Genomic DNA, 55492 nt, shown 5'->3' with positions numbered 1-55492 from the left:
GTTGCGGCGCCGCTGCGGGGGGGCATCGGCCGTGAGCTCGGCTTCGGCGGCGGCCACCAGGTCGGCGTAGGCCGCACTGCTCTGGCGCTCGTGCAGCTGGGCGGCCAGCAGGGCTAGCTGCTCACCGCGCCAGGCGGCACCGGCGGCGGGCATCACCGTGTTCTGGTCGTAATAGAGGGTGCTGCTGATCGAGCCCAGCAGGCGGGTGGTGTGCAGGTGCTGCTGGAGCTGGTCGAGGGCTGGAGCCGCTGCGGTCATGGAATCGGTCGAGCCGGTGGGGTCAGCATGGCGCCATGGGGACGCTGTTCTGGGTCCACATCCGGACTAATCTCAATCCGTGCTCGTGCCCTTGATGGGCAGCTTCCGCCATGCGCACCGTCAACGTTCATGAGGCCAAGACCCAGTTCTCGCGGCTGATCGACGCCGCCCATGCCGGCGAAACCATCCTGGTGGCGAAGGACGGCAAGCCCTGGGCGCGGCTGGTGCCGCTGGACCCCGATCAGCCCCGCCGCCAGCCAGGGGTGCTGCGTGGGCGACTGCAGCTTCCTGCCACGGACGTGCTCCTGGCCCCCCTCCCCCCTGAGGAGCTCGATGCCCTTGAGGCGGCGCTGCCCCGTTGATGGCCGCGTCCCTCCTGCTGGATACCCATGCCCTGCTCTGGTGGTTGGTGGAACCGGAGAAGCTCTCCGGGATCGCCCAGAAGGCCATTGGCGATCCGGCGGCGGCCATCTTCGTGAGCGCCGCCTCCGGCTGGGAGATCGCTACCAAGGTCAGGCTGGGCAAACTTCCCGGCGCTGAAGGACTGCTGCTGGATCTGCCTTCCCTTGTGCAGCAGCAGGGCTTCCAGCCCCTTGCCGTGCAGTTGCATCACGGCGTTCGCGCTGGCGCTTACCCCCAGGCCCATCGCGATCCGTTCGATCGGCTGCTGGCGGCCCAGGCGGAGCTGGAGGGGTTGCAACTGGTGAGCATCGACCCCGCCTTGGCCACCTTCCCCTGCCGCTTGCTCTGGTGATGGGAGACCCCATGGGCGCTGCGGCCTGCCGCCGGCGGCGCCATGGTGGTGCTACGTCACGTCTGCGGCCGGATCGATGCATCCCCCTTCTCCGGAGCAGGACCTGGTGCTTGCGGCCATCGAACGCTTCATGGCCGACCCCGATCTGGTGCTGGACGACCAGCCCGGTGATGGGGAAGCCGGTGACGTGCTCAGCGCCATCCTGCGGGCCCTGACGATGGTGCTGCCGCTCGGGGAGATCGAACTGGCGGTGACGGGCCTGCTCACGGTCCATTGCGACCAGCTCGACGACGACACCCAACTGGTGCTGGAGGCCCTGCTCACCGCGATCGAGCGGGACGACGACGAGATGGCCCTCGACACCCTGCTGGCCAGTGAGGCGAGCCTCCTGGAGGCCAACGCTCTCGATGGCAACTATCTGCTGGTGTGGGATCCGGCCGACGCGGCGCCACTGCGGGAGATGGAGATCCTGGATGTGCTGGAGCGCTACCCCTGCCGGGGGGAGGGGGCCCGCTGGAGCCCTGACGACTTCGTGGCGCTGCTCGAGGGCAAGATCCTGCAGTGGCGCAAGACGATGGTGGCCCTGGAGATCCTGCAGGAGCAGCCCGGCACCCGGCCCGCCGCCAGCACCATGGTGTTGCTGGTGCCGGCGGATCCCGACGCCCCGCTGGAGCAGCTGGAGGTGGGCGTCACCCTCAGTCCGCCGCCGCCGGGCTCCAGTGCAGCCGCATCGGCACGCAACCTTCCAGGCTGACCTTCACCGGGCAGCTCTCGCCGGCGCGGATCAGCAGCTCGCGCTGCTCGGCCCCGAGGCCGGCCGGCAGGTTGATCCAGGCCTCCAGCAGGGCGATGCGGCGCTCGCCGCTGCTGCTCATGCCCTTCTCCAGTCGCACCGAGGCGCCCTCCAGGGTTAGGCCCTGGCGTTCGGCCACGATGCCCATCACCGTCAGCAGGCAGGTGGCCAGGGCCGTGCCCACCAGGTCGGTGGGGGAGAAGGCTTCGCCCTTGCCCTGGTTGTCGACGGGGGCATCGGTGATCAGCCGCGAGCCCGAGGCGGCGTGCTCCGCCGCGCAGCGCAGGGCGCCTTCGTAGCGGCAGGTGATCGTGGTCATGGGGGGCGGGGGGCGGCAGTCGGCGCTCCAGGCTGGCAGGGGCCCCCGGCTTAGATTCATTGTCCAAGTCAGGGTTCCTTGGTACAGATCCTGCTCGTGGTCAGCGCGAAGGCCGGCAACCTGGCCGAGACGATCCGGCTGGCGGTCACCCCGGTGTTCCTGCTGGCGGGCATCAGTGGCCTGCTCGGGGTGATCACCACCCGCCTCGGGCGCATCATCGACCGGGCCCGGGTGATCAAGGCGAGGGATATCGGCGCCAGCGTGGCCGAGGAACGGGAGTTGCAGAAGGAGCTGCTGGTGCATCGCCGTCGCATGAACCTGGCGGCTCAGGCCTTCACCTTCGCCGCCATCAGCTTCCTGCTGGTGGCGACGGTGGTGATGGTGCTGTTCCTCAGCACCCTGGCCAGCATCGATCTGACGCCCCTGGTGGCTGGGCTGTTCGTGCTGGCGATGGGCTCGCTGATGACGGCGGTGGTGTTGCTGCTGCGCGAGGTGCAGCTGGGCAGCCTGGCGTTGCGGAACTTCTGAGCGCTTCAGAGCTCCGTCAGGCCGATCTCCTCCAGCAGCTGCCGCTGCTGGCGTGCCCCCACGAAGCGGTGGGCCGCCATGGCGCCGCTCACCGCCACCGGCGGCACGCCGATGCCCGGGAAGACGCCGGCGCCGCAGAGCACCAGGCCTTCGATCGGGGTGGTGCCGCCGGGGAAGGGGCCGCCGCTGGCCGGCCAGGCCGGGCCGTAGCTGCCCTGGTGCGTGCGCAGGTAGTGGCGGTGGGTCAGGGGGGTGCCCTGCAGTTCGAGCACCACCCGCTCCTGCCAGTCGGGCAGCACCTGGGAGAGCACCTGCCCGAAGACGGCGCAGCGTTCCTTTTTCAGGGCGTCGTAGGCGGGGCTGCCCCGCTCCAGCCCCTGCCACAGCTCCCAGGGCTCGTTGGCCGGCGTGTAGCCGTGCAGCACCTGGTGGCCGGGCGGGGCGCAGGCCGGGTCGAGCCGGGAGGGCATCGACAGCACCACCATGTTGCGTTCGGCGCCGATGCCCCGTTGCCAGTCGCCCACCCAGACGTGGTGGATCGGCAGGTGGTCGAGGTCGTCGCCGCGCAGGGCCAGGTGCCAGTGCAGAAAGCTGGCGCAGGCCGGGGTGGCCGCCTGGCGCCGCCGCCAGCGGGAGGGCACCGCGTCCTGGGGCAGCAGGGAGAGCAGATCCCAGGGGCTGGTGTTGGCGATCACCCCGCGCTGCGCCTCGAGGCGCTCGCCGTTCTCGAGCCGGACGCCGACGGCCCGCCCCCGTTCCACCAGGATGTCGGCCACCGGCGCTGCGGTGCGCAGCCGGCCGCCGTGGCGCTCCATGCCGCGCACCAGCGCGGCGGCCACAGCCCCACTGCCGCCGATGGGGTAGTCGAGGCAGGCATCGGGCTCGAACCATTCGCCGAACAGGGTCGCCATGGCGGCGGCGCTGGTCTGGTCCATGGGCAGGCCGGAGATCAGGAAGCAGAGCAGCTCGACCCAGTGGAGCAGGAAGGGATCACGGAGGTGGCGGCGGGCGATCGGCCCGAAGGCGCCCCCCAGGCCCGCCAGCCGCCCCGCCTGGCCCAGCAGGCGCAGGGCGTTGCCGCCGCCGAGGGTGGTGGCCAGCCCCGCCCCGGGCCGCAGGGCCAGCAGGGGCAGGCAGCGGGCCGCGTCGCAGCTGGGCTTGAGGGCCGTGAGGAAACGGTCCCATTCCTCGGCTACCGCCGGCCCGCGCAGCTCGCGCAGCAGGGCCAGGAACGGCCCCTGCCCCACCCCCACCCGCAGCGAGCCCTCGGGCAGCAGCAGGCCCCAGTCGCGGTAGGTGGCCACGGGCAGGGTTTCCCCCACCGCCCGCAGCACCTGGGCCAGGGGATTGGTGCTGGGCCAGCGGCCCAGGCCACTCCACAGCGACGGCCCGGACTCGAACTGAAAGGGGCCGCGGCGAAAGCCATGGGCGGCGCCGCCCGGGGTGGTGTGGGCCTCGAGAACGAGCACCTCCAGCCCATGGCGGGCGGCGATGGCGCCGGCGCAAAGGCCGCCCAGCCCACTGCCCACGACGATCAGGTCGCTCACCTTGGGCGCAGCATGTGGGCTGCAGATCCTATTCAGATTCCATTCGCCAGCACGCCTGTCGCCGCGCTGGATCCCTGCCTAGGATCGCGCGATATCTACAAAGGTTTGCATTGCCGCCGGGAACCTCGCCAGCCACCCTGTCTGATCCCGCCGTGGTTCGACAGCCGAAACGCGGCGATTTCGAGCTGAATTCCTTCATGGACAGTTCGAATCTGCGCGGCGGTTGGCAGATCGCCAACACCGTGATTCCCTACGCGGCCCTGTGGTGGGTCGCCGACTGGAGCCTCAAGCAGGCGCCGCTGCTGCTGATCCCCACGATGGTGGTGATGGTGCTGCTGCTGGCGCGCATCTTTTCGCTGATGCACGACTGCGGCCACGACTCCCTGTTCCGCAGCCGGCGGGCCAACCAGGTGTTCGGCTTCCTGCTTGGGGTGCTCAGCGCCATCCCCCAGTACCCCTGGTCGCGGGGCCATGCCTACCACCACCGCCACAACGGCGACTGGGAGAAGTACCAGGGACCGTCGGCCCTGGTCACCACCAGCGCCTTTGCGGCGCTCAGCCCCGGCCAGCAGCGGTTCTATGGCGTGCTGCGCCACCCGGCGATGCTGTTCCCCGGTGGCTTTTTCTACCTGGTGATCAAGCCCCGGGTGGCCCTGCTGCTGGGGCTGGCGGGCTTCGTCCCCCACCTGATGGCCTGCCTGCGCAGCCCGGAGCCGATGGGCCTGGGCCAGATCCTGGCCAGCTACCGCTCCAAGCACTGGTACACCAACGAGGAATTCCGCCATCTGGTGGCCAACAACATCGCCGTGATCGGCTCCTGGTGGCTGATGGCCAAGTGGCTGGGTGCGGGTGTGTTCTGGTCGCTCTACACCCCGGTGATGGCCTGTGCGGCGGCGATTTTCATCTGCATCTTCTTCGTGCAGCACAACTTCCCCGGCTCTTACGCCCATGCCACCGCCGGCTGGAGCGAGATGACCGGGGTGCTGGAGGGCACCAGCGACCTGGAGCTGCCGCCGATCTTCAACTGGTTCTCGGCCGACATCGGCTGCCATGCCATCCACCACCTCTCCTCGAAGATCCCCAACTACCAGCTGCGCGCCTGCCATGAGCGCAACGCCCACCTGCTGAGCGGCGTGCGGCGGCTGTCGCTGGCCGATATCCCGGGGTGCTTCAGCTACATCCTCTGGGACCCCCAGGCCTGCCGCCTGACCACGATCGACGAGCAGCGATCGGGCCTCCAGGTCGCCGCCGCCGGCTGACCATCCCTCATGCTGCGCCAGACCCTCTGCCAGCTGGAGATCACCACCAAGGGCGAGGGTTTCGATGACATCACCGCGGCCATCAATGGCCTGATCGCCGCCAGCGGGCTGCAGCTGGGCAGCGCCACCATCGCCAGCCAGCACACCTCCTGTTCGCTGACGATCAACGAAAATGCCGACCCCAGGGTGCTGATTGATCTGGCCGCCTTTCTGCGGGCCCTGGTGCCCCCCGAGGGGGTGCGGCCGATCAGCGGCCAGGGCGAGCGGCGCGCCTGGGTGCACGACGACGAAGGCCCCGACGACATGCCCGCCCACATCCGCACCGCGCTCACCTGCACCAGCCTGGCTGTGTATGTGTGGGAGCACAGGGCCCGGCCGCACCGGCGCCGCTTCAGCCTGCATCTGCTCGGCGAACGACCCTGATCCTCTGCCCCTTCCTGCCATGGCTGCCAAGCCCCTGACCCCGGCCCAGATCGCTTCCCTGCCCACCGAACTGCCGCAGTGGACGGTGCGGGAGGGCAAGTTGCACCGCGAACTGCGCTTCACCGATTTTTCGGCCGCCTTCGGCTTCATGACCCGGGTGGCCCTGGCGGCCGAGGCCCTGGGGCACCACCCGGAGTGGTGCAATGTCTGGAACCGGGTGACGATCAACCTCACCACCCACGACACCGGCGGGCTGTCGGACCTCGACCTCGCCCTGGCGCGCCGCATCGATGCCTGCGTGGTCTGAGGCGGCCAACAACGTCTTCCTGCTCTCGCATCGGCAGGAACTGTGGGCCGAGCTGGGCATCGAGGCGGTGCAGGAGGGGACCTGGAGCTGGCATCAGAACCCTGCTCTCACCCAGGCCCTGGAGGCCTGAGGACGCCGCACTTAAGGGGCTTGTTGGTCAGGTTTCGTGGGGCTCCGCGAGACTCTCACCTCGAAGGGGGGAGGTTCCACCAACTGAATGGTGGTGGAGCCGATCGCCACCTTTCCCTCTGTGGCGGCGAAGGCATCCAGGATCCTCACGAAGAGTCGGTCTCGCGTGACGCGGCGCTGCTTGTAATCCACCACGTAACGCAGGGTGAACTCCAGCCAGTTGTCGGTGATCACCAGACTCACGGCGGGCTCCAGGCTGGCGTTCTCGAGCAGGTAGCGCCGCACCATGTCCCGCCAAGCCTGCATGGAGGCTTCGATGAGTTCATGGGAGAATTCCTCGCCCATCACCCGCTCGAGGATGGTCCTGGCGAGACGATGGTCGCCGCCGTGCATGACCGGCACACGCAGCTCGTCCCAGAGAAAGGGGAAGTCTCCCGAATAGTTGAAAACGGGCTCCTTGAACACGAAACTGTTGGCAATCCTGACGATCCGGCCGGTGTAGAGATCGGAACTCACCCATTCCCCCAGTTCCATCAGGGTGGTTCTGAGGATGCCGATGTCGATCACATCGCCGCGGATACCGCCCAACTGCACACGATCGCCCGGTGCGTAGAAGCCGCCGAAGGAGATGGCGATCCAGCCCGCAATGCTGGCGATCACTTCCTGCAGGGCGAACGCGATACCGGCGCTGGCCACGCCGATCGCCACCGTGAGGCCGCCGAGCCGATCGCGGAAGACGATGGTCAGCAGCAGCAAGGCAGAGAGATAACCGCCGAGGGTGACCAGCTTGCGCGCGTAGTAACGGCTGTCCGGATCGCGCAGGGAACGGATCAGGGAGGTCTGAGCGATCCGCACGACCAGGACGATCACCAGCGTGCCGATCACGGCCACGAAGGCCTTGGTCACCAGGGGCGTGCCAAGCCAGGAAGGAACCATCCGCGAGAACCGCATGGGCCACCCCATCCTCCGCTCAGATGGAGACCAGCTCGCGGATCGGGGCGCTGCGCACCGCCACGGCCGAGCTCGACAGCCTGCCGCCCCACTGGCAGGAGCGCATCCGGCAGCGGGCCATCGCGTTGTGAGGCTCGAGCTCTGATGACATCCCTCGATCCCTGGCAGCGGTAACTGAGCGATCTGCAGCTCGATCTGAGCATCGAGCGCGACAAACTCTCAGAGCTGGTTGGCCGTCTGGAGCGGCTTCAAGGCCTCGTGGAGGCAGGCAGCGCCAGCATTGAAACGGTCGACTCGGCTGCCCTTGCGGCTCCAGAGCCTCTACACCGGCGCGGAGCGGTGTCTGCTGTTGATCGTGAGGGTGCTCAACGGGGGAACGCCGGAGGGCAGCGACTGGCATCGGCGGCTGCTGGATCGCATGGCCATTACGTTGACGAACTGGATGCGGATCGGGTGTGCCTGCTGCTCCAGCGGACGATTGCCCTTTGCAGGGGGGGATCGAGGCGGAACTTGCGCGCTTCCAGGAATGGCTGGAGGAACTGCGTACTGCCGCAGACGTGCTGTGTGATGCACCAGCCCCAGCGAGCGCCCTCCGGCGGGCTGGCCCGCCGCGTCGATGCCTTGGTTTAACCAAAGCCTTGCAGCGCATAGTGTTGAATTATTGCCCTGCGTTAAGCCGCCTGCTTCTTCGGCGCATAAGCGGTTAAAACATGGTGAGTGTTCTCTGGGGCTTTCCCGTGGGTCGTCTTCGTCTCCCGTCCGTGGGACTGCTGGGAGCTGTCGTCGCCGTTGTTGCCGCGGGCTCACCCGTCTTGGCCGAGCCCTTTCGCTTCCAGACGGTGGTGAACAATGCCGACCTGATTCCCGGCACCGCTAGCCTGTTCAACGCCTACAACCAGCCCTCGATCAATGCCGCAGGCCTGGTTGTGTTCCGGGCCCGCGGTCGCGGTGGTTCCGGCAGCGGTCAACCCTCCACCGGCATCTTCACCCGTGATCTCCGCGATGCCTCCCTGCCCCGTCCGATCGTGCCGATCGCGGTCCGTGGTGGCCTTGTCCCCGACCCCAACAACACGGGAGCGACCTTCACGGAGTTTCCTTCCTTCCCGCGCATCGATCTGACAGCCTCGGCAACGGTCGGCTTCCGTGGGCAGTCGAGCCCGGTGTGGCGCACCGACGACGGATCGTTCGGCACCTCAGGGATCTACAGCAATCCATCGGGCTTTCTGATCACGGGTGCCAGCCAGCTCGGCGGACTGGCCACCTTCAACTACTTCAGCGTTCCTGCTGCTGGCGGTTCCACGGGCCTGAAATTCGATCAGTTCCCCGGTGCGCCCTCGGTCACCGATAACACGGTGGTCTTCAAGGGCAACTGGACCGATGCCCAGGGGGTGGGCAGAACGGGGGTGTACTTCCGGGATCTGCTCGCCGACGCTGGTGTGGCCCCGGTCCGTTTCATCGCTGACAGCAACACGCCGATCCCGGGTGATTCCCTGAACCGCAACTTCGGCTCCACCGCACCACCGAGCGCCGCCATGAACATGGCCGTGTTCCTCGGGGTTGACAACGAAGAGGCACCCTCGGTCGGGGGCATCTATCTATCATCCCTTTTCGGGGATCCCACCTCCCTCACCTCCCTGGCCAGCATCGGCGGCCTCACCGACCTGACGGATGCCGGGGGCCTCAGAAGCATCGGCGAGGTTCTCTCCTTCAATGGCCGTTCCGTGGCCTACTGGGGGGCCTGGGGCACCGACACCATCACCCAGCAGGTCTCCTGTGCGTCATCCGGCAACGAAGCCCGGCTTCAGTACTGCCAGGAGCAATCCGACAATGCCTCCGTCGGTGGGGTGGGCAACGGGAACTTCCAGTTCGAGGTTCCGCTGAATCAGGGCATCTTCGTCACCGATATCGCCTCGAAGCTCACCAAGTTGATCGCCAGCACCGGCGAGCAGTTCTCCTCCTTCCTGTCCTGGAACTTCTCCGGACGACCGCCTGGGGTCGGGGAAGGAGGGGATGAGGAAGGGGACCAGGAGCTGGCCAGGTGGCGCTCCTCCTCCTTCATGGCTCTCGATGAAGAGGATCTGGCCTTCAAGGGAATCGGTCTGGGGGAAGTGGATGGCGAGGACGACGTCTTCAAGGAGGTGTTTTCGGGTCTCTATGCCGCGAGTACTGATGGGACTTCGGACATTCGCACCATCGTGGAAACGGGCATGGACGGTGGGCTCATCGATCCGGATGCGGCAGGCATCCCGATCGTGGCCGTGGGGCTTGAGCGGGATGGCTACCGCAACGGCCGCATTGCCTTCGCGGCCAGCATGGCGCTCGAAGGCGAAACCGAGGAGGACAGCCTCAGCTGGGCTGGGTTGTACGTCGCTGACGCGGCACCGGTCTCGAACGTTCCGGCCCCGCTTCCAATTCTCGGCGTGGGAAGTGCCTTCGCCGTCGCCCGCCGGATCCGCAAACGGATCAGGTTGCGTTCCTGAGTAGTTTCTCGCCGCTCCCCCGCCGCGCACCGCACCCATGGGATTTCGCTACCTCGATCGGATCGCCACTGAGGAGAACATCCACTCCTTTCTGGAACTCGCCGATCTGGCCGCCGGAGCCGGAGCGTCGGCCAACAACGTCTTCCTGCTTTCCCATCGGCTGCGCCAGTCGCGGCCGATGCAGGTGTGCCGGGCGCTGCTGCAGCGGGACCCGGCCGCGGTGGCCCTGATCGAGCAGCGGCGGCTCAGCGGCCCCTACGACGCGGCCGCCCTCAAGGCCCTGCCGAAGGGCACCCTGGGCCACACCTACGCCACGGTGCTGGAGACGATGGGGTACGACATCAACTTCTTCCCCAAACCCGAGTTCTACGCCAACCTCGAAACCGACGCCGATTACATCAACTACCGCGTCTACGCCACCCACGACATCCACCACATCGTCAGTGGCTTCAGTCTCGACAATTTCGGTGAACTCGGTGTCATCAGCCTGAGCGTGGCCCAGTTCGCCCACCCGGGCCTGGCCTTCACCGATCTGATGGCGCTGCTGCTCAACTGGTTCCGCAACGACACGCCGATCGATGAACTGGAAACCCCGGCCGAGCAGGCCCGCACCGCCGGTTACGCCTTCGGCATGATCAGCAAGGGTCTGCACATCGGCGCCGAGGCCCGGCCGCTGTTTCCGGTGATCTGGGAGGAGCGGATGGAGCAGAACCTGGAGGAGCTGCGGGCCGAGCTGGGCATCGAGGCGGTGACGGAGGGGACCTGCAGCTGGCATGCCAATCCCGCGCTGATCGCGGCGCTGGCTGCCTGATGACCGCGTGAGGCTCTGGATCGCCCTGGCCCGCGAGGCGGGATGGGGGCACACCCTGCTGCTGGCGCCATGCTCCGGCCCAGCCACTGAACATCTCTGCCGAGTGAGATCAGGCAGGTGCCGGGCTGATGCGTGGGTTCGGCCTCACCCCACCGGAGCGGGCCACCATGGGCCAGCGGGCCGAGAGACGATCCCGCCAGCGTTTTGATTTCGTTTCGGTGGCGCCCCCCATGCTGTTGATGCTGAGGGGGAAACGCCTTCGCCCTCTTTTCCATTAGCATGGTCAGCACATGCACAGCTTGCGATGGCCGTTCAGGCCAACCGTTCCACCCGCTCCACAGAGCGCGTGGCCGTCCTGATGACGCCCCAGGAAAAGGAGACGTACACGCAGCGTGCCCAAGCCATGGGTCTGTCCCTCGGACAGTTTTTTCGTCAGGCCGGTGAGGCCTACCGCGCTCCATCGGCGGTTTCAGGCGATGACGCTGTTCTGATCGCCGCCTTGGATCAGATCGAGAGCAGCACGGCTCGGGCCGAGCAGGCACTGGACCAGGCACTGGCGATGGTCCGCGCTTCCAACCTCTCCATGGACCAGGGCCAATCCGCATGAGCGTGACCGATCGGATTCTCGGGGCCCTCACCACCGTGATCCGCATGAACGACCGTGTTGAGCAGATGGCGGTCTTGATGCAAGACCAGCAACGCCGCCTTGAAGCCCTGAACGCCCGCGTGATTCGCCTCGAAACGGTTCTTGAGCTGACACTCCGCCGTGATCTCCCCAGGATCTCTGGAGCGGATGATTCCTGATGGACGCCAGAGTCCATCCGCTTCGTTGCAGCAGCCGTGGGCTCACGGCTCGGCTAGCTGCTGATTCCCGAGGAGCAGGCCGAGGTGTGGGCGGGCTGAGTGGGGTGATTAGGCTCAGTCCATGGTGGTGAGCCCCTCCCAGCGCGAGATCTGGCGCCAGCGCCGGCAGGAAGCGATCGCTTCGGTCCAGGCCCGGGAGCGGGCGGCTCACCGTCTGGCCCTTGAGGCAGCAGCTCTGCTGCGGCAGGGCAGGCCGGGCATCGAGGCCATCTGGCTGTTCGGCTCGGTGGCCGAGGGCCGCTGCCACCGCAGCTCCGACATCGACCTGGCGGTGGCGGGTCTGCCGCCGGAGGCGCTGCTCACCGCCACGGCGGAGCTCGACAGCCTGGCGGCCTCCCGCCAGGATCCAGCCATCCCGATCGATCTGGTGCGCCTGGAAAGCCTGCCGCCCCACTGGCAGCAGCGCATCCGGGAGCGGGCCATCGTGCTCTGATGGCCTCCCTCGATCCGTGGCAGCGGCAGCTGGGCGATCTGCAGCTCGATCTGCGCGTCGAGCGCGACAAGCTCTCCGCTTTGGTGCGCAGCCTGGAGCGCCTCGAAAGCCTCATGGAAGCCGGCAGTGGCAGCAGTGAAGCGATGGACTCGGCGGCCCTGCGGCTCCAGAGCCTGTACACGGGAGTGGAGCGATGTCTGCTGTTGATCGTGCGGGTGTTTAACGGGGGAACACCGGAGGGCAGCGACTGGCATCGCCGGCTGTTGGATCGCATGGCCATCGCCACCGACTCCAGGCCGGCCGTGCTCAGCCCTGCGGTGCGGATGGGATTGGCGGAACTGCTGGCCTTCCGCCATGTGGTGCGTCATCTCTACGCCTACGAACTGGAGGCGGATCGGGTGCGGCAGCTCCTCCAGCGGTCCATCGCCCTCTGGCCGGGGATCGAGGCGGATCTGGAGCGCTTCCAGGCGTGGCTGATGGAGCTGGGCAAGGGGTGAACGGGTGGCACCGCCTCTGCTCTTGGCTAGCTTGGCCAAGGCGTTGCCGGGTTGTCATGCAGGTCAACATGCTCGAAGCGAAAAGCCAGCTCTCGAAACTGGTCAAGGCCGCATTGGCTGGAGAGGACGTGGTCATCGCCAGCCATGGAGATCCCCAGGTGCGGCTGGTGCCCTGCGCTCAGAGCCGTGGGCTGAAGCACCTGGGAGTTCTTGCAGGAGATCTGGCACACCTGGATCGGCCCAGCATCGATGTGGCTTTCAGCCCTGAGGCTGATGCCGAGGTGCAGCGGCTGATGGGCCACTGATGAGGCTGTTGCTCGATACGCAAGTCCTGATCTGGTGGCTGCTGGACGACCAGCCCCTGCGAGAGGACACCCGCGCGCTGTCTGGGAGGTGGCGATCAAGCATCGTCTTGGCAAGCTGCCGCTGGATCCATCGCGCTTTCGCGATCAGAGCCTCAGTGCCGGGGCCACCTTGCTGCCGATCAGCGATGCCCATGTGATCGAAACCGGCTGCCTTCCCGCCATCCACGAGGATCCCTTCGACCGCCTGCTGATTGCCCAGGCCCGCCTTGAAGGCCTGATGGCTGTGTCGTCAGACGCCAACTGGTCGCGCTACAGCGTGGTCCTCCATCCCGCCTGACTCCGGCAGGTCTCCTACGGTCGCTGGGGTTCAGGACGGGATGACCGCGTGAAGCTCTGGATCGCCCTGGCCCGCGAGGCGGGATGGGGGCACACCCTGCTGCTGGCGGGCCTGGCCCTGCTGGCGAGTGTGGTGGAGGTGGCCGGCCTGGGCCTGGCGGTGGGGGTGCTGCTGGGGGCGGGCGGTGCGGCCGGCTTGCCGCTGCCGGCACTTTCGCTGGATCTGCGCCAGCTGCTGGCGCTGCTGGTGGCGCTGATGGCGCTGCGCGGCCTGCTGCAGGTGGGCATCGCCGTGCTCCAGGAGTGGCTGAACAGTGCCCTCACCGACCGGCTGCGCAGCGACCTGCTCAGCCGGGTGCTGTATGCCTCCAGCCTGCGCCTGGAGCAGGTGGGCCGCGGTGAGCTGCTGGGCCTGCTGATGGACGACATCGACACCAGCGTCTATGCGCTGGACCGGGGCCTGCAGCTGCTGCAGAGCCTGATCAGCCTGCTGATCTACGCCGCCGGCGTGGTGCTGGCCGGCCGGGGCCAGGCGGCGCCGCTGCTGCTGGGGCTGGTGGCCGCGGCGTTGGCGGGGCTGGCGCAACGCTCCGGCGCCTGGCAGCTGGGAACACTGCAGACGCGTCTGAATGCGGCGCTGCAGAGCATCGTGGGCGATGGGCTGCATGGCCTCAAGGCGATCCGTGCGGCCACCGCCGAGCCCTGGCTGCTGGGGCGCTTCAGCGAGGCGGCACGCGACTATCGCCGTAATGCCCGCCGCTCACTGCGGCGTGAGGCGGTGTTCGGCGCCCTGCGCGACTGGCTGGTGGTGCTGGTGGTGGCGCTGTGGCTGGGGCTGGGCGGCACGGGGCTGCAGCCGGCGGCGGTGGCCACGGTGCTGCTGCTGGCCTACCGGGCGGCCGGGGCCCTGGGGGGTGTGATCAGCAGCCGTCGCGCCTGCCTGTGGGCGCTGCCGGGCTATCAGGCGCTGCGGGAGCTGCGCGAGCGCCTGGGGACGCCGGTGCTGGCGGCCGCCGCCACCCGGCCGCTGGCGCGCGAAGCGCGGCTGGAGGCGGTGCGCTGGCAGGGCCCGGGCCAGCCGGCGGTGGACCTGCGGCGTGGCGCTTTGGTGGTGCTGGTGGGGCCATCGGGCAGCGGCAAAAGCACGTTGCTGGATCGGGTGGCTGGGTTGCTGGCCGAGGAGGACAGCCAGTGGCAGCTGCAGGTGGCGGGCTCCAGAGCGCCTATAGAGCTGACGGGCAGCGCCGGTGCCGCCGCCTGGCGGACGCTGGTGGCCTATGCGCCCCAGGGGGCAGTGTTGTTTGAAGGAAGCCTGGCGGACAACCTGCTGCTGGGCCGGCTGCCGGAACGAGAAGAACGCGACGAGTTGCTGGCGCCCTGGCTGCAGCGGCTGGGGCTGGAGGCGTTGCTGGGGCGGCCCGAGGGGCTGCATGGGCCGCTCAATCTGGCGGTGGATTGTTTCTCCGGCGGTGAGATCCACCGGCTGGGGCTGCTGCGGGCCTGGCTGCTGGATCAGCCGGTGGAGCTGCTCGATGAACCGACGGCGTTTCTGGATGCCCAGGCGGCGGCCACGGTGCGGCAGCTGGTGCTGGAGCGCAGCCGTGAGCGGCTGGTGCTGGTGGCCAGCCATGACCCGGAGCTGGTGGCGCAGGCGGCGGCGGTGATCCGCCCGGCAGCGTTCACGCGCCGCTGAGGCTGCCCAGATGGCTCACGATGGCGGCCTGCACCTCGGGCAGAAGGCAGTAGTGCCTGGGGTAATCGAGGCGGTAGTGAAAGGGATGGGCGGCCAGGCGGGCCACGTCGTCGAAGTGGGTGGCCAGTCGCGGCTGGTCTTCGATGTCGAGCAGGAAGGAGTGCTTCACCCATTCGATCAGGGCTTGGGCTGGTGCCATGGGTTCGATCGTGATCTCAGAGACCGCCCCCTCGCCGAGGAAAAACACGCACCGGAGAGGTTGGGGCTCGGAGCTGAAGCGCACATGATCCCCGGCTAGAAATCGCGACTTGGACGAATAGGAGATGGCCGGGGACGTGGCGGCATCGGCGGGGATCAGCGCTTCAGAGGAATCGTCCCAGAGGCGGATCGATGGGTGGCTGGGTCGAACGTTGTAACCGCTGGCGGTTGGTTCCAGGAGCAGGCCGTCGTCGGTCAGCAAGGAATGGCCAGCCATGGCGAAACTGGCCGCCAGGGTGGACTTGCCGCGACCGGAATGAGCTGCGAACGCCACCGCACAAGCCTCGAGGGCAAAGGCGCTGGCATGGAACACCAGCTGGCCCTGCGTGCTGAGCAGCAACGGCAGCACCTGGTTGAGGTACAGGTGCTCCATCGTGCTCTGCGCTACGCCCGGCACCGGATGGGCCATAGCGATCTGGGCGTCGTTACTGATCTCGAAGTCGGCCAGGTCCGGGAAGCGCAGCATGTAGCCGCCAGGCCGGCGGTAGAACTCTGTCCAGGTGGAGCCGCCGGGCAGGGTCCATCGATGGAAGGCTGCGTTGGGCTCCGGCTGCTGGAGCCGATGCTGAGCAGCGGTGAGGGTCATCCGTTCGTGGCGGGGCGGTACTTCTCGGCCAGATTGGCGCTGTAGTTCAGCGCGTCCTGGTGCTGGTGGAAGCGCTCGGGAAACATTTCCATCAAAGTTTCGGCAATGGTCCCGAGGGTCGTCTTCCCGTCAATATGCGACAGCACGCAGCGGTCGATCGCGGCGGATGTGTCTGCGGATGGTACGAAATCTGCGGAGCGGCGCTTGAGCGCCTCCAGCGCCACGGGTGTTCCGTAGAAGGTGGATTGACGGAAGTTGGCTTTGAGGTGGTCGCCGCTGCGGGCACGCGTGTCCCAACGCCAGAGGTAGTTGTCATTGACCAGCGTGGCGCTTAAAGCCACTGCCACGTGGTCGCCTTGCTCCAGCCGCACGGGTGCCTGGAAGGGGAAGAATGCCTGGCCGTAGATCAGCTCCAGTTCCCCCGGTCGGTTGGAAAAACCGATGCCATCGGCCAGCTCCGCGTCGAACCAGACCAGAACTCCATGGGCCGTGCCGGGTCGTTCCAGGATCCAGGACAGTTCACCGGAGACGTCAGTCCGTTGGATCGTTTGATAGTCGAGCGTGGCCCAATGGGCTGGCTCGACCAGCAGCTGGTCGGCTTTGGCGTTCAGCTTGCGCCAGGTGTTGACCACCAGCGGCTGGCCTGGGCTCAGGTCCAGCGCATAGGTGTTGCTGAGCCACGGCTCGGTGTAGGGACGGTAGACCTCGGGGACGTCGATCAGCGCCGCCCAGAGCTGGTCGCGAGCGGGGATCAGCACACCACCCGGCGCCAGGAGGCGGCTTCGGGCATCGGCGATGGCGGCGATGTGATGCTGAAAGAGGGGAAGGACTCCCCGCAGGTCGGAGACGATCACGTCGGCGGGGCGCGGCAGGGTGATCGCGGTGGAGAGGGTCTGATGGAAGTGGATGCGATCGGCAAAGCCGTTGGCCGCTGCCATGGTGCGAGCCAGATCGATAGAGGCATCAGGTTCGACCGCATGGACCTCTGCGGCGCCAAAACGGCAGGCGAGCAGTGAGAAAATGCCGGTGCCCGCGCCGATATCAAGTACCACACTGTCCCGACGAACGGCCTGCTGCAGTGTGCGGGCGTAGGGATCCATGCGCTGCCGGTTGTTAACCATATCGCCATAACTGAGAATGTTGTAGCCGGTGGACTTGCCCATCTCTCATCTCTGGATTGAATAGATGCATAAAGCCTATATCAGCCTGAAAAAATCGTGCTCAAGTGCCGTTGAGACTAGGTCTCTCATTGCGCAATGCCAACAGCATGAGCTAATTGGGTGTCCAGTCCAAAAGGCGTATCCAAATAGTGTTTTAAGCGGAACTTGGCTTCCTTCATCTCCGCTTCTATCTCGCTTGCTACGAAAGCATGCTGCATGCAATTGCTAAGCCAATCACCAAGCTCAACAGGATCAGGGCTTAGCCGTATTGTTCGGATGGCTTTCGCTACCATATAAGTTTTGTAATAGAAGGGATCGGACGTCTGACGGTTGAAAAAATCAGATAGAAATAGGGGTGCTCCTTGGCGTACGAATTGTCTGCAGCCCTTCAGGAATAAGGCTCTTCGGGTTCGTCCTGGAATATGGTGATAGAATCCTCGTCCAAGGAATATGGCGTCGTAAACGAATAATTCAGATGTTAGTTCTGGGGGTGCACAGTCGGGTGGAGCGTCCAGCACGCGAGCCTTGAGGCCCAATTCGGCGAGGTGACTTCGGCAGGCTTTCGTGAGTGCCGCACAGAAGTCGAACGCAGTCACAGAAAAGCCTTGTTTGGCAAGTGCTATCGCCTCACGACCACCACCTGCTCCGGCAACAAGTATATAATGTTGGCTTGCAAAAAATTCATCGACGATTTTTTGCTCCCAAGGCCAAAGACCGGCAAGATTATGATCTTTGGACCCAAAGTCGGCTGCCTTTGTGTAGAGTTTGTTGGTGATTCTATTCAGGGAGCTATAGTCATGTAGGCCGAGACGAATGGCATGCCTAAATAGGTTCGCCGTGCCGTGCAAGGAATCAGGATTGGCAAATATGCTTCTGTAGCTCAAGCCGCCCATGCTCAACGCCAGTAAAATTACAAAGTAAGATTATTGGATTGAAGTAGCAAATTATGGGAACGACCAGAGTGAATCGTTAAGGGTTCGTTTCTGAAAGTACCAAAAGCAATAAAATGCAAAGTATCTTTGTGGCACGCCTTTATTTTTGTGAAATGATATTTGCATTTGACTGATACTATCTTGATTTCCCTTGAGGGTTCCGAAGAGCGCTAAGGCCTAGCTATGCACGCGGAAGTTTGGTGGCAGGAGCATTTCCTGGACTCTCTCTCTGATCTCCGGTGCCACTATTGGTGAGCTCGCTGATAGCTCCAAAAACAGAAAGACGTGGTGAGCAATAAGGTTGGAGGTAAGGCGCCTGAGTCAGGCTTTGCTGATTCTCGGTAGAAAGTTTCATTTTGATTTTCTAGTTGATCAGGAGGTTTGGTTTGGGATCTATTTCCCTGGCAAGGGCACGGTGACTTTTTAGCCACCAGACCAAACCCATGTCATCGTAGCTGCTTTCAAGCGGATCTGGATCTGTATGGGGGAAAGGCGAGCGTCGTGCGCTCACGGATGTTGAGAGGTAGCGCGAGAGGAGCATTTGGCCACTTGTCATCCGTGGATCTTTGTCCATCGTGAACCTTCTGATCAGCTCCCTCGTGAAGGCCCAGCCCAGATGCGCCCTACCTGTGCGCCAGCGGACCGAGTCGGGTAGCCGATTGGCCATGGCGCGGCGCAGCACGATCTTGGGCCAGCCGCCTGCGAGCTTCTGTGCGCCTGGCAGGGAGAGACAGAAGGTCACCACCCGCTGATCCAGAAACGGATCACGGGGCTCCACCGCTACGGCGGCGGCGACGCGGTCGTAGCGCTCCCGCCCCACCGTGAGATAGGGGTGGTCAATCGCCCGGGCCCGTTCTTCGGGGTATGTCACCACCACAGGGTCCGACCCGTGCGCCTGGAGCCTTTGCAGGCGCTCAGCCAGCCCGATGCGATCGGCGAAAGTGGGATCTATCCGCGCTTCGCGGATGGTCCGCTCCAGCTGGTGCCGCTGGCGGCCTGGGTCCCGCAGGCGCCGGTAGAGCCGCCGCAACGGGAGCGGCATGAACGCATACCGTGCGGCGCCAACTAATTCCCGCCAGGCGGGGTAGGCACCACCCCAGAACGTCTGCTGCCCCACCGCCTCGCGGTAGGCGTGCCGCCAATGGCCACGCTGAACAAGACGAGCGATGTGGCTGCCCTCGCTGAGCACCACATCTCCAGCCACCCCATCCAACAACACCTTCAGGCCCTTGCGGTGCGCCGCCAGATACATCGCCCGCACCAACGTCATGTGGTTGTCGAAGGGTTCATCCAGCGACAACCCCAGCTCCCCCAGTTCCGGCATCAAGACGTCCAATTGGTCGTACCGAACCAAGGTTGGATCGAGCCCAGGCATGGTGAGCGCCGCGTGGATCGCCCGCGTTTCGACGCAGGTTTCAGGGTCAGGGCCAACGGCGGAGAAGGTGGGCAACGGGGCGCGGCCCTGCTCAGCCAGGATCTCCTTGGCCACGGCCACCACCGAGCCTGAGTCCATGCCGCCGCTGAGCATCGAGCCCACGGGGCCATGGCTGCGCAGGCGGCAACGCACGGCTTCGGTGAACACCTCCAGGAAGGCTTCGGCGTAGGCCTCATCCGATGGCAGCCGTAGTTCTTCGCCTGGCTCCAGGGTCCAGTAGCGGCGGATGAACATCCGCTCCGGCGTCACGCTCACGCAGTGGGCTGGAGGGAGGCGGAACACCTCCTCGAAGAAGGTGCAGGTCTTGTCGATGCCTTCCAGCTGGTTCACCAGAAAATCGGCGATCCGGGCTTCGTTGAGGCGATAGGGCGCCTGCGGCAGCACCAGGATCGCCTTGGGCTCGGAGGCGAAGGCGAAGAACTGGCCCGGGCTGTGGTGGTAATAGAAGGGCCGCAGGCCGAAGTGATCACGGGCGCCGAAGAGTTTCTGGTGGCGGGAATCCCAGAGCATGAAGGCGAAATCGCCCAGGAACTTGTCCAGGCAGGCTTCGCCCCAGGCGAGGTAGGCCTCCAGGATCAGGCCTGCATCGCCTAGCAGATGGGCGCGATCGGCGAGGCCCAGGGCCGCCAGCAGTTCCTCGCGGTTGTCGAGGCGCACGTCGGCGACGATCACGCAGCCGCTGGCGCCATGGCGCACGGGCTGGGGCTCAAAGGCCAGCTCCGGCGTGGTGGTGAGCAGGGTGAGACCCAGGCCTACCGGCCCCTCGCTCCAGAACGCGGTGCGATCGGGCCCGCGACGTTCCAGCAGCGACGCCATGTCGCCCAGTTCGCTGCGCTCGACGGGCTTGCCGTCCTGATTGAACAGCCCGAAGACACCGCTCATGCCTGGGCGGACAGGGGTTGCTCGAAGGGCAGAAAGCGCTCGGCCACATCCTGGGCGTCATTGACCGGATGGCCGGCCACTTCCACCCAGGCGTGGGCCTGCAGCTGTCCTGCGTCCAGCTGCACGCCCAGGCGCAGATCGGCGGGAATGCCGCGGCGGCGCAACAGCCACTGCAGACAGAGCGAGCGGCTGAGGCAGTTATCAGGGGGAAGCACGTAGTGCGCCACCCTGTTCACGAGCTGCCCCATGCGGACGGCGGCGTCAACTTGAGGCGCAAGCGTGCTGCCAACGCGGCCAGGGCCAAGTGTGCATTGGCCCAGCACTTTCACCCGAAGCCAGAACAGCGGCAGCAGCACGGCGCTGCCCAGCACCAGCCGGCGCGAAGGTCCGTCCAGTTCGTGGAAGCGGCCTGCTTTGCGTCGCCAACTGTTCATAACCCTTTACTTTACGGCGGATCCATGGCGCTTCAAAAGCTTCCATGACCTCCGAACCGACGGTTGAGGCCGCTTCGACCAGCTATCGCTTGCAGCTCTCCGACCGCCTCACGGTCCCCACCGAGGTCATGGACCGCCGCGTCGGCGATGAAACCGTGATCCTGCACCTGGCCACGGGCACCTACTACGGCCTGGATCCGGTGGGGGCGCGGATGTGGGAATTGATGGCGTCGAATCAATCCCTGGCCGAGATCCGCGATCAGATGCTGCAGGAGTATGCGGTGGAGGCCGATCAGCTGGAGCGTGATCTGCTCAAGCTGTGCCAGGACCTGCTGGCGCAGGGGCTTGTGGCCTGTGAGGCCTCGTAGGAGAGGATGCCGGATCAGTGGCGCACACCCTTTTCCCAGCCTTCCAGCGCTCGCCTGGCATAGAGCCAGGGCAGTGACCAACCTCCGGCTTCTGGATACTTCGCCAGCATCCAGGCTTTGGAGGGGAACAACAGCCGCCGCAGGTGGTTCAGCCGCGCCCGTTTCCCCCTCATGGTCCGCAGGATCAGCCATTGGGCAGCCAGGGGCCGACCGTTGACCCGCATGATGCCACTGCGCCATTGGCGTTTCCCGGCCTGCTGGAGCTGGTTGAGCAGGGTTGTGTCGACTCCCGTCTGAAAGCGAGCGTTGGCTTCCTGCAGGAAGGTGCCAAGCAGGCCGGCCACACCGAGCTGCATGGCCCGTTGCACCAGCTCATCCCGGGCGGCTTGGTTCAACTGCAGCCAGAGCAGATCACCATCGAGCAGCCATTGGGCCGGTCGATCCTGTCCCACGTGGTGGACGAAGTAGTGGAGCGCTGCATGCAGCAATGCATCACAGGGCCCAAGCCCTGAGGCTGTGAAGCCGGCGATCGTGAAGGGCTGGCGGCGTTCCCAGAGCTCCTCGAAGCCCAGCAGATCGGCGAACACCGGGTTGTTCAGCAGAAGCCAATGCAGATCGATGAGCCGCCTGCCTTCCGAGCCATCGCCCACCCAGAGCTCCTGCGTATCAATGGTGTTGGCCGACAGCGGTGTGATGGGTGCCAGACCCAGGTCCCGCAACACCTGCTCGGCGGCGGAGCGCTGCTCCGGTGGCACGAGCAGGTCGGTGTCGACACGCAGTCGCTGCTCGGGGCTGCCGTAGACGGTGTGCGCCAGCAGCGTTCCTTTCAGAACTAGAACCCGAACCCCAGCCCGCTGCAGGGCTTCGAGAACGCCACGATCCGCGGCGGGGGCATTGCCACTGGGGTGGCCAACGCTGGTATGGCTGCCGAGTTGAACCAGCTCAGGGCTGACAAGGCCCTTGGCCTCCAGCATGGGTAGCGCCGGCAACAGCCTGTTGTCGGCCAGATGGTTCAGTTCGGCCATGAACGAAGCCGCGCCTTTCATGCCCAACGACCCAAACGCAATAGAGCAGAAGGGGGTCCCTTCCCGATTGTTCATCGGCCTCAAATGCTACCTGTGTTGACTCCCCATGCACGGGTCTCTCTTTGGTGGGGCAGGGGGCTCAGCGGATTGGGCCATGTGCTGACATCGGCACAACTTGAAGCCCCCAGCAAAGAAAAGGCTGCTTAAATCTGTCAGTCTTGAGACGCTGTAGCCCTGCTCGCGTCCAGACCCGCAACAAAGCCATTGGTGTTGGCTTTCAACGGATATGTGGCCTGTGCTACTGAAGCTGCTCCAGTTCAGCTTTCACCCTGAAGAGATTCCCTCTTTGGGTCTCAGCCTCCTCATCCCGGTAGGTACGCTCTTCCTGAGTGATGCCTCGCCTGGTTTGGCTGCTGATCTAGGTGTGCATTCGTAGTCCCAGAGCCTCCTCGGCTCCTTGAAGTCCCTTGATCTTCACCCTTGCTCACTTCTGGCTGCACTGCAACAGATGATCTTGGTCAGTCCCAGTTGAATTGATGCGACTTCCCAACCGGTTGAACAGCAAACTGAAGAGCCTGCGTTTGCTGTGGGACTCGCTGACCCCGCGACGGCGACGCCAGCTGCTTGCCTTGCAGGGACTGAGCCTGCTGGCGGCCCTGGGCGAAGTGGCCAACCTGGGGGCGCTGCTGCCGTTCCTGCGGCTGCTGGCCAATCCCCAGGAGGGTCTGAAGGCCCTGGGTCCGTTGGCTTCTCCGCTTAGGGGTCTGCCGGAACAGCACTTGCTGCTGGGGCTTGGTCTGGGCTTCATGGCCGTGGTGGTGGCCAGTTCGCTCCTGCGGGTGGCCACGATCCGCGCCCAGCTGCGGCTTGGCGCGCTGATCGCGGCCGACCTGGGCGAACGGGTGTTCGGTGAGATTCTGCGGCGGCCCTACCCCTGGCACCTGCGCCACAACAGCAGCACCACCCTCGCCCACCTCACCCGGGATGTGGACCAGGTGTTCGGCAGCATCCAGGGCTTACTGGTGCTGGTGGTGAACCTAGCGATCGTGCTGCTGCTGGGTGCTTCGCTGATCGCTTTGGCCCCGGGGGTGATGCTGGTCGTGGCGCTGCTGCTGGGGGGCTTCTATCTGAGCGTTTATCGCTACACGCGCGGGGCGCTGAGGGCGGATGGCATTGCCATGACCACCAACTACCAGGCCACACTGAAGGTGGCCCAGGAGGGCCTGGGGGGCATTCGCGACGTGCTGCTCGATCGCACTCAACCATTCTTTCTGGAGGAGTTTGTACGTGTTAATCGACGCTATCGGGCCGCCGGTGCTTCGATCAACATCAAGGCCCAGGTGCCCCGCTACCTGATCGAAGGATTTGCGGTTTTGCTGATCGTGGGCCTGTCGCTGAGCCTGGCCCTGGCGGGGCAGGGGGTAGATCAGCAGTTGCCCCTGCTCGGCACCCTGGCGCTCGGGGCCTACCGGTTGCTGCAGCCCCTGCAGCAGTGCTTCAACTCCCTGAGCGGCTTGCTCGCCAATCAAGCCTCGCTGCTGCGGCTTGAACCCTTTCTGAGGTCTGCAGCGGAAGGCCACACCCTCCAGCTAGCCGACAGTTCGGATCACAGGTCAGTGGCTTTGACCGCCGGCTTCCGAGAACCCCTGTTGCAGCTGGAGCAGCTGAGCTTTCGGTACAGCCCGGAGGGGCCCTGGGTTTTGCGTGATCTGGAACTGACTGTGCGGCGAGGCGAGCGGATCGCCTTTGTGGGCAGCACTGGCAGCGGCAAGAGCACCTGCAGTGATCTCATCCTGGGCCTGCTGGCGCCCAGCCAGGGGAAGGTGCTGCTGCAGGGGCAGGATCTGCAGGCCACGCCAGGCCTGGTGGAGGCCTGGCGCTCCCAGGTTGCCCATGTGCCGCAGCAGATCTACCTTTGTGATGCCAGCTTTGCGGCCAACATCGCTTTCGGCATTCCTTCCGATCGGATCGACCAGGAACGGGTGCGGCAAGTGGCTGAGCAGGCCCGCATCGCCGAATTGATCGAAGGGAGCCCTGAGGGTTATGGCACTGTGGTGGGGGAGCGGGGCGTGCGATTGAGCGGTGGGCAGCGGCAGCGGATTGGTATTGCCCGGGCGCTTTACAAGGAGGCCGAGCTGCTGGTGCTGGATGAGGCCACCAGTGCCCTCGACAACCGCACTGAAGCGGAAGTGATGGAGGCGATTGACGCGTTGGATCGCCGGCTCACGGTGGTGCTGATCGCCCATCGCCTGACAACGGTGCGGAACTGTGACCGGATTGTGCTGCTCGAGCAGGGCTGCATCAGCGCCATGGGCAGCTATAGCGATCTGGAGAGCAGGGACGCCAGCTTCCAGTCCCTCATCAAAACGCCTCTTCCCGAATGAGCTCAGAGTTCGTGTTTGTTGACTTGCTCTCTGCTGTGGAACGAAGCCTGTGAAGATCGTTGTAACCCTGGCAGAAGGAAGCTATTTCCTTGGAGCTTGCGTGCTGTTCAATAGCTTGTTGGCGCATGGATTTGAGGGGGTCTTTGTGGCCGGCTGCCGCAGCCTGGAGGATGTGCCGGCTGGCCAGAGAGCGGCGATTGAAGCGTTTCGTAACAGGGATGCTCAGAATTGCTCTGCGCGGTGGGATTGGTGCTGCTTGGAAACCTCCTGGCATTTCACCAACTACAAGCCACGGTTCATGCAGGAGGTACTGGAGGCTTATCCGGAGTGCAGCTCCATTGTCTATCTGGATCCAGACATCGTGGTATGTGCCCCATGGCAATGGATCGAGGCCGCTACCGTCTACGGGCCTGTGGTTGCAGCAGACACCAACTGGTGGCTTCCTGCTGGGCACCCCATCCGCCATGAGTGGAAGCAGCTGATCGAGCAGTCGGGTCGTGGCTGCGAGCAGAGTTTCGATCTCTACTTCAATGGCGGGCTCCTCGGCATCCAGCGTCGTGATCGTGCGTTTCTTGAGCTCTGGCATCACATCATCGAGGAGTTTGGTGCCAGTACCAATCCTTTGGATGCCAAGGGCGATATCGGTGCTTGGCGAAGGGGGGGGCGATGGAATGCAATGCATACCCCTGATCAGGATGCCTTGAATATTGCAGCCATGGCATGGCACCAGCCACTAAGTACGTTCGGGCCCGATCTGATGGGATTTTCTGGCGGCTGGATTGGCCTACCTCACGCCATTGGGTCGGCCAAGCCCTTGAGAAGGCATTATCTTCGCGAAGCCCTGGCTGGCCGGCCTCCTCGGCGGGCAGATAAGGAGTACTGGGATTGCGCAAATTCACCGATTGCCGTGTATTCAGATCTAAGGATCAAGACAAAAAAGTACACCATTGCACTGGCCTCACTTGTCGGCCGAGTTTACAGCAGAAGGTAGAATGCTTTCTAGAGTCAGCCACAACGACAATCGATTCTAGAGCACCCAGCCGTATCTCATCCGATCGCGAACTACACCATTGGCAGTGCTGCAATTCGCAGTTGCCAGCTGGGTCTTTGAGGTCTGACACATAATCTTCGACATCCAACAGCATGAATGCGCTTAGCCCTATCAGGGGAAAGGAACTGGGCCAAGGATCACATTATTGTAAATGGGGTTCATTCTGCTGCGCCGGGCAAAGTTCATCTCAGCTTTGCTTGGAATCCTTGAAGTGATGCACAATTTCGCGGCCTTGCTGAAGATGGTCATGTGACAACCGGAACCAATCATCGGCTAAGATTTTCAATTATTCCCTTCAGTAGTAAGCCGTGGGCTTCAGACAACTCATGGACCCCGGCTGATCTCTGCTCACACTTCATGCTAGACGGAGCCTCTGGGGGCAGCGCGCTCAACTGGCTGTGGCTCATCCCTTGCACTAACCGTGCAAGTTTATTCATGCAATCAGAGTGGTCGATTGAACATTCTTCACCTCAGCTCCTCCGACATCTCTGGAGGCGCCCCCCGCGCCGCGTACCGCATCCACCGCAGCTTGGTAGATCACGGCTACTCCAATGGGCTGCATTCGCAGATGCGGGTGATCAACAAGCTGTCGGACGACCCCACTGTGATCGGTGGCCAAGGCGCCGAGTGGCGCAGGCTTCTGCGTGGCGTGGCCCGACAGGCCTGCCGCCGCGGCTTCAGAAGTGGTAATCCAACGCGGCACTCGATTGCTTGGCCCGCCACCGGCCTAGGCCGCGATTTGCAGCAGCGCCACCGCAAGGGCCATGCCGATCTCGTGAATCTCCACTGGTTGGCCGATTCAACTCTCTCAATTGAGGAAATCGGTCGCCTGCCCATGCCCCTGGTGTGGACCCTGCATGACCAGTGGGCGTTCTGTGGCGCAGAGCACTACACCAGCCCGCCTGGACCCAATGAGTCATCTAGCAGTGATCAGCGCTTCGTGCTGGGGTACAAACCATCCAACCGGCCGCACCACGAATTCGGCCCTGACCTTAATCGCTTCACCTACCAGCGCAAGCGTCTTCATTGGCGCCGTCCGATCCAGATTGTATGTCCAAGCAAGTGGCTAGCTGACTGTGCCCGTCGCAGCGCACTGATGGCCCGCTGGCCGATCACGGTAATTCCCTATCCGATCGATCTGGCCACCTGGTCCCCGCTTGATCAGAGCCAAGCTCGCGCCCTTTTGCAATTGCCGCTGGATAGACCGCTCGTGCTGTTCGGTGCAATGGGCGGCACTGCTGATCCTCGTAAGGGGGCTGATTTGCTGCTGAACGCTTTGCAACGGCTGCGCTCCCAACTGGCCGGGACTCCGCTGGAGAAACTTGAGCTGGTGGTGTTCGGCCAAGGCCGGCCTACCCAGCCGCCCGATCTCGGCTTCCCTATCCACTACAGCGGCCGCCTGCACGACGACATCAGCCTCCGCCTGCTCTACGCCGCTGCCGATGTGTTCATCATCTCCTCCCGCCAAGACAACCTCCCCAATACCGGCCTAGAGGCCCACGCCTGCGGCACCCCCGTGGTGGCCTTCCGTACCGGTGGCCTGGTCGACATCGTGGATGACCGCATCACTGGGGTGTTGGCCGAGCCATTTGATCCCGTGTCCTTGGCTACCGCCATCAGCTGGGTCCTTGAGGACCCGCGGCGCCGTCGCCAGTTAGGTTTTGCTGCGCGTGCCCGTGCCGAGCAGCGCTGGAACCCAGAAAGAGTGGCGAGCCTCTACCAGTCTTTGTACGGTGATCTTTTGGGGATGCAACACAGCAACCCTCGCTAGGCCACAATACCCGAAGGGCTGAAATGATAACACTTGTTGCTAACGAGCGTCTCTAGAACTCTGCACTTTCTGTTGCGTGTAGTCCTCTAGCTCTATTGCAATGTCCAGCATGGCTACGGCTTACGCCTGCCTTTTACTAGTTCGTGTTGGCTGAGATCGGTCTGGCGGTGGTATAGCTGTTTACCGATTGCCTGGTGATTACGCTGATTCCAGCGAGAAGTGAAACCAGCGAATGCAGCAATGAGCTCGTACTTCATCTTCGGTGCTAGGCAATCACTTCTCGCCATCGTCGTAGTTGTTGCCTCTTAGCCCAGTTCTTGTGGTGAAACTAGCTAGCGCCAGCAACGAAGAGCCGCTGGGCTCACTGCTCTGCGGTGCAAGATGGCGGCTTACCTGTCCAGTGGCTTGTGGCTTGGATAGCATTGGCTGCTATCGAACATGTGGTGGAGGTTTGGAGGTTCAGCGGTAATCCCCAGTGCTTTGAGAAGTTCAAGGGGTTGGCAAGCCGCGACGAGTACCCTTGCTCCAGTTGCTTCTTGCCGAGATCCTGGCATCGTGATGCTTGAGCCGCTGCAGAGGGCTGATCTCCCAAATGCTCTCATCGATGCTGGCGAATGCCTGAGGTGGTCTGGTTTTTCTGGACAGGGTCCATCGTTAACCTGTGAGGCGGGGCACCGCCCCTGAAAGGGGGCTCCCATCGATGAGCAAACGCCGCACCCATAGCCCCGAGTTCAAGGCCAAGGTCGCCATGGAGGCGATCAGTGGCCGCAAGACGCTCCAGGAGATCGCCGCTGATCATGCGGTGCACCCGATCCAGGTGAGCCAGTGGAAGAAGCAACTCCTTGAGGGTGCCAGCGACCTGTTTACCCGGGGCAAGAAGACGCAGGCTAAGGACGAGAGCCAGGCCAAGGAGGCTGAGCTGTTCCAGCAGATCGGCAAGCTTCAGATGGAGCTGGAGTGGCTGAAAAAAAAGTCTCAACTGCTCTAATGCCCGTGAACGTCGCCAACTGGTTGATCATGCCCACCCTGATCTCACGGTCAGCCGTCAATGTGAGCTGCTGGGCCTGCCTCGATCCACGCTGTATTACCGGCCGGTGCCGGTGCGTGACTCCACGCTATGGATCATGGCCAGGATCGATGCCTTCTACCTGGAGGATCCAACCGCGGGCAGCCGGAGGATGGTGCAGTATCTGGCCAGAGACGGCATCCCGATCAGCCGTGACCGTGTCCGAAACCTCATGCGGCGCATGGGATTACGAGCGATCTTCCAGAAGCCCCGCACCACGATGCCGGGCGAACCATCAGAGCGCTTTCCCTGCCTGGTGGACCTCAAGCTGCTCACAGCTCCAGATCAGGTCTGGGCGACAGATATCACCTACATCCCACTGCGGAAAGGTTTCCTTTGCCTGGTGGCGGTTGTGGATCTGTTTTCCAGGCATGTGCTCAGTTGGAAGCTCTCCAACAGCCTTGACACTGAGTTCTGTCTGGAGGCTCTGGAGATGGCCCTGGCCAATGGCCACAAGCCCCAGGTCTTCCACTCCGATCAGGGCTGTCAATTCACCTCGTCAAGCTTCGTTCAACGCCTCAAGGCAGAGAAGCTCCAGATCAGCTGGTCCGGCCGTAGACGCTGCTACGACAACATCCTGGTGGAGAGGCTGTGGCGCACCGTCAAGTACGAGGAGGTGTGCCTGCGTGCCTACAGCGATGGCTGGGAAGCAGAGATCAGCCTGGCCCGCTTCTTCTGGAGGTATGGCCATGTAAGACCACACAGGGCACTGGGAGGCAAAACTCCCCAAGAGGTCTACACTGAAACCAAACCCTGTTCCTCCCGTCCTAGGTTAACGATGTCAGGGGCCGAATCTGTCCAGTAAAAGGCACCCACCTCAGCCTCCATGAACACCCCATGGGCTCAGATCATTCTCGCCTCTGAGATTGCCGATGAATATCCCGTTCTGGGTATCGCCACTCCTCATTGCGCAGCGCCGTTGTAATTGCTTCGGTTTGCCATTTATCAGCTCAAATTTGGACTTTATACATTGGTTGGTAAATCTTGTCGATTCCTCCATTTACCAGCAATGTCACTTCTTATCGAGTTACCAGCTCACAGGATCGCCAGAGTAGCCAAGAAAATGGCTGGGGGCTATAATATCTTCTGCGCTAAATTCTTTACTACTAATGTCGATCTCCTGGTTCATTGGCATACCACGTCTAAACCTAGATCAACGAAATCAGAGTGCGTATCAAGATATGACACAAAGTGGACATAGAACTACAGTCTTCTTTGGCCAACTGATCTTTCCCAGCGGGAGCGAACTTACTTGAAAGACATCGTGCCTAAAGAGCCATTCTTCTCGATTGTTACGGTAACAAAAAATGCAGAGCACACGATTGAGCGGTGTGTCGAGAGTGTCTACACTCAGAAGTTTCATGACCTAGAGCATATTATCATTGATGGGCTCTCTGAAGACAGAACTATTGACCGCATTCGTTGTTATCTTGACTCTGCTGGATGCCGAATTTCTCATGTGATATCCGAGAAAGATGCTGGGATATATCAAGCAATGAATAAGGGCCTTTTGTTGGCAAAGGGAAAATGGGTATACTATCTTAATGCTGACGACTATCTATTCGACAGCAATGTTCTGGCTAATATCTATTCTATTCTAGTGACCGAGACATGTGATGTACTGTACGGTCGCTTATTGTGTTATGACCATACTAATGGAAACGCATCACTCCATGCTCCTCGAAAAATTAACATCTACAGACTAATGAGTGGCGGGCTTTACCAGCAGGCATGGACTTTCCGAAGGGATTTCACCTCCAAGATAGGTGGATTTGATGAAGGCCTTAGAATCTGTGGTGATATAGATTTCCTTATGCGGCTAGTTCGAGCAGATGCAAGAGTGTCAGTCTCTGCAATTATTCTAAGTGTCTTTAGGCGAGGTGGAGCATCCTCGGATTTCTCAGCAGTTAAATCAGAGCATAAGCTTGTAGAGAGGCGTTACTGTAGTTCGCTAACTCGCTTTGGATTTAAGCTTTGGCGTAACACTATTAGATTCGGAGTAAGCATTATGAGATCTCTTGGTCAGAACGTAACTGATTAAAATAGCTAATGCGGTCATATCATTGCAACGTGTCACTCTTCAAGATTCTTAAGGGGCTGCAGTGGCATGAAACAATCCATTCGCCTAACCTCTTAGGAAGCAGACTTAGTCGAGATTAAGTGGAGTTATTCTCTTATCGCTATTCGTTTTAGTCTGTATACATCGATATGGTAGTAGTGAGACACTGCTCTAGGCTGGCAGTATAGAGCTTATGACTAGTTGCCACCAGGCGCCATTGTTGAGTCTCCTGCATTAGTCCCTTGGTTAAGGCATTTCATTGAACCCATGGGGCAGTGTTCTTAGCCTATTTACAAAATTGCCTGTTTAGCAAAAGATATCTCATAACTTTCACTTAGCTGAGCAAGCTTAAGCGATGTTTCTGGCATACCAAGTAGTTCTAAACTCTAGTAAGAATTGATAACAGCTTACTTCTAGGCCCAAGACTCGCGCACGCTCCCATTCTCTATAGAAGGATCTGATTTGGGAATATTGAAACAAAAGACTTCCTCAGCTGTCTTATGAACTTATCGATCTGTATTGCTTCCTCCCTTCAAATATCTTTCTGGCTTGATTATAATATTATGCTATCCGTAGGTTTGAACTTGAAGGCACTGTCCAAGTCACTTAAATCTGATAGAGTTTTTGATTAGACTATAGTGGCTATCTCAATGCAAAATTGCAAGAATCAGAGTTCTGATACGTCTAATCTCAGCATAGTATTTCTTTGCGGTAGTCTAGAAAATGGTAGAGATGGCTTGGGCGACTATACCCGAAGGCTGGCTTCGCATCTAATTGCTCAAGGATGCCGAGTCTCCATCATTGCCATCAACGATCGTCATCTATGGTGCTCTCAGACTAAGCATCCAGCATTGATGCCGGAGCTTCATGAATGTCATGGCCAGAAGGTGCCTGTTCTCAGGCTCTCCTCCATGCTTTCTTGGAGACACAGGCTTAGTGTAATTCAATCTACTCTTGAGAAACAAAGCGTGCAATGGATAAGCCTGCAATATGTACCCCACGCATATAGCATTAAGGGCGCTCCTGTCTTATTGCCTTGCTTCCTGAAGTTCCTCAAGGGTAATCATCGCTGGCATGTGATGTTTCATGAGTTATGGGGTGTAAAAAGGAATCAACGGCCAGTGATCCGCAGCCTTGTCATTACTTTGCAGCGTGGGATTCTGATGGCTCTAAATCGTGTATTGCCAATATCTGTTGCGCATACGTCAAATAACCAGTGGCGTCATCAACTTGCAGGTGTAGGCGTTACTGCCCATATCTTACCATTGATTTCAAATATTCCTGTGTTCCCCATTGATTCCTCTGCTAGAGGTGAACTTCTGTCCAATTTCGGGATTGCTGAGCTTGACTCTAGGGTTTTAATCCTTACTTTCTTTGGCTCAATCCGTTTGGATTGGGCCTCCATGGGGTTGGTTGATCGCGTTCAGAATATGCTATGCCGATCACCATGGTCCACTGCCATATTCATTTCTGTGGGACGAGCTGGTTCTTTCGGTGAGCACATCTTGCGTAGAATGGAGGACAAAGCTTCTAGGCAGTGTCATTTTATTCGGCTGGGAGAGCTATTGCCTGAGCAGATCTCGCAGACTTTGCATATGAGTGATGTTGGGATTTCCATGAACGACATTGAGCAAGTTGGAAAGAGTAGCTCCGTTGCTGCCATGGTTGACCATGGCCTTCCTGTGATTCTTCCGGCCAGCCCTAACGGCTACTCTGCATACAATGACTCGCGTTTAAAGACTATCCCTTTTGATGACCATTTCGAATCTACTTTGCTTGCCTCTCACAAGACTGAACCAATTGATTCTGTGCATAGTATTTCAGACGCTCTTGCCAATGCACTCTATGGCTCTTTATGAACATTCTCATGACTGCCCATCGATTTTCACCTGATGTGGGTGGCATTGAAATCAAATCAGAGCTGCTTGCACGTATCTTTTCTGAAAAGGAGCACGACGTTGTTCTCGTTACGCAATCGCTCGTCTCTTCTTTGGCCCCAAAGGACGATTATCCATTTTGTGTTGTGAGGCAGCCTTCGTTCTCACGGCTCGCGTCTCTATATTGTTGGGCTGATGTGGTCCTTCAGGTGAATATTGAGGTGAGAACTCTGTGGCCTCTTCTATTCTTTCCAAGGCCTATCGTCATTGGCATTTGTACTTGGATTACTGGATCGAACGGCAGTATCAGACTTATTGATATGGTTAAGCGCTGGATCCTGAGAAGGTCTACGGCTTCGATAGCCATTAGTGAGGCAATCCGTAGGAGCTCTTGCGAGGGTTCACTTGTGATTGGTAATCCGTATCGGAGCGAGCTGTTTAAGTGCTTCCCAGGGCTTGATCGGCAACGAGACTTTGTATTCGTTGGTAGGATGGTCTCAGATAAGGGTGTGGACCTTCTCCTTCATGCCTTTGCAGTCCTAGTATCGAATAGAAATATACTTCGTGAGGCTCAGGCTCAAGCTATCGGCGAACAACTGACCTTGACGCTAATCGGCGATGGACCTGAAATTCTTAGTCTTCATCGTCTTGTCAATCAACTTGGCATTTCTATGAATGTTTCCTTTGTCGGCACACTTAAGGGAGAGAATCTTGCTCACTGTCTGAACCAGCACCGTGTGCTCGTGGTTCCATCTAGATGGGATGAACCTTTTGGGAATGTTGCTCTTGAAGGGGCGGCTTGTGGTTGCATTGTGGTGGGCTCCGATGGTGGAGGCCTTCCTGATGCCATCGGGGATGGAGGTATCCTCTTCATTTCTGGAAGCTTAGAGGATCTTGTTTCAAAGCTCCAAATGGCATTGACCTTGTCGGACCATGAGAGATTTTGCATGCGTAGTCGGTCCAAGACTCATCTCCAGCGCCACACAGAGCAGCATGTTGCCGCACAGTATCTCGCCGTGCTTAAAGAGGCAGTCTCTGTCTATCCAGGAAAGGTCTCCAGCCACTTTCTTATTGATGAGGGGCAATCCTTGCCATGCTGATGTGGACGTTACCGGTGTGATCCGATGGCTTCGATTCAATGGCCGATGAGCATCGAATGCTGGCTCCTGGTTTCGCATTCAACCGGCATGTGTAGCGGCATCTAGATATTGCTTGGATTCGCTCTAGCTGCCTTGCCAGATGACATCATCGCCACTTTATCAGTTTTGTTTGATATGCATCTTGCTGGTATCTGTTGGTGGTAGTGAGTCCAGCCTCTCCAGCAGTCCACTGACTCTTCAGACCTGAAACTCTTAGCAAGGTGAATCCTTTTGCCAGCATATCTGATGAATGTTGCAAATTGTAGAGCTGGAGTAGTCTGTGGCCATTCAACTGGGTTTTTGAACAACACCACCTCTCGCTGTACCAATAGCTGGCTGATCGGTTCCATTGAAGCGGATGTTACCTCCATGTCTTCCAGTAGGCACTCTGGCGCTTCCAACAGATTTCGATGGCATGTTCGCAGTCTCAGTCGTTCACCGTTACGATCTTGTGTCGTGGATTGACCTTTTCGGCTGGATAGCTGGACACTCAATTTCAGGCTGGTTGTCGCCCAGCTGTTCAAGGCCTGGATCCCGGCCCCTATTCCACCGGCAGTTTGAGACGCAGGCCCACCTTGTCCATTCTCACGAGGGTAGCTAGATCGCAGCGGCCTACATTCCCGATCTGCTTGGCAAGCACAAGATCGACTGCAGGATGGTTGTCTAGGTCGGCTGCTTGAATGGACAGTGAAGTGGTGGAGAGTTTTCTCTCTCCCCCATCTGGAGTTGAACTTCGATTCAGATCAAGATCCCTATTCTTGCCCTAGAAGCTATAGTTCAGGCCGGCTTTTCAGATCTGCTAATTCTACCTACCCTCACGAACTGCACAGCATATCAATTCGCTGCTTCAGTCCGATTGCCCATTGGCTACCGTTTATCGCTTTCCTTTTACATACCTCCCTTAGGCTCCTGATCGTTAACTATGATATCTTGCGGCTTCATAGGCTGCTGCTAATGGGAAGCTTTAGCCATGAAGCGAAATAAGTGAACATTCTGCTATTTCGGCACTACCCTCTCTCGGAGGGACCCAGTATGCGGATCTTTGCTGATCAGATTGCTGCTGGTTTGCGGAGTCGTGGACACACGGTGCAGGAGTTCACTGCCCCTGTTCTGTTGGCACGTCTTGCTAAGTATCACCAATCATTTGCGAAGTGGCTGGGCTATCTTGATCAGTTTGTGTTGTTCCCACCGCTGCTCTGGTGGAGTACCCGTGTAGCACCAGAAGGAACTCTCTTTGTCTTTGCCGATCAGGCCCTAGGCCCCTGGATCCCGCTCATTAAACCTCGACCCCATCTTGTTCACGTCCATGACCTTCTTGCTCTTGAGGCAGCGCTAGATCTCCAGCCCTTTCATCATCTTGGCCCAACTGGTCGTCTCTACCAACGCTGGATTCGTTGTGGTTTCCGCAAAGCCCGCTTCTTTCTCTCTGTGTCTCAGGCCACTCAGGTTGCTCTGGTCCGGCAACTAAAGCAGCGTCCCTTGCTAAGTGAAGTTCTCGTTAATCCTCTGCATTGCCGCTTCCGCCCCCTCCCGGCTGCTGAGGCTTCCTCCATGGTTAATCAGGCACTTCCGGGGCTTAACGGCCAGCCGTTTCTATTCCACATCGGGCGCAACTGGTACAAAAACCGCCTCGGGGTCTTGGCCATCTGGGCGCAGTTACAGAGCTTGCCCAATCCCGTTCATCTTGTCCTCGTTGGTGGTGCTGATGCTGGCATGTGCCAGTGGATCCAGAAGAACTCTCAGCTTAAGTGCAGACTTCACCTCCTTGATCAAGCTACTGATACCCTCGTGCTGGCCCTCTACAACCAAGCGGCTGCACTTCTCTTCCCTTCCCATGCGGAAGGATTTGGCTGGCCGATCTTGGAGGCCTTGGCTTGCGGCTGCCCGGTGATCACTACAGCCCGTGCCCCCATGACTGAGGTCGGTGGGGATGCAGCCACCTATATCCCCCCCTTCCCGTTGCTTCCCGATGCTCAACGAGATTGGGCAATTTCTTCTGCTGATACGGTTCGGATGGTGTTGGAGCTCACTCCTGCTGAGCGTCATGAACTGCGCCAACGCGGCTTCTCCCATGTAAACTCTTTTCAGCGAGAACGTTGGTTGTCTCTGTTGGTGGCTTATTACCAACACGCTCTTGAGTGCCAGTCTTCTAGTTGATGTCTTTTTCTTGAGGAAGGTCATGAGATCGAACCTTTTCACCTTTTGCCTATGCTCTCACGCATATTCAGCCTGCTGTGAGGCGGCGTGAATCACATTGAATCTTCTCTTTCTCACTCCCTCGTTTTACTCCCATTGCAGTGACACGACTGCGGTCGTCTATCAGTTTATTCTTTATTCGCAGGCCTTGGCTGAACGAGTTTTGCTCTCCCACTCAGTATTCCGCATCTGTTGCTTGGCAAAACGGCCTCAGGACCATTTCTGGTTCATCTATGCCGGTCAGCCCTTCTTACGTAGGAATGCTCTCGATCAGGTGGTTGCCCCTTGCCACCGCACCGATTGGTTCTTGGCATGACGTCCGTTCTTCTCTCGCATCCCACCGGTAACGCCAATGTCCGGGCGGCGACAGCGGCCTTGTATCGCGCAGGTTTCCTCCAGGCCTTTCACAGCTGCCTCTGCTGGAATAGCCGCTCCCCTTTGGCTGGGTTTCTTCCACGGGATCTACGACTGGAACTGGAGCGCCGCTCCTTCCCTAATCTTCCCCTTCCCCTGCAGCACAGCTATCCCTGGCGTGAGGCTGGCCGCCTTGCTGCTGTGCGATTCGGCTGGCGGCGTCTGCTCCGCCATGAAGCCGGCCTGTTCTCGATTGATCGGGTGTTGGATTCCTTTGATCGGTGCGTGGCCTCTACCCTCACCCGCCGCCTTGGCCTGCTAGCGGTTTATGCCTATGAGGATGCGGCCCTGGCTACCTTCGTTTCAGCCCAGAGACTCGGGCTGCTGCGCCTCTACGAGCTTCCGATCGGCTACTGGAAATCAGCCCGAAAGATATTTGCTGAGGAGGCCGATCTACAGCCCGAGTGGGCTTCCACCCTCACTGGCCTGCGCGACAGTGCTGCCAAGCTCGCCCGCAAGGACGCCGAACTGGAGCTCGCCGACACGGTGTTCGTGGCCTCCCAGTTCGTGCGCGACACCCTCGAAAGCCACCAAGCCTGCCACGTGCCCATCCATGTGTTGCCCTATGGGGCGCCACCACCCACCATCGAACCCCTCCGGGGCGCGGGCTCCGGGCCCCTTCGGATTCTGTTCGTGGGGTCGCTGGGACAGCGCAAGGGGCTCTCCTATTTGCTCGAAGCCGTGGACCAACTGGGCGATGCTGTGACTCTCACCCTCATCGGCAGGCCTACCTCCACCAGCTGCTCCCCGTTGAACACCGCGCTCCAACGCCACACCACGATCCCCTCCCTGCCCCATGCCGCCATCCTCGAGCAGATGCGCCAGCACGATGTGCTGGTGTTCCCTTCCCTGTTCGAAGGCTTCGGCTTGGTGCTCACCGAGGCCCTCTCCCAGGGCCTGCCTCTGATCGCTACTCCCCACACGGCCGCGCCCGATCTGATCCGGGATGGTGTGGAGGGCTTCATCGTTCCCATCCGCGACAGTTTCGCCATCGCCCAGCGCCTTGCCGAGCTCGCCAGCGATCGCGATCAGCTAGCGGCGATGCGTCAGGCCTGCCTGCGCCGGGCCGCCGCGATCTCCTGGAGCACCTATCAGACCGCCATGGTCCAAGCCGTTGCACCCTTAGTGGGTCAGTCGCCAGTGCTTTCATGAAAACCGCGCAGCACCGCCAGCTGCGCCTGTTGCTCTGGCTCTACTTCTGGCTGCTCATCGTTGAGGGGGCGCTGCGCAAGTGGGTGCTGCCGGGCCTCTCCACCCCCTTGCTGGTCATCCGCGACCCCGTGGCGCTGCTGGCCCTCTGGGTTGGGGCTCCGCTGCTGTTGCAGAAGCGCTTCCAATCCTGGTTGCAGTGGCTTTTGGGCATCGCCGCTGCAGCCTTCTTTCTGGCCATGCTGGTGGGCCATCGTGATCTGATCACGGCCCTCTTCGGCACCAGAATTCTGCTGATTCATCTGCCCCTGATCTTTCTCTACGCCGCTGCCTTCGATCGTGACGCCGTGCTGCGCTTCGCCAGGATGCTGCTGCTGATCAGCATTCCGATGACGTTTCTGATCGTGGCCCAGTCGAATCTGCCGGACAGTCACATTCTCAACGTGGCCCCCGGAGGCGAGGACACGGCCGCCTTCACCGGTGCCCTTGGGCGTTCTCGCCCGCCCGGCACCTTCTCCTTCATCAACGGCCTGGTGTCCTTCTACACCTTGGCGGCCGCCGCCCTGTTTGCCCGTCTCTATGGCCTGGCCCAGAACCGCGCCCGCCTGCTTCTCTTGCTGGCGGCCGGCATCGGACTGGTGGTGGCCTTGCCTGTCTCCATCAGCCGCTCCTTGCTGTTTGGCTACGCGCTCGTCGTGCTGGCTGTCGGCGGTGCTCTGTTGCTGTCCCGCGCGCGTCTGTTGCCCCTGATCTCCAGCCTGCTGGCGATTGTGTTGGTCGTCTTCATCGCCTCCTCCATCCCGGCCTTCAGGGACACCAGTGAGGCCTTCGTGGCGCGCTGGGACATAGCCACGGAAAATGAGGGTGGTGATGAAGGCGTGATCGGGGTTCTTCGGCTCAGGGTTCTTGGCGGATTCACTTTATCGATTGAAGAGCGGGACGCGGCGCCGATTCTGGGCTATGGCATTGGCATGGGCACCAATGTGGGAGCCCAACGTTTAAGCGGTGAACGAAAATTCCTGATCTCAGAAGGTTCCTGGCAGGCCATCCTTGGAGAGTTGGGCCTCCCACTCGGGTTCGTCTTCCTGGCCTGGCGTGTCGCCCTCGGTTGGTACCTGCTGCGGCTGTCCCTGCGCTCCGCCAGTAAGGGCAACAGCCTGCCCCTGATCTTCCTTGGGGCCTCGTTTCTCGGGGTCATCTCCGGTGGTCTCAGCCAGCCCACCTCCCTCGGTTTTCTGGTGGTGTCCGCCGGCCTCACCTGGGCCGCCGCCACCACACCCCCCATTCTTGTGCTGATCCCCACCGCCCAGATGAATCTCAACCCCACCCCAGGCCAGGGTTGAAACTCCTCCACCTCAATCGCTCCCTCGATCCCGCGGGCGGCGGGCTGAGTGAGGGCGTCCGCCAGCTTTGCCCCCATCTGGCCGCCCTGGGGGTGAGCAGCACCGTGGTCAGCCTCGATCCGCCCGATGCTCCCTGGCTCACCAACTACTCCCCTGCCGCCTGCGGCCTGGGCCCCGTCCATGGCGTCTATGGCTACCGCCGAGGGCTCCCCTCCAGGCTCCGTGATCTCGCCTTCGGCCATGACGCGGTGATCGTCCATGGGGTCTGGCAGTACCACGGCCTGGCCACCTGGCGGGCCCTGCGCGGCAGTGGCGTCCCCTATTTCGTGTACCCCCACGGGATGCTCGATCCCTGGTTCAAGCGCACCTACCCCCTCAAGCACCTCAAGAAGTGGGCTTACTGGCCCTGGGGCGAGTACCGGGTGCTTCGTGATGCCCGGGCCGTGCTGTTCACCTGTGAGCAGGAGCGCCTTCTGGCCCGCCAGTCGTTCTGTTTGTATCAGGCCCGCGAGCGGGTGGTGGGCTTTGGCACCTCAGCTCCCTCTGGCGATGCGGACGCGCAGCGCCGCCTGTTCCTTGAGGCCCATCCCCAGCTCCAGGGCAAGCGCCTGATGCTCTACCTCAGCCGCATCCACCCCAAGAAGGGTGTGGATCTGTTGATCGAGGCCTTTGCCGCCGTGGCCACCTGCGATCTGCGCCTGCAGCTGGTTATCGCCGGGCCGGACCAGGTGGGTTGGCAGGCCGCCCTACAGCGCCGTGCGGCCGCGCTGGGTGTGGCCGATCGCCTCACCTGGCCCGGCATGCTCAGCGGTGACCTCAAGTGGGGCGCCTTCCGCAGCGCCGAACTGTTCTGCCTCCCCTCCCACCAGGAGAATTTCGGCATCGTGGTGGCCGAAGCCCTGGCCTGCGGTCTGCCCGTGGCGATTGCCGAGCCGGTGAACATCTCCGCCGAGGTGGAGCAGGCCGGGGCCGGGCTGGTGCATGCCGATACGGCCGCCGCCACCACCGAGGCGCTGCGCCAGTGGCTCGCGATGCCGGCCGCCGAGCAGGCGCAGATGGGCCAGCGGGCGGAGCACCTGTTTCGGGAACGGTTTGACTTTGCGTCGGTGGCCAGGAACCTGTTGCCGGTGCTTCGCTCACCCTGATGCCCCTCCCCAGCTCCACGCCGATCCTGCAGAAGGACACGCCCTTCCAGGGGGCCAGTTTCAGCTTGGCCAACCGCCTCGCCCGCGTGCTGTGGCAGGGCGTCTGGCTGCTGCTGTTTCGCCCCACCCCGGCACCCCTGCATGCCTGGCGTTCCAGGTTGCTGCGGGCCTTCGGTGCCCGCCTCGGCCGCCAATGCCACGTGTATCCCACTGTGCGCATCTGGGCCCCTTGGAATCTGGAACTCGACGACGAGGCCTGCCTAGGCCCGGGCGTGACCTGCTACTCGATGGACACCATCAGCCTCGGCCCACGGGTGGTGGTATCGCAGGGTGTGCACCTCTGCACCGGCAGCCACGACTACGAATCGCCCAACTTCCAGTTGTTCACCCGCCCGATCAGCATCGGCGCCGACGCCTGGATCTGCACCGAGGCTTTTCTCGCCCCCGGCGTCAGCATCGGTGAAGGTGCCGTGATCGGGGCCCGCTCCGTCGTCACCCGATCCCAGCCCGCCTGGATGGTGTGTGCCGGCAATCCCTGCAAGCCCATCAAGCCACGCAAGAGGACCTGAGTCGTGCTCGATCTCACCGTTGCCCTGCCGGTTCGCAACGAGGAACGCAACCTCGCCACCTGCCTAAAGGCGATCGGTACAGATTTTGCCCGCAAGGTGGTGGTGATCGATTCGGCCAGCACCGACGCCACGGCTGCCGTGGCCCGCAGCCACAGTGCGGAGGTCGTCAATTTCGACTGGAATGGCCGCTTCCCCAAAAAGCGCAACTGGTTCCTGCGCCATCACACCCCGTCCACGGCCTGGGTGTTGTTTCTCGATGCCGATGAAATCCTTTTGCCGGCGGTGAAGCGTGAAATCGCAACCGTGCTCCCCCACAGCCCCCATCAGGGCTACCGGCTCACCTACACCAACTACTTCCTGGGCCGCCGCCTGCGCGGTGGCTATCCCCTGCACAAGCTGGCGCTCTTCCGCGTCGGCGAGGTGGAGTACGAACGCATCGAGGAGGACGCCTGGTCGCAATGCGACATGGAAGTGCACGAACATCCGATCGTCAGCGGCTCTATCGGTTTCATTCGCAGCCAGATCGACCATCGCGACCTACGCGGCATCGATTCCTACATGCGCAAACACAGCGAGTACGCCGCCTGGGAAGCCCACCGCTTGCTCGCTTCCCGCAACGACTCCGCCGCCGTGAAAACCTGGAGCCGCAACCAGCGGCTCAAGTACCGCCTGGTCACCACCCCCTGGGGCGGGCTGGTGTTCTTCTTCGTCAGCTTCTTCCTGATGGGCGGCTGGCGGGATGGCTCCGTTGGTTTCGCCTTTGCCGTGCTCAAATCCAGCTATTTCGTCCAGATTGCTTGTCGTTACAAAGAACTGGAGCAGCAACAGCGGATCTGAGCCTTTCCCTTCACCCTCTCCCCCATGCTCCCGCCCGGCGTCGACTGGACCAGTTGCCCAGCGGCGCCGATGGCCTGGTTTTCCCTGCGGGACAGCGTGCTGCACCTGCTCACCACCCCCGTTCTGCTGTTACCCCTGATCGCAGCGTTGGCTCTGGCGCTCGGCGCCGCCGCCGGCCTTCGCTGGCCCGCCACCGCCCTGCTCAGTGGCCTGGCCGTTGCCGTCGTGTCGTTCGTCTACAGCCCCCTCACCACCGCAGCCCTCACCGCCTGGCTCACCAGCCAGCTGCCCCAGCCACCGCCCCCCACCCCCGGCCCGGCCCTGGCCGTGATCGTGGGCCGCAGCCCCGAAATCGCTGCGGCCTCCACCACGTTGGCCGCCCAGATGCTGCGTCAGGGCCGCATCCAGGCGATCTACGTCTCCGGGGATGGGCCGGCCACCGCCCAGAGGCTGCTCCAGCTCGGCGTCCCGCCCGAGCGCCTCGCCGGCGACAGCTGCGCCCGCACCACCTGGGAGAACGCCAGCCTCACCAGCACCTGGATCCGTGAGCACCACAGCGGCGCCAGCGGCCCAGCGATCCTGTTGATCACCGACCCCTGGCAGCTGCCGCGCGCCAGCCGCGCCTTCCAGCGCCAGCAGCTGCCGGTCACCCCCATCCCCGCCGTCCCCGCCCTTCCGCCCCAGCAGAGCAACCGCCTGGCCCTGCGGGAAAGCGCCGCGACGCTTCTTTATGGCCTGCAGGGCCGGATGTGACGGCCTGTGACCCCTGAGGTTCTGCTTTGTTCCGTACCGTTGTCTCAGTCGTGCTGGCTGTGATGACCACCACCGATCGCCTCGATCTCAAGCTTTCCAGCACCGACAAGCAGCGCGCCGCTGAGGCGATCCAGCTCAATCGGGCTCTTTCCCTCTCCAGTCGCGACTACGAAGCGTTCCACGCGGCGCTCGCCGAGCCGTTCCGCCCCAACGAGTCGCTCTCCCATGCCTTGACCCAGGTCGGAACCCGCGTTCAGCGTGTTTGACGAGGCTTACGACTCCCTGGCTCCAGCACAGGTCGGCCTCTCCAACCTCCAGCCCGCTGATCTCAGCCTCTTTCCATCAGATACTCCCGCACATGGCTGACGAGGGGTCGCGTCAGCGCCTCCTCCCGCGTCAGCCACTGGCTGGCCACGAGCTCCAGGCCGTCGACGCGGATCGCCGGCTCCCCCGCCATGCGCATAGCGAAGATCGTCACGCTGTTCGTCCCACGCACCGAGCGTTCGGTGATTGGCCAGGGATCCACCAGTTCCTGCGGCGCCACCCGCAGCCCCAGTTCCTCGGCCAGCTCCCGCACCGCCGCCTGCCGTGCCGTTTCACCCCGCTCCAGCCCCCCTCCCGGCAGCGAGAGGCTGCGGCGATAACTGGCCTGCACCAGCAGCAGGCGCTTCCCGTTCCAGATGGCCACCAGGGCGCCGTGGGTGTGGGGCCGGGCCACCAGCCGGTAGGTCTCATACAGCCTGGCCGCCAGCCAATAGAGGCGCAGTCGGGTAATCAGCCGTTTCAGCCATCTCACCGATGCAGTTCCCGTTCCAGCTGCTGTAGCACCGCCTCCTGTCCGAAGCGTTGCTCCACCAGCTGCCGCGCGGCCTGGCCCCGTTGCTGCCGCAGCGGCGGATCCTTCACCAGCCGGCGGATCGCCGCCGCGAAACCGGCCCCATCGCCTGGCTCCACCCGCAGCCCGGCCTGCTCGGCCATCTGCCCCAGCTCCGTGGTCGCCCCCGAACTGGCCACCACCGGCCGGCCACTGGCCAGGATCCCCAGCAGCTTCGAGGGCAGCACCAGATCAGCCGCCGCCGCCCGTTGCGGCAGCAGGTGCACATCCGCCAGGTTGAGCCAGTCGTTCAGCCGCTCCAGCGGCTGCAACCCCAGAAAGCGCACCTGGGGCAGGCCCGCCATCGCCGCCGCCAGTTCCGCCTTGTTGGGGCCCTCGCCGGCCAGCAGCCAGACCAGATGCGGCAGGTCGGCCAGTTGCTGGATCACCTCCACCAGGAGGTCGAGCCCCTGCTTCCTGTTCATCGAGCCCGAATACAGCAGCACCATCGCTTCGGCGCCGATCCCCAGTTCCCGGCGGTAGGGGTTGGCGGCACGCCGCTCCTCGCCCTGGGGTTGGATGGCGTCGAGGTCCACCCAGTTCGGCAGCAGCACGGCCCGGTGGTCGGCCACCCCCTTCGCCACTACCCGACGCCGCATCGCTCCGCTGATCGTGCTCACCCGATCAAAGCCCGCCAGGGTGCCGCGCTCCCAGCCCTCCGCCAGGCGGCGCAGCAGCTTTCCCTTCAGCATCCCCAGCTCGAAGGCCGCATCCAGCTCGAAGTCCTGGATGTGCAGCCAGGTACGGGTGCGCCCGCCGCACAGCCGCCCCAGCAGCAGCGCCCCCGGCGCGCAGAAGAACGCCGGCGCCACCGTCAGCACCACATCCGGCCGCCAGCGCCGATGGGCCAGCAGCACCGGCAGGCTGCTCAACGCGAAGCTGGCCAGGTGCAGCAACCGCGTCAGCCCGGTGGGCTGGCGCGGCACCCACAGCGGACAACGCCACACCGACACGCCCTCGCTGTGCTTGTGCCGGTAGCGGTTGCCCTGGGCTCGCCACTGTGGGAAGTAGGGCGGTGCCGTGATCACCCGCACCTGGTGGCCCCGCGCCGCCAGCCAGGTGGCCATATCCCCACTGAACTTGCCAATCCCTACGGTTTCAGGGGCATAGTTCAGCCCGTAGAGCAACACCTTCAAGGCCCTACCCCATCCCCATAAGGAGGGCCAAGCTTGCCGTAGTTACACCTGGTTTGCGACCCATTTCTGCCATGGTCACGAGACCTCCACAGGTGCCATTCCCCTGGGGTGGTGTTCTGCGCGACCATGCCCGCGACCTCAACCGCCTGATGCGCTGGGGTGATCCCCTGCTGGTGATGGGGTTGTTCTGGCTGCTGGTCTGCCGCCATCTCCCCGATTCGCTGGACGGCGAGCGAGGATTCGCGCACACGGTGGTGGTCGGGCTCTGCACCGCCCTGATCCTTCCCCACGGCAAGCTCTACCAGAGCTACCGCCAGATCACCCTGGTGGCGCTGATGCGCCGCCTTTCCACCAGCTGGCTGCTGTTGCTTGGTGCTCTGCTGGCCCTGGCCTTTCTTACCAAGCACTCCACCTTTTATTCACGCCTGGATGTCACCGCCTGGGCCGTCCTCAGCTGGGGCCTGCTGTTCGTGCTGCATGTGGGCGGCCGCAAACTTTTGCGCTGGCATCGCGCCCACGGGGGCAATGCCCGCACCATCCTCTACTGGGGCCTGCCGGAGGCCGCCATCGACTTCCACAATCGCCTCCAGGCCAATCCCTACCTCGGCCTGCGCATGGCCGCCTGGTTCAGCCCCCAGCCGCCCAGCCCCGACCAGCCCCTCCCCCCCGGCATGCCGTCCTGCGGCGGCCATCTGCCCGATCTGCGCCGCTACCTGAACAGCCACAACGTTGACCAGATCGTCTTCAGCTACCTGTCCCGCAGCGACCTCTCGATGCAGGACCTGATTCGCTTCTTCGGCGACACCTGCATCCCCGTGGTGTATGCCCCCACCTGGGTGGCCCCCGGCATGAATTTCAAGGCCCAGCATGTGGGCGGCCAGCCCTGCATCGATCTCTGGCAGCCGCTCGATTCGATCCTCGATCGCCAACTCAAGCGCGCTTTCGATATCTCCGTCGCCGGCACCGCCGTCCTGCTGCTCAGCCCCGTGCTGCTGCTGATTGCCCTGGCCATTCGCCTCACCAGCCCCGGGCCGGCCCTGTTCCTCCAGGATCGCTACGGTCTTGATGGCAGCCGCTTCCGCATCTACAAGTTCCGCACCATGCGGGTGCTCGAAGCCGGCGACCAGAAGGGGCTGCGCCAGGCCACCCGCGATGATCCGCGCATCACACCGGTGGGTGCCGTGCTGCGTCGCTGGAGCCTCGATGAACTGCCCCAGTTCTTCAACGTGCTGCAGGGCCACATGAGCCTGGTGGGCCCCCGCCCCCATGCGGTGGATCACAACGAGCAATACCGCCAGCTGATCCCCGGCTACATGCAGCGCCACCTCTTCAAGCCAGGCATCACCGGCCTGGCCCAGGTCAATGGCCTTCGCGGCGAAACCGCCAACCTCGAGGCCATGGCCCGTCGCGTCGCGGCCGATCTCGACTATCAGCGCGACTGGTCGCTCGCCAAAGACGTCAAGATCCTGCTCAAAACCATCCTGCAGATCCGCTCGCCCAACGCCTACTAGGGCGCCGGAATCAGCGGTCGAGCCAGCCGGACACCTTGCGACCCAGGCGCTTCAGCCCCCGCCGCGCCCGCGGCAAGGCTGAGCGGCGGGGCGATGCGGCTGGGGTTTCGGCGGCTCCGTTGTAGTACCCGTAAGTCGTGGCCATGCCGTAGCGGCCATAGCTCCCGTAGCCATAGCCGTACCCAGGCTCCTTCTCGTTGGTCCTGCGGCGGCCGTTGGTCACCACCCCCAGCAGCGGTGCCCCCGCTTCCCGGATCCGCTCCAGCGACTGGGCCGGCAGCCCCCGATCCACCCGGTTCAGGCTCACCAGCAGGATGATCCCATCGAGATGCTGGGCGATCAGCGCCGCATCGGCCAGGCCCAGTGCTGGTGGCGTGTCGTACAGGATCAGATCGAACTCGCCGCTGTCGGCCAGTGCTCGCACGATCTGGTCCATGCGCTCCGAGCCCAGCAGCCGCGGCGGATCGGGGGGCAGCAGCCCTGCCGTGAGCACACTCCAGCCGGGGTAGTTGGGCACCGGCTGCACCACCTGCCGCCAGTCGGCGGCCTCCTCGGTGAGCAGGTTGCTCAGCCCGCGCAGGTTGTCGAGCCCCAGGCGGTGGTGGATCTGCGGTTTGCGCAGGTCGCCATCCACCAGCAGCACCCGCTGGCCCAGTTCGCACAGGGTTTTGGCCAGCAGCACGTTCAGCAGGCTCTTGCCCTCTGCTGGCATCGTGCTGGTGATCGCCACCGACCGCAGCGGCTTGTCGGTGCTCAGAAAGCGCAGGCTTGTGTACAGGTTGCGCAGCGATTCCTGGTAAAAGAAGCGCTGGTAGCCAGCCGCCCCGGCGCTCTGCTGGTCGAGCTCACCGATCAGGAAGCGTTTCTCGCGCCGCACCCCATCAAAGAACGCCACGTAGGGCATGTGGCCGAGAAGCGGCAGGTTCAGTTCTTCCCGCACCTCCTGGGGGCTGTGGAACACGTGGTCGAGCCGCTCACGCAGGAAGGCCACCGCCGCCCCGCCCAGCAGCCCCAGCAACAGTCCTTCCACCAGGCCCCGGCCCAGGGAAGGCTCCACCGGCACATCACTCACCTGGGCGGCGGAGATCACTTTCCAGGGGGAACTGCGCTGGGCGATCTCCAGCTGAAATTGCTCCCGGGCCCGCAGATAGCTCTCCAGATTGCCATCGGCGATCTGCAGGCGTTTCTGGATGCTCTCGAACTCCCGCAGCAGTTCCGGTTGGTTCTGGAATTGCCGCTCCAGGCGGCCGATCTGGGCCTGGGTGGTGTTGATCGCATTGCCGTTCTGGCGCAGGGCCGCATCCACGGCCTGCAGTTGTTTCTCCTGGACCCGCGGCAGCAGCGACGCCCGCGACGCCTTCAACGACGCCAGCACCGCCGAGCCCGGTTGGAAGTTGGCCTCCGCCTCGGCGATCTCCTGCTCCAGCCGCTGCAGTTCATCCAACTGCGACTGGCCGGGCAGGTTGGCCGACACCGAACCGCCACCGGAGGCCGTGGCACCGGCTCCACCCTCTGTGGAGTTGCCCTCCTCGCCAGTGATGGTGAACGCTCGCGCCGCCAGCCGGCCACTGGCCACGTCGGCGCGCAGTTCCTGCAGCCGCCTCTGCTCCCCTTGCTGCGCCAGCCGCCGTTGCTGCAGCTGCTCAAGCTGGGTCCGCAGGGCCACGGCCTCCTCGCTGGGTTGGATCAGCGTGTTGGCTTCCCGGAAGCGCTGCAGGTTCAGCTGCAGCCGTTCACTGTTGCTGCGCAGCCGTGGTTCCTGTTGCTCCAGAAAGCGCACCCCATCGCTCAGCCGTTCCTGGCGCTGGCTGGTGGCCCAGGCCAGGTAGGCCTTCTCCGTGAGCTCCAGGCCCCGCTTCAGCGCCTGGGGATCCGAGCCCCTGCCCTGCACCCCCACCACCCCGAAGGAAGGCCCCGCATCCCGGCTCACCTCTTTCGTCATCCCCACCGTGATGCTGGGAAACGCCTTCGGGGCCACGCCCTCCTTCTTCAGGGCCTCGAACACTGGATCCAGCACCGAACGGCTCTGCAGCACCTGCATCAGGGTCGGCAGATCCACCGACGAGCTGTTGCGCGCCAGCGAGGCCAGGGCACCCGCCTCCGCATTCCCCGAGGATTCCTCCGGTTCGTTGACCGGATCGGAAATCAACAGCGTGAAATTGCCCGCATACACCGGATTGACATAGCGCTCATGCAAGGTGCGCGCCGCCTGCACGGCGGTGATCAGCGCCACGGTGATCAGAAACGGTTTCTGCCGCCGCCGGAACACCTGCAGCAGATCACGCACATCGAAGCCACCGCCTTCCTTTTCCTGGCCGCCCTGATACTCCGCCACCACAAACCCTGCCGGCGCCGCCACCAGCGTCTGGCCCGCCTGCGCTGTTGCTCCGGAAAGCTGGGAATTGGCTTTCGGCGCTGGCATTCCGGGTTGGTGTCCTGGGCGTGATTGTCACTCTACGGGCGCTGACAAGCGAACTTTGGTGCGCTTTTGCCCAATAATCCCCACGCTTCTCGATGCTGCCGCCGGAGCGAACTGTCTGCGCCGATCCCTACCCCCTGGATGGTTCTGGCATCCTGCGCAGAGAAACCGGGTAGCCGCGCAGAAGTTCCATGGTTCGCCAGTCCATGTGCGGTTGTCCGCTGGCCATCGCGTTGCTGCTCTGCGAGGCGCCGCTCACCGCCCGCGCCCAGCTCGCCTGGGAGACGGAGCCGACGCTGGCGCCCACCCGCAATCCCTTTCTGGCCGAGCCCGCCCTCTCTGGCGGTCCCGCCGCCCAGGCCCCCGAGCCCGAGCCCGTTTCCGAAGGCCTGGTCTGGATGGCCGACAACGAACCCGCACCTCTGACGGTGACCGATCCCGCCGCTGCCCAGCCTGTGACGGTGACCGATCCCGCCCTCTCCGCCGACGACCTCGCCGCCCTGCTGCTGGAGCCTTACTCCCCCCCCAACCTCGGCGGCGGCCTGCCCTCGGCCTACGTGGCCAACTGGGGTGACTTCTACTTTCAGGCCAGTGCGGGTATTGGCGGGGGCCGCGATCTCAGCGACGGCGACTTCGACGCAGCGTTCAACGCCGGCATTGGATTCGGCGATCAGAGGGAGCTTGTTGCGGTGGAGCTGCGCTGGAACATCGCCAGTTTCAAGAACTTCAACTCCAACGGCTCCTTCGACGTGGCGGTGGGCCGCACCCTCATCGACCAGCCGCGCCTGCAGGTCAGCGTCACCGGGGGAATCTTCGATGTCTATGCCTACAGGCGGGCCCCCAGCAGTGAAACCCTCCCCTCCGCCACCGGCTTCGGTGTGGTCACCGTGGCCCTGCCGTTGCGAAAGCCGAACTTCCGCTTCAACCAGGTGCTGCAGATCAGCCTTGGTGTGGGCGGCCGCGACTTCGCTGCCCTCGATGAGAACTTCGAGGGCAGCGACGTGTCGCCCTTCGGAGCGATCGGCGTCGAGCTCACACCCAACGTCGGCCTCTCCGCCGGGGTCAGCGGCCGCGGCGCCAACCTCAACCTCTCCTACACCCCCTTCCGCGAGGTGCCCATCGCCATCAACCTGCTCGCCGCCGATGTTTTCAACCAGAGCCCCTTCGGCACGGTGGGGGTGTTCACGGTGAGCTGGGGGGACAACTTCCGCCGTGGACTCTTCTGAACCGTTGTGGTGTTCAGGAGTGCCCGTTGGATGATTGGTGGCCCAGGCTACATTTTTGTAGTCTTGTCATCAACGGGGGCTCCAGAATTGGAGTGGCCTTGTGCTGCATGCTAAATTGACAACAAGAATTGCCTTACGGTCTGTCGTGAAATTCCGTACCCTCTCAGCGCTGCCATTGGTGGCGGGCCTTTCCTTGGCGCTCGGTGCTTCTGTTGGGGCCGCCGTCCTCGAATCCCTGGCTCCCCTCCCCGCCCAGGCCCAGAGCAAGGGCGTGGGTAATGGCAATGGCAATGGTAAGGGGCCCTTCCAGGGTGGCAACAACGGCAATGGCCCCAACCCCTCCCGTGGCAATGCTGGGCGCAACAGTGGCGCCACGACGGTCAGTAACTCGGTGATGGCCCCCACGGTTCGCTTCGCTCCAGCCCCTCGATGACCGCTTGCCGTAGCCGGTAACTTTGGCGCAAGCCCTTCAGGTCCCTGGCCTTCCAGTCTTCCGCATGCTCCGATCCGCCCGCTTTCGGAGTCTTTGTTTGGCGGCTGTCCTGGGAGCCCACAGCTTGCTTCCGGCTTCTGCTCTGGCCCAGTCCGCTGGCCCAGCACCGGCGTCAGCAAAATCCCGGTCTGAGCTGAAGCCAGGTCAGGATCTTCCGGCAGTGCCCCAGGAAGATGCCTACATCCTCGGGCCCGGCGACGGCTTGGAGCTGCGCTTCCTCAACCTCAGCACCCGCCTGGATCGTTCCGGCCCGATCCAGATCATCAGCGACGGCACCGCCACCGTTCCCTACATCGGCATCGTCCGCCTCAGCGGCCTCACCCTGGCCCAGGCCTCCTTTTGGTTGCAGGCGCTCTACCGCAAGCAACTGCTCCGCTCCGACCTTGACCTGCAGCTGGTGCGCCCCAGGCCCATTCAGGTGTCCCTGGTGGGCGAGGTGGAACGGCCCGGCGTCTACAGCCTCAGCACCTCGGAGGTCTCCAACGCCAGTTCGGATGTGACGATCACCGGCCTGCCCACCCTCGTCAACGCCATCCAGAAGGCCGGTGGCGTCACCGGCGACGCCAACCTCCGCGAGGTGGTGCTGCGCCGCCGCCTCCCCGGCGACCAGGTGCGCTACCGCCGCGCCAAGGTCGACCTGCTCACCCTCATCCAGCAAGGCGACCAGGTGCAGAACCCGATCCTCTTCGATGGCGACATCGTCATGATCCCCCGCGCCACCGAGCCGGTGATCGAGCTGAGCGAACTCTCCACCACGATCATCGCCCCACCCGAAATCACCGTGAATGTGATCGGCGAAGTGGTACGCCCCGGGCCGGTGACGGTGAAGCCCAACACCCCCCTCGTGCAGGCGGTGCTGGCCGCCGGTGGCAGCGTCGTGCAGCGGGCCAAGACCGACCGGGTCGACCTGATCCGCATCAACCGCAACGGCACCCTCACCCGCATGGCCGTGCCCCTCAACCTCGGCGCGCCCGCCTCCCCCCAGCTCAACCCGCCCCTGCGCGATGGCGATGTGGTGGTGGTGTTCCGCAGCAACTACGCCCGGCTCACCGATGCCGTCGATGCCATCGGCCGCCCGCTCACCGGCATCGCCAGCGTGCTCACCCTGCTGCGGCTCGCCGACAACAACAACAACAACTGAGCCCCCGGGCCGCGTCGATGCCACCTGAGCCCAAGGCGTCCTCCCGCTTCCGCATCGACTGGGTGCTGCGTGGTGAGCTGGCGCTGGGGCCAGCGCCCCGCAGTCCCGAACACCTCGTCCAGCTCGAAGCGCAGGGCATCGGCGCCGTGCTGAGCCTCTGCAGCAGCGAGGAATGGCCCCTGCTGGCGGGGCTCGAGCAGCGCTTCCTCTGGCGTCGCCACCCCCTGCCCGATCACCGCAGCGGCCGTGACCCCGCCATCGAGGAGCTGGAGGCCGCCCTGGCGCTGGCGATCCAGATGCAGCAGCAGCGCGGCCCCCTGTTCGTGCACTGCATCGCCGCCATGGAGCGCTCGCCCCTGCTCTGCCTGGCCTGGCTGAAGCGTCGCCGTCGCCTCAGCCGCCTCCAGGCCCTCGACTACCTGATGCAGGTGCACCCCGGCACCATGCCCCTGCCCGGCCAGCTCAGCCTGCTGGATCAGTTGTCCCAGTAGCGGCGGCTGGAATCCCCCCGACCCGCCACCCGGCGGCTGAATTCACTCACGCTCGGGTTGGCCACCATCGGATCGACGTGAGCCACCTGCTGCCACAGCTCCCGTGACGCCCAGCGCACCGTGTGCGCGTGGCGCTCGTGGCGGGTGATGTGGCACCAGTGGCTCTGCCCGCACTCCGGGCACCACAGCTGCTCCAGCCACTCGTTGCTGAGCACCAGCACCGGATAGGCCTGGATCACCAGCTGGGCCCGCTTGTGGCTCAGGCCCCGCTGCTTCAGTTCCTCGGTGGTGAGCAGGTGCAGGAAATACTTCCGCCCCGTGCCCACCATGCTGGTCTCCGCGTGCACCGGACAACGCAGATCACGCCGCTTGGCCCGCCCCCTGCGGCGAGGGGGCGTGGCGTCGTCGTTGGCTTTGATGTCTCTGACGTCGACCCCACCCCCGGCAGATCCCGAATCAGCCATCAGACCTGCAAGCCACGCCCCAGAATCCCTCGAAACCGACCGGGAGCCTGGTAGCAACCGACACAGGCTCCCGGCCCGTCACGCCAGCGCCATAGGGGAGCTCGCCATTTCCTTGCCACGGTGGTCCAAACGGAACCAGAATCTTCCTTAGTCATGGCCTAAGCATCGCCCCATGGACGCACCATCTCCGCCGCGGCTGGTCAACGTCCACGAAGCCAAGACCCAGCTGTCGCGCTTGATCGATGCCGCCCATGACGGTGAAACGATCGTGGTGGCCAAGGCCGGCAAGCCCTGGGCGCGGTTGATGCCCCTGGAGCCCACGCCGCCGCCGCGCCTCCCCGGTCGGCTGCGCAGCGGCACTCCGCTGGCCGATCCCGAGGGGCTGTTGCGGCCCCTCGATCACGACGACCTGGCCCTTTGGGATGGCGGGGCGCTGCGGCCCTGACCCCAGCTACGTGCTGGCGCTGCTGCAAGATCCGGCGTCCCGCCTCTGGGTGAGCTCCACCACGGTCTGGGAGCTGAGCATCAAACACCACAGTGGCAAGTTGCCGGAGTTGGCAGACGCCCATGCGCTGCGAGCCGGGGCCTTCCTTCAACCGCACAGAGATCCATTTGACCGGATGCTGGCCTTCCCCTGCCGCACGTTCTGGTAACGGGCTGGCCCGTCCCGCGCCGGCGCAGGGATCACACCAGCGCCGGTGCCACCGCCTGGATCTCGGCCGGTTCGGCCTGGCGGAAGCGCAGCCGCTCCAGCTCCACATCCACCGCGATCGTGCTGCCGGCGGGGAAGGTGCCCGCCAGGATCGCCTTGGCGATCGGCGTCTCCAGTTCCCGCTGGATCGCCCGCTTCAGCGGCCGGGCCCCGTACACCGGGTCGTAGCCGACGGCGGCCAGCCAGTCGAGGGCGTCGCTGTTCACCCGCAGGGCCAGCTTGCGCTCCTCGAGGCGCCGGGTCAGCCGCTGCACCTGCAGGGCCACGATCTGGCGCAGTTCGTCTTCTCGCAGGCTGCGGAAGATGATCGATTCATCCAGACGGTTGAGGAATTCGGGGCGGAAGTGGCCCCGCAGCGCCTCATTGACCCGCTTCTCCATCTCGCCGTAGCGGGCCGGATCGCCGGCCAGATCGAGGATCGAAGCGCTGCCGATGTTGCTGGTGAGAATCAGCACCGTGTTGGTGAAATCCACCGTGCGGCCCTGGCCATCGGTGACGCGGCCGTCATCGAGGATCTGCAGCATCACGTTGAACACATCGGGGTGGGCTTTCTCCACCTCGTCGAACAGGATCACCGCGTAGGGGCGCCGCCGCACCGCTTCGGTGAGCTGGCCGCCCTCCTCGTAGCCCACATACCCAGGAGGCGCTCCGATCAGCCGGGACACGGCGTGCTTCTCCATGTACTCGCTCATGTCGATGCGCACCATCGCCTCTTCGCTGTCGAACAGCTGCGAAGCCAGGGCCTTGGACAGCTCGGTCTTGCCCACGCCGGTGGGGCCGAGGAACAGGAAGCTGGCGATCGGGCGGTTGGGGTCCGACAGGCCGGCCCGTGAGCGCTGGATGGCATCGGCCACCGCCGTCACGGCCTGGTCCTGGCCGATCACCCGCGTGTGCAGCTCGTCCTCGAGATGCAGCAGTTTCTCCATCTCGCTCTGCACCAGCTTGCTCACCGGAATGCCGGTCCACTTGGCGATCACCTCGGCGATGTCGTCCTCGGTGACTTCTTCGCGCAGCAGGTTCTTCTCGCCGGCATGGGCGCTGAGCTCCTCGGTGCGGGCGGCCAGTTTCTTGTTCAGCCCCGCCAGGGTGCCGTACTCCAGTTCGGCGGCCTTGTTGAGGTCGTACTGGCGCTTGGCCTGCTCCACCTGCAGCTGCACCTGCTCGATCTCTTCTTTCAGGGCGGAGAGTTCATCGATCGAGCCCTTCTCCTTCTGCCACTGGGCATTGAGGCTGCTCTGCTGCTCGCCCAGGTCGGCCAGTTCCTTTTCGAGCTTCTCGAGCCGGTCGCGACTGGCCGGATCCGATTCGCGCCCCAGGGACAGCTTCTCCATCTCCAGCTGCAGGATGCGGCGGTCGAGCTCGTCGATCTCCTCCGGCTTGGAGGTGATCTCCATCTTCAGGCGCGCCGCCGATTCATCCATCAGGTCGATGGCCTTGTCGGGCAGGAAGCGATCGGCGATGTAGCGGCTGCTCAGCACCGCCGCCGCCACCAGGGCGTTGTCGGCGATGCGCACGCCGTGGTGCACCTCGTAGCGCTCCTTCAGGCCGCGCAGGATCGAGATCGTGTCCTCCACCGTCGGCTGGTCGACGAACACCTGCTGGAAGCGGCGCTCCAGGGCCGGATCCTTCTCGATGTGCTGGCGGTGCTCATCGAGGGTGGTGGCGCCGATGCAGCGCAGCTCACCGCGGGCCAGCATCGGTTTGAGCAGGTTGCTGGCGTCCATGGCACCGCCGGTGGCGCCAGCCCCCACCACCGTGTGGATCTCGTCGATGAACAGCACGATCTGCCCCTCGCTGGAGGTGACCTCCTTGAGCACGGCCTTGAGCCGCTCCTCGAATTCGCCGCGGTACTTGGCGCCGGCGATCAGGGCGCCCATGTCGAGGGCGATCAGCTGGCGGTTCTGCAGCGCCGTGGGCACATCGCCATTGACGATCCTCTGCGCCAGCCCTTCCACGATGGCTGTCTTGCCGACGCCGGGCTCACCGATCAGCACCGGGTTGTTCTTGGTGCGGCGCGACAGGATCTGCACGGTGCGGCGGATCTCCTCGTCGCGGCCGATCACCGGATCGAGCTTGCCGTCGCGGGCGGCGGCGGTGAGGTCGCGGCCGTATTTCTCGAGCGACTCATAGGTGCCCTCCGGGTTCTGGTCGGTCACGCGTTGGCTGCCTCGCACGGCCTGAACGGCCTCCTTGATCCTGGCCCCATCGGCGCCCGCCTGCGAGAGCAGCTGGCGGCCGCAGCGCTCATCGCCGGCCAGGGCCAGCACCAGGTGCTCCACGGCGATGAAGCTGTCGTCGAACTCCTTCTTGAGCCCATCGGCCCGATCCAGCACCGCATTGAGCCCCTTGCCCAGGTAGACGTTGTCGGGGGCGGCGGCCAGGCTGGGCTGGCTGGCGATGAAGGCCTCCAGCTTCTGGTTCAGCACCCCCAGATCCACGCCGGCCTTCTCCAGGATCCGGCTGGCCAGGTCCTGCTGGGCCAGCAGGGCGGCGAACAGGTGCTCGCTCTCCATCTGCTGCTGGCGCTTCTGCTGGGCCAGCTGCTGGGAGGCCACGACGGCGCCCCAGGCCTTCTCGGTGAACAGTTCGGCGGTGGGATGCATGGTTGGAATCTCCCTGGGGCTGGCAATGCAGCAACCGTATGAATGGCTTCGGAATTGTCCGAGTGGGAGGACCGAACCGCCGGGGGAGGCCTACCGCCCGTTCTGTGCCGGCAGGGGCACCTGGTAGCCGTGCTTCTGGCCGCACAGCTGGCTGGGGCAACCGTCGCGGCCATAGAAGGCATCCGCCGCCGACAGGCAGCCAAAACTGTTCTTCTGGGCCACCTGGGCCGGATGGATCCGCAGGGGCTGCAGCACCGCCTCGCTCCTGGGCACTACCAATTTGCAGGCCGGCGGCGGCAGCCCCGGGCTGGCCTCGATCGCCAGCGGTTGGTTGGGCGTCACCGCCTGGGCCAGGGCCGGCTGCGCCGCCAGAGGCATGGCCAGGGGAATCACGCCGGCCAGCAGGACCGCCAGCAGCTCGGCGGAGGGGTGGATCGCCATGATGGGGTCGCGGCTGAACCCCATTCTCGCTTCTCCAGCCCGTTCGTCACCCATGCCCTCCGCCGCCGACGACCAGGCCCTGGTGGCCCAGCTGGCCGCCGAATCCCAGGCCCTCGGTGGCGCCTTTGAACCGGAGCGCGACTGCTGGCGGGTCGTGCACCGCCACGTCCACGGCATGTTGCCCTCCGAGTACGACATCAGAGACGTTCCCGAGGACCTCTACCTGGCGGTGCTGGCCGCCTGCCGGGCCGAGCTCTGAGCCCTGATGGCCGGCCTTGGGCGGTGGCCACAAAAAAAGCCCCGGCTGGGCCGGGGCTTTGCAGCGTTAGGAGCCGGTCGGCGTGGACCAGCGGGGCGGGGATCAGGCCCAGCCTTTGGAGGCCATGTCCTCGACGTAGGCGGCCACGTCGGCGATGTCGCCGTCGCTGAGCTTGCCGCCGAAGGCGGGCATGGCGTTCTTG

General features: G+C 63.3%; 58 protein-coding genes (2 of these 58 running past the window's edge). 41 read left to right on the top strand and 17 right to left on the bottom strand.

Annotated elements, in window-relative coordinates; genetic code table 11:
- On the bottom strand, positions 1-258 hold the beginning of the coding sequence (locus KUG43_RS12750) for a carboxypeptidase M32 (RefSeq protein WP_216909601.1). 1269 nt of this gene lie to the left of the window's left edge; only the first 258 of its 1527 coding nucleotides appear in the window; the start codon lies at positions 256-258; its stop codon lies off the left edge, out of view.
- A gap of 110 nt (positions 259-368) precedes the next feature.
- Here KUG43_RS12750 and KUG43_RS12745 point away from each other — a divergent pair, with 110 nt between their 5' ends.
- The 3 genes from KUG43_RS12745 (at position 369) to KUG43_RS12735 (ending at position 1766) form a co-directional block, all read left to right on the top strand.
- Positions 369-620 (top strand): type II toxin-antitoxin system Phd/YefM family antitoxin, encoded by a 252-nt coding sequence (locus KUG43_RS12745; RefSeq protein WP_216909599.1) that lies wholly within the window; start codon positions 369-371, stop codon positions 618-620.
- Entirely contained in the window at positions 620-1012 is a 393-nt protein-coding gene (locus tag KUG43_RS12740) for a type II toxin-antitoxin system VapC family toxin (protein ID WP_216909597.1), read from the top strand. Before KUG43_RS12745 ends, KUG43_RS12740 begins: the two co-directional genes overlap by 1 nt.
- A 76-nt stretch (positions 1013-1088) precedes the next feature.
- Positions 1089-1766, top strand: a complete 678-nt coding sequence (locus tag KUG43_RS12735; protein WP_216909595.1) for a hypothetical protein — start codon at positions 1089-1091, stop codon at positions 1764-1766.
- Here the strand turns inward: KUG43_RS12735 and KUG43_RS12730 are convergent.
- Positions 1708-2124 (bottom strand): OsmC family protein, encoded by a 417-nt coding sequence (locus KUG43_RS12730; RefSeq protein WP_216909593.1) that lies wholly within the window; start codon positions 2122-2124, stop codon positions 1708-1710. The two genes, KUG43_RS12735 and KUG43_RS12730, sit on opposite strands and share 59 nt — an antisense overlap.
- Positions 2125-2202: 78 nt before the next feature.
- On the opposite strand from KUG43_RS12730, the gene KUG43_RS12725 reads away from it, so the two are divergent.
- Complete coding sequence (locus KUG43_RS12725; RefSeq protein ID WP_216909591.1) at positions 2203-2652, top strand: DUF2721 domain-containing protein; 450 nt, start codon at positions 2203-2205, stop codon at positions 2650-2652.
- A 5-nt stretch (positions 2653-2657) separates the two neighbouring features.
- Here the strand turns inward: KUG43_RS12725 and KUG43_RS12720 are convergent, their stop codons facing one another.
- On the bottom strand, positions 2658-4199 hold the full coding sequence (locus tag KUG43_RS12720; RefSeq protein ID WP_216909589.1) for a phytoene desaturase family protein: 1542 nt from the start codon (positions 4197-4199) through the stop codon (positions 2658-2660).
- A 152-nt stretch (positions 4200-4351) separates the two neighbouring features.
- On the opposite strand from KUG43_RS12720, the gene KUG43_RS12715 reads away from it, so the two are divergent.
- Genes KUG43_RS12715 through KUG43_RS12700 form a run of 4 tightly spaced genes read left to right on the top strand, consistent with a single transcriptional unit; the run spans position 4352 to position 6318 of the window.
- A complete protein-coding gene (locus KUG43_RS12715; RefSeq protein WP_216909587.1) occupies positions 4352-5458 on the top strand; it encodes a fatty acid desaturase in 1107 nt (368 codons plus the stop codon).
- Between the two features lie 9 nt (positions 5459-5467).
- Positions 5468-5881: a secondary thiamine-phosphate synthase enzyme YjbQ gene (locus KUG43_RS12710; protein WP_216909585.1), complete on the top strand. Its 414-nt coding sequence runs from the start codon at positions 5468-5470 to the stop codon at positions 5879-5881.
- 19 nt (positions 5882-5900) lie between these two features.
- Positions 5901-6188: a 4a-hydroxytetrahydrobiopterin dehydratase gene (locus tag KUG43_RS12705; protein ID WP_216909583.1), complete on the top strand. Its 288-nt coding sequence runs from the start codon at positions 5901-5903 to the stop codon at positions 6186-6188.
- Positions 6172-6318 carry a hypothetical protein gene (locus KUG43_RS12700; protein WP_216909580.1) on the top strand — a complete coding sequence of 49 codons (147 nt, stop codon included), beginning with the start codon at positions 6172-6174 and terminating at the stop codon, positions 6316-6318. The genes KUG43_RS12705 and KUG43_RS12700 overlap by 17 nt, the downstream gene beginning before the upstream one ends.
- An 11-nt stretch (positions 6319-6329) precedes the next feature.
- Here KUG43_RS12700 and KUG43_RS12695 read toward each other — a convergent pair whose 3' ends face one another.
- Positions 6330-7253 carry a mechanosensitive ion channel family protein gene (locus KUG43_RS12695; RefSeq protein ID WP_286194742.1) on the bottom strand — a complete coding sequence of 308 codons (924 nt, stop codon included), beginning with the start codon at positions 7251-7253 and terminating at the stop codon, positions 6330-6332.
- Positions 7254-7623: 370 nt separating this feature from the next.
- Between KUG43_RS12695 and KUG43_RS17370 the strand changes: the two genes are divergently transcribed.
- From KUG43_RS17370 to KUG43_RS12650, 10 genes are all read left to right on the top strand, one after another.
- Positions 7624-7836, top strand: coding sequence for a hypothetical protein (locus KUG43_RS17370; protein ID WP_353618041.1), 213 nt, complete (start codon positions 7624-7626; stop codon positions 7834-7836).
- 244 nt (positions 7837-8080) lie between these two features.
- Positions 8081-9748, top strand: a complete 1668-nt coding sequence (locus tag KUG43_RS12690; protein ID WP_216909576.1) for a hypothetical protein — start codon at positions 8081-8083, stop codon at positions 9746-9748.
- Between the two features lie 37 nt (positions 9749-9785).
- Entirely contained in the window at positions 9786-10559 is a 774-nt protein-coding gene (locus KUG43_RS12685; RefSeq protein ID WP_216909574.1) for a Coq4 family protein, read from the top strand.
- A 304-nt stretch (positions 10560-10863) separates the two neighbouring features.
- Positions 10864-11166, top strand: a complete 303-nt coding sequence (locus KUG43_RS12680; RefSeq protein WP_216909572.1) for a plasmid mobilization protein — start codon at positions 10864-10866, stop codon at positions 11164-11166.
- Positions 11167-11201: 35 nt separating this feature from the next.
- Positions 11202-11363, top strand: coding sequence for a hypothetical protein (locus KUG43_RS12675; RefSeq protein WP_216909570.1), 162 nt, complete (start codon positions 11202-11204; stop codon positions 11361-11363).
- A gap of 121 nt (positions 11364-11484) precedes the next feature.
- Positions 11485-11856, top strand: a complete 372-nt coding sequence (locus KUG43_RS12670) for a nucleotidyltransferase family protein (protein WP_216909568.1) — start codon at positions 11485-11487, stop codon at positions 11854-11856.
- The gene (locus KUG43_RS12665; RefSeq protein WP_216909566.1) at positions 11856-12353 is read left to right on the top strand and encodes a ribonuclease toxin HepT-like protein; all 498 of its coding nucleotides are present in this window, start codon (positions 11856-11858) and stop codon (positions 12351-12353) included. Before KUG43_RS12670 ends, KUG43_RS12665 begins: the two co-directional genes overlap by 1 nt.
- A gap of 56 nt (positions 12354-12409) precedes the next feature.
- Positions 12410-12658: a type II toxin-antitoxin system Phd/YefM family antitoxin gene (locus KUG43_RS12660; protein ID WP_216909564.1), complete on the top strand. Its 249-nt coding sequence runs from the start codon at positions 12410-12412 to the stop codon at positions 12656-12658.
- A gap of 88 nt (positions 12659-12746) precedes the next feature.
- Positions 12747-12995, top strand: a complete 249-nt coding sequence (locus KUG43_RS12655; protein ID WP_286194740.1) for a type II toxin-antitoxin system VapC family toxin — start codon at positions 12747-12749, stop codon at positions 12993-12995.
- A gap of 48 nt (positions 12996-13043) precedes the next feature.
- Positions 13044-14687: an ATP-binding cassette domain-containing protein gene (locus KUG43_RS12650; RefSeq protein WP_216909562.1), complete on the top strand. Its 1644-nt coding sequence runs from the start codon at positions 13044-13046 to the stop codon at positions 14685-14687.
- On the opposite strand, the gene KUG43_RS12645 is transcribed toward KUG43_RS12650, so the two are convergent.
- From KUG43_RS12645 to KUG43_RS17115, 5 genes are all read right to left on the bottom strand, one after another.
- Positions 14674-15531, bottom strand: a complete 858-nt coding sequence (locus tag KUG43_RS12645) for a hypothetical protein (RefSeq protein ID WP_216909560.1) — start codon at positions 15529-15531, stop codon at positions 14674-14676. The genes KUG43_RS12650 and KUG43_RS12645 overlap by 14 nt on opposite strands.
- Positions 15528-16694 (bottom strand): 50S ribosomal protein L11 methyltransferase, encoded by a 1167-nt coding sequence (locus tag KUG43_RS12640; RefSeq protein ID WP_216909558.1) that lies wholly within the window; start codon positions 16692-16694, stop codon positions 15528-15530. The genes KUG43_RS12645 and KUG43_RS12640 overlap by 4 nt, the downstream gene beginning before the upstream one ends.
- Before the next feature lie 83 nt (positions 16695-16777).
- Positions 16778-17590, bottom strand: coding sequence for a class I SAM-dependent methyltransferase (locus KUG43_RS12635; RefSeq protein ID WP_216909556.1), 813 nt, complete (start codon positions 17588-17590; stop codon positions 16778-16780).
- 397 nt (positions 17591-17987) lie between these two features.
- Complete coding sequence (locus KUG43_RS12630) at positions 17988-19940, bottom strand: asparagine synthase-related protein (RefSeq protein ID WP_216909554.1); 1953 nt, start codon at positions 19938-19940, stop codon at positions 17988-17990.
- Complete coding sequence (locus KUG43_RS17115; protein ID WP_286194739.1) at positions 19937-20374, bottom strand: lasso peptide biosynthesis B2 protein; 438 nt, start codon at positions 20372-20374, stop codon at positions 19937-19939. Before KUG43_RS17115 ends, KUG43_RS12630 begins: the two co-directional genes overlap by 4 nt.
- 44 nt (positions 20375-20418) lie before the next feature.
- Between KUG43_RS17115 and KUG43_RS12620 the strand changes: the two genes are divergently transcribed.
- On the top strand, positions 20419-20742 hold the full coding sequence (locus KUG43_RS12620; RefSeq protein ID WP_216909550.1) for a PqqD family protein: 324 nt from the start codon (positions 20419-20421) through the stop codon (positions 20740-20742).
- A gap of 14 nt (positions 20743-20756) precedes the next feature.
- Here KUG43_RS12620 and KUG43_RS12615 read toward each other — a convergent pair whose 3' ends face one another.
- On the bottom strand, positions 20757-21767 hold the full coding sequence (locus tag KUG43_RS12615) for a nucleotidyltransferase family protein (RefSeq protein ID WP_216909548.1): 1011 nt from the start codon (positions 21765-21767) through the stop codon (positions 20757-20759).
- A gap of 554 nt (positions 21768-22321) precedes the next feature.
- On the opposite strand from KUG43_RS12615, the gene KUG43_RS12610 reads away from it, so the two are divergent.
- The 16 genes from KUG43_RS12610 to KUG43_RS12540 all read left to right on the top strand — a co-directional run bounded on the left by KUG43_RS12610 (position 22322) and on the right by KUG43_RS12540 (position 41786).
- Positions 22322-24151 carry an ABC transporter ATP-binding protein gene (locus KUG43_RS12610; protein ID WP_216909546.1) on the top strand — a complete coding sequence of 610 codons (1830 nt, stop codon included), beginning with the start codon at positions 22322-22324 and terminating at the stop codon, positions 24149-24151.
- Positions 24152-24200: 49 nt separating this feature from the next.
- Entirely contained in the window at positions 24201-25142 is a 942-nt protein-coding gene (locus KUG43_RS12605; RefSeq protein WP_216909544.1) for a hypothetical protein, read from the top strand.
- 514 nt (positions 25143-25656) lie between these two features.
- On the top strand, positions 25657-26973 hold the full coding sequence (locus KUG43_RS12600; RefSeq protein ID WP_216909542.1) for a glycosyltransferase: 1317 nt from the start codon (positions 25657-25659) through the stop codon (positions 26971-26973).
- A 700-nt stretch (positions 26974-27673) separates the two neighbouring features.
- Positions 27674-27961 (top strand): IS3 family transposase, encoded by a 288-nt coding sequence (locus KUG43_RS17110; RefSeq protein WP_043325251.1) that lies wholly within the window; start codon positions 27674-27676, stop codon positions 27959-27961.
- A gap of 19 nt (positions 27962-27980) precedes the next feature.
- The gene (locus KUG43_RS12595; protein WP_286194764.1) at positions 27981-28844 is read left to right on the top strand and encodes an IS3 family transposase; all 864 of its coding nucleotides are present in this window, start codon (positions 27981-27983) and stop codon (positions 28842-28844) included.
- Between the two features lie 459 nt (positions 28845-29303).
- Positions 29304-30080, top strand: coding sequence for a glycosyltransferase family 2 protein (locus KUG43_RS17365; RefSeq protein ID WP_353618040.1), 777 nt, complete (start codon positions 29304-29306; stop codon positions 30078-30080).
- A gap of 872 nt (positions 30081-30952) precedes the next feature.
- Complete coding sequence (locus KUG43_RS12585) at positions 30953-31957, top strand: hypothetical protein (protein ID WP_216909538.1); 1005 nt, start codon at positions 30953-30955, stop codon at positions 31955-31957.
- The gene (locus KUG43_RS12580; RefSeq protein WP_353618034.1) at positions 31954-33075 is read left to right on the top strand and encodes a glycosyltransferase family 4 protein; all 1122 of its coding nucleotides are present in this window, start codon (positions 31954-31956) and stop codon (positions 33073-33075) included. Before KUG43_RS12585 ends, KUG43_RS12580 begins: the two co-directional genes overlap by 4 nt.
- A gap of 1125 nt (positions 33076-34200) precedes the next feature.
- Positions 34201-35271, top strand: a complete 1071-nt coding sequence (locus KUG43_RS12575; protein WP_216909534.1) for a glycosyltransferase — start codon at positions 34201-34203, stop codon at positions 35269-35271.
- Between the two features lie 477 nt (positions 35272-35748).
- On the top strand, positions 35749-36876 hold the full coding sequence (locus tag KUG43_RS12570; RefSeq protein ID WP_286194738.1) for a glycosyltransferase family 4 protein: 1128 nt from the start codon (positions 35749-35751) through the stop codon (positions 36874-36876).
- Complete coding sequence (locus tag KUG43_RS12565; RefSeq protein ID WP_216909530.1) at positions 36873-38216, top strand: hypothetical protein; 1344 nt, start codon at positions 36873-36875, stop codon at positions 38214-38216. Before KUG43_RS12570 ends, KUG43_RS12565 begins: the two co-directional genes overlap by 4 nt.
- Complete coding sequence (locus KUG43_RS12560) at positions 38213-39361, top strand: glycosyltransferase (protein ID WP_216909528.1); 1149 nt, start codon at positions 38213-38215, stop codon at positions 39359-39361. The genes KUG43_RS12565 and KUG43_RS12560 overlap by 4 nt, the downstream gene beginning before the upstream one ends.
- Positions 39361-39930, top strand: a complete 570-nt coding sequence (locus tag KUG43_RS12555; protein ID WP_216909526.1) for an LbetaH domain-containing protein — start codon at positions 39361-39363, stop codon at positions 39928-39930. The genes KUG43_RS12560 and KUG43_RS12555 overlap by 1 nt, the downstream gene beginning before the upstream one ends.
- Positions 39931-39933: 3 nt before the next feature.
- Entirely contained in the window at positions 39934-40767 is an 834-nt protein-coding gene (locus KUG43_RS12550) for a glycosyltransferase family 2 protein (RefSeq protein WP_216909524.1), read from the top strand.
- A 24-nt stretch (positions 40768-40791) separates the two neighbouring features.
- Positions 40792-41520 carry a YdcF family protein gene (locus tag KUG43_RS12545; protein WP_286194737.1) on the top strand — a complete coding sequence of 243 codons (729 nt, stop codon included), beginning with the start codon at positions 40792-40794 and terminating at the stop codon, positions 41518-41520.
- A 62-nt stretch (positions 41521-41582) separates the two neighbouring features.
- The gene (locus KUG43_RS12540; protein ID WP_216909522.1) at positions 41583-41786 is read left to right on the top strand and encodes a type II toxin -antitoxin system TacA 1-like antitoxin; all 204 of its coding nucleotides are present in this window, start codon (positions 41583-41585) and stop codon (positions 41784-41786) included.
- Between the two features lie 62 nt (positions 41787-41848).
- Here the strand turns inward: KUG43_RS12540 and KUG43_RS12535 are convergent, their stop codons facing one another.
- Positions 41849-42316, bottom strand: a complete 468-nt coding sequence (locus KUG43_RS12535; protein ID WP_353618033.1) for an NUDIX hydrolase — start codon at positions 42314-42316, stop codon at positions 41849-41851.
- Positions 42313-43524, bottom strand: coding sequence for a glycosyltransferase WbuB (locus KUG43_RS12530; RefSeq protein WP_353618039.1), 1212 nt, complete (start codon positions 43522-43524; stop codon positions 42313-42315). Before KUG43_RS12530 ends, KUG43_RS12535 begins: the two co-directional genes overlap by 4 nt.
- A 77-nt stretch (positions 43525-43601) precedes the next feature.
- On the opposite strand from KUG43_RS12530, the gene KUG43_RS12525 reads away from it, so the two are divergent.
- Complete coding sequence (locus KUG43_RS12525; RefSeq protein ID WP_286194736.1) at positions 43602-45041, top strand: undecaprenyl-phosphate glucose phosphotransferase; 1440 nt, start codon at positions 43602-43604, stop codon at positions 45039-45041.
- Positions 45042-45051: 10 nt separating this feature from the next.
- Here the strand turns inward: KUG43_RS12525 and KUG43_RS12520 are convergent, their stop codons facing one another.
- Positions 45052-47463, bottom strand: coding sequence for a polysaccharide biosynthesis tyrosine autokinase (locus KUG43_RS12520; protein WP_216909518.1), 2412 nt, complete (start codon positions 47461-47463; stop codon positions 45052-45054).
- Positions 47464-47651: 188 nt separating this feature from the next.
- Here KUG43_RS12520 and KUG43_RS12515 point away from each other — a divergent pair, with 188 nt between their 5' ends.
- The 3 genes from KUG43_RS12515 (at position 47652) to KUG43_RS12505 (ending at position 50811) form a co-directional block, all read left to right on the top strand.
- Positions 47652-48686 carry a hypothetical protein gene (locus KUG43_RS12515; protein WP_216909516.1) on the top strand — a complete coding sequence of 345 codons (1035 nt, stop codon included), beginning with the start codon at positions 47652-47654 and terminating at the stop codon, positions 48684-48686.
- Between the two features lie 653 nt (positions 48687-49339).
- Complete coding sequence (locus tag KUG43_RS12510; RefSeq protein WP_353618032.1) at positions 49340-50320, top strand: polysaccharide biosynthesis/export family protein; 981 nt, start codon at positions 49340-49342, stop codon at positions 50318-50320.
- A 17-nt stretch (positions 50321-50337) separates the two neighbouring features.
- Positions 50338-50811, top strand: coding sequence for a protein-tyrosine phosphatase family protein (locus KUG43_RS12505; protein ID WP_216909512.1), 474 nt, complete (start codon positions 50338-50340; stop codon positions 50809-50811).
- Here the strand turns inward: KUG43_RS12505 and KUG43_RS12500 are convergent.
- Complete coding sequence (locus KUG43_RS12500) at positions 50796-51275, bottom strand: hypothetical protein (protein ID WP_286194735.1); 480 nt, start codon at positions 51273-51275, stop codon at positions 50796-50798. The two genes, KUG43_RS12505 and KUG43_RS12500, sit on opposite strands and share 16 nt — an antisense overlap.
- A 172-nt stretch (positions 51276-51447) precedes the next feature.
- Here KUG43_RS12500 and KUG43_RS12495 point away from each other — a divergent pair, with 172 nt between their 5' ends.
- On the top strand, positions 51448-51720 hold the full coding sequence (locus KUG43_RS12495; protein WP_216909511.1) for a type II toxin-antitoxin system Phd/YefM family antitoxin: 273 nt from the start codon (positions 51448-51450) through the stop codon (positions 51718-51720).
- A 239-nt stretch (positions 51721-51959) separates the two neighbouring features.
- On the opposite strand, the gene clpB is transcribed toward KUG43_RS12495, so the two are convergent.
- Both clpB and KUG43_RS12485 read right to left on the bottom strand, forming a co-directional pair.
- Positions 51960-54590, bottom strand: coding sequence for an ATP-dependent chaperone ClpB (clpB, locus tag KUG43_RS12490; protein WP_216909510.1), 2631 nt, complete (start codon positions 54588-54590; stop codon positions 51960-51962).
- Positions 54591-54680: 90 nt separating this feature from the next.
- Positions 54681-55031, bottom strand: a complete 351-nt coding sequence (locus tag KUG43_RS12485; protein WP_216909509.1) for a hypothetical protein — start codon at positions 55029-55031, stop codon at positions 54681-54683.
- A gap of 52 nt (positions 55032-55083) precedes the next feature.
- Between KUG43_RS12485 and KUG43_RS12480 the strand changes: the two genes are divergently transcribed.
- Complete coding sequence (locus KUG43_RS12480) at positions 55084-55290, top strand: DUF8662 family protein (protein WP_216909508.1); 207 nt, start codon at positions 55084-55086, stop codon at positions 55288-55290.
- Positions 55291-55392: 102 nt separating this feature from the next.
- On the opposite strand, the gene KUG43_RS12475 is transcribed toward KUG43_RS12480, so the two are convergent.
- Positions 55393-55492, bottom strand: partial view of a c-type cytochrome gene (locus KUG43_RS12475; RefSeq protein WP_216909507.1) — the 3' end only. 242 nt of this gene lie beyond the right edge of the window; only the last 100 of its 342 coding nucleotides appear in the window; its start codon lies off the right edge, out of view; its stop codon occupies positions 55393-55395.

Source organism: Synechococcus sp. CCY 0621 (genome assembly GCF_019038465.1).
Classification (GTDB): Bacteria; Cyanobacteriota; Cyanobacteriia; order PCC-6307; family Cyanobiaceae; genus Cyanobium.
The sequence above is the reverse complement of the archived record's forward strand: the minus strand, read 5'-3'. Positions and strand labels throughout refer to the sequence as shown.

What these genes read in the sequence shown, in the direction of transcription:
- KUG43_RS12745 (WP_216909599.1), top strand. Translation starts at nt 369, where the DNA reads ATGCGCACCGTCAACGTTCATGAGGCCAAGACCCAGTTCTCGCGGCTG.
- KUG43_RS12740 (WP_216909597.1), top strand. Translation starts at nt 620, where the DNA reads ATGGCCGCGTCCCTCCTGCTGGATACCCATGCCCTGCTCTGGTGGTTG.
- KUG43_RS12735 (WP_216909595.1), top strand. Translation starts at nt 1,089, where the DNA reads ATGCATCCCCCTTCTCCGGAGCAGGACCTGGTGCTTGCGGCCATCGAA.
- KUG43_RS12730 (WP_216909593.1), bottom strand. Translation starts at nt 2,124, where the DNA reads ATGACCACGATCACCTGCCGCTACGAAGGCGCCCTGCGCTGCGCGGCG.
- KUG43_RS12710 (WP_216909585.1), top strand. Translation starts at nt 5,468, where the DNA reads ATGCTGCGCCAGACCCTCTGCCAGCTGGAGATCACCACCAAGGGCGAG.
- KUG43_RS12705 (WP_216909583.1), top strand. Translation starts at nt 5,901, where the DNA reads ATGGCTGCCAAGCCCCTGACCCCGGCCCAGATCGCTTCCCTGCCCACC.
- KUG43_RS12700 (WP_216909580.1), top strand. Translation starts at nt 6,172, where the DNA reads ATGCCTGCGTGGTCTGAGGCGGCCAACAACGTCTTCCTGCTCTCGCAT.
- KUG43_RS12695 (WP_286194742.1), bottom strand. Translation starts at nt 7,253, where the DNA reads ATGGTTCCTTCCTGGCTTGGCACGCCCCTGGTGACCAAGGCCTTCGTG.
- KUG43_RS12685 (WP_216909574.1), top strand. Translation starts at nt 9,786, where the DNA reads ATGGGATTTCGCTACCTCGATCGGATCGCCACTGAGGAGAACATCCAC.
- KUG43_RS12680 (WP_216909572.1), top strand. Translation starts at nt 10,864, where the DNA reads ATGGCCGTTCAGGCCAACCGTTCCACCCGCTCCACAGAGCGCGTGGCC.
- KUG43_RS12670 (WP_216909568.1), top strand. Translation starts at nt 11,485, where the DNA reads ATGGTGGTGAGCCCCTCCCAGCGCGAGATCTGGCGCCAGCGCCGGCAG.
- KUG43_RS12665 (WP_216909566.1), top strand. Translation starts at nt 11,856, where the DNA reads ATGGCCTCCCTCGATCCGTGGCAGCGGCAGCTGGGCGATCTGCAGCTC.
- KUG43_RS12660 (WP_216909564.1), top strand. Translation starts at nt 12,410, where the DNA reads ATGCAGGTCAACATGCTCGAAGCGAAAAGCCAGCTCTCGAAACTGGTC.
- KUG43_RS12645 (WP_216909560.1), bottom strand. Translation starts at nt 15,531, where the DNA reads ATGACCCTCACCGCTGCTCAGCATCGGCTCCAGCAGCCGGAGCCCAAC.
- KUG43_RS12640 (WP_216909558.1), bottom strand. Translation starts at nt 16,694, where the DNA reads ATGGGCAAGTCCACCGGCTACAACATTCTCAGTTATGGCGATATGGTT.
- KUG43_RS12630 (WP_216909554.1), bottom strand. Translation starts at nt 19,940, where the DNA reads ATGAGCGGTGTCTTCGGGCTGTTCAATCAGGACGGCAAGCCCGTCGAG.
- KUG43_RS17115 (WP_286194739.1), bottom strand. Translation starts at nt 20,374, where the DNA reads ATGAACAGTTGGCGACGCAAAGCAGGCCGCTTCCACGAACTGGACGGA.
- KUG43_RS12620 (WP_216909550.1), top strand. Translation starts at nt 20,419, where the DNA reads ATGACCTCCGAACCGACGGTTGAGGCCGCTTCGACCAGCTATCGCTTG.
- KUG43_RS12615 (WP_216909548.1), bottom strand. Translation starts at nt 21,767, where the DNA reads ATGGCCGAACTGAACCATCTGGCCGACAACAGGCTGTTGCCGGCGCTA.
- KUG43_RS17110 (WP_043325251.1), top strand. Translation starts at nt 27,674, where the DNA reads ATGAGCAAACGCCGCACCCATAGCCCCGAGTTCAAGGCCAAGGTCGCC.
- KUG43_RS12585 (WP_216909538.1), top strand. Translation starts at nt 30,953, where the DNA reads ATGCCGGAGCTTCATGAATGTCATGGCCAGAAGGTGCCTGTTCTCAGG.
- KUG43_RS12580 (WP_353618034.1), top strand. Translation starts at nt 31,954, where the DNA reads ATGAACATTCTCATGACTGCCCATCGATTTTCACCTGATGTGGGTGGC.
- KUG43_RS12565 (WP_216909530.1), top strand. Translation starts at nt 36,873, where the DNA reads ATGAAAACCGCGCAGCACCGCCAGCTGCGCCTGTTGCTCTGGCTCTAC.
- KUG43_RS12555 (WP_216909526.1), top strand. Translation starts at nt 39,361, where the DNA reads ATGCCCCTCCCCAGCTCCACGCCGATCCTGCAGAAGGACACGCCCTTC.
- KUG43_RS12545 (WP_286194737.1), top strand. Translation starts at nt 40,792, where the DNA reads ATGCTCCCGCCCGGCGTCGACTGGACCAGTTGCCCAGCGGCGCCGATG.
- KUG43_RS12540 (WP_216909522.1), top strand. Translation starts at nt 41,583, where the DNA reads ATGACCACCACCGATCGCCTCGATCTCAAGCTTTCCAGCACCGACAAG.
- KUG43_RS12525 (WP_286194736.1), top strand. Translation starts at nt 43,602, where the DNA reads ATGGTCACGAGACCTCCACAGGTGCCATTCCCCTGGGGTGGTGTTCTG.
- KUG43_RS12520 (WP_216909518.1), bottom strand. Translation starts at nt 47,463, where the DNA reads ATGCCAGCGCCGAAAGCCAATTCCCAGCTTTCCGGAGCAACAGCGCAG.
- KUG43_RS12515 (WP_216909516.1), top strand. Translation starts at nt 47,652, where the DNA reads ATGGTTCGCCAGTCCATGTGCGGTTGTCCGCTGGCCATCGCGTTGCTG.
- KUG43_RS12505 (WP_216909512.1), top strand. Translation starts at nt 50,338, where the DNA reads ATGCCACCTGAGCCCAAGGCGTCCTCCCGCTTCCGCATCGACTGGGTG.
- KUG43_RS12500 (WP_286194735.1), bottom strand. Translation starts at nt 51,275, where the DNA reads ATGGCTGATTCGGGATCTGCCGGGGGTGGGGTCGACGTCAGAGACATC.
- KUG43_RS12495 (WP_216909511.1), top strand. Translation starts at nt 51,448, where the DNA reads ATGGACGCACCATCTCCGCCGCGGCTGGTCAACGTCCACGAAGCCAAG.
- clpB (WP_216909510.1), bottom strand. Translation starts at nt 54,590, where the DNA reads ATGCATCCCACCGCCGAACTGTTCACCGAGAAGGCCTGGGGCGCCGTC.
- KUG43_RS12485 (WP_216909509.1), bottom strand. Translation starts at nt 55,031, where the DNA reads ATGGCGATCCACCCCTCCGCCGAGCTGCTGGCGGTCCTGCTGGCCGGC.
- KUG43_RS12480 (WP_216909508.1), top strand. Translation starts at nt 55,084, where the DNA reads ATGCCCTCCGCCGCCGACGACCAGGCCCTGGTGGCCCAGCTGGCCGCC.